A 45,701-nucleotide genomic window follows, 5' to 3' on the forward strand; every position below is an offset into this window, starting at 1 on the left:
AGGCGCTGAACGCGGCCCGCAATGCCGAGGCGGCGGCCTTGCGCCGCGCGTCCGAGCGGGCGACGCGGCTTGCCGCGCTGGCCGCCCAGCTGGAGGAGATCGCAGCCGAGCGCACCGACGCCACGGCACGGCGCGACGAGGCGGCATCGGCGTTCGCCGCGCTGCCGGAGGAGCAGATCGCGCGCGACGCCGTCGCCGATACCCGCGCCATCGTCGGCGAGCTGCGCCAGGCGGCGGCGCAGGCGGCACGGGCGCTGGAAGAGGCGCGCGCCGAGGCGCGCACGCGCGCCGCCCGCATCCAGTCGCTCGCCAACGACGCCCGGCAATGGGAAGGGCGGCTGACCGCCTCCACCGCGCAGATCGCCGAGCTCGGCGAGCGCCGCGCGGGGCTGGAGCAGGAGATCGCCGCCCGCGTCGATCTGCCGGCGACTTTCGCGGCGAAGCGCGGCAACCTGCTGGACGAGATCTCGATCGCCGAGGCGGCGCGGCGCGAGCAGGGCGATGCGCTGGCCGCGGCCGAGCAGCGCCAGGCCGATTGCGACAAGGCGGCCCGCGCCGCGCAGGAGGCGCAGGCCGAGGCGCGCGAAATGCGCGCCCGCGCCGAATCGGAAGCCGCGCACCGCGCCGATGCGGTGACCGAGGTGGTCGCCCGCATCCGCGAGGCGCTGGATTGCGCGCCGGAAGAGACCCTGCGGCTGGCCGAGGTCGACGAGGGCGAGGAACTGCCCGAGCTGGCCCAGGTCGAGACCCGGCTGGACCGTCTGCGCAAGGAGCGCGACGGCATGGGCCCGGTCAACCTGCGGGCCGATATCGAGGCCGAGGAGATCGAGACCCAGCTCACATCGCTCGGCGCCGAGAAAGCCGACCTGGAAGGCGCCATCGCCCGGCTGCGCCAGGGCATCACCAGCCTGAACAAGGAAGCGCGCGAGCGCCTGCTGGAGGCGTTCCAGAAGGTGGATGCGCATTTCAAGAGCCTGTTCACCACGGTGTTCGGCGGCGGCGAGGCGCATCTGCAGCTGGTCGAGGCGGAGGATCCGCTGGAGGCCGGCCTCGAGATCATGGCCTCGCCCCCCGGCAAGAAGCTGCAGGTGCTGTCGCTGCTCTCGGGTGGCGAGCAGGCCCTGACGGCACTGGCGCTGCTTTTCGCCGTGTTCCTGACCAACCCGGCGCCGATCTGCGTGCTGGACGAGGTGGACGCGCCGCTGGACGATGCCAACGTGGACCGGCTCTGCGACCTGCTGGAGGCGATCGTGCAGGGCGGCGCCACCCGATTCGTGGTAGTGACGCACCACCCGATCACCATGGCCAGGATGGACCGCCTCTACGGCGTCACCATGGCCGAGCGAGGGGTGAGCCAGCTTGTCTCAGTCGACCTCGGCGCCATGGAGACGCAGCGCAAAACCGCCTGATTTCATGGGCGTTTCCGAGGTTTCCGCTGGTGCGGCATATTGCCCCTTTCGGCTTGACACCCCGAGGTGCGCTGCTAAGTTCCGCGCGCTTCCGCGACGGGGGCGGGGATGAGTGCCGGGGATGACCGGCCGCCGCGCGAGCCCGACCAGCCGAACGATCTGGAGGCCTTGAGTGCGCGCCTGCGCGATGCGCGGGCAACACGGCGAGCCGAGGGGCACCAGCCCGATGGCGAGCCGGCGCCGCGCAGCAAGGCCGAAGGTGTCGCCTGGCGGCTCGCCGTCGAAATGGTCTCCGCGCTTGCGGTCTGCGGGTTCGTCGGCTGGTGGATCGACAAGTGGCTCGATTCGTCGCCGTGGGGTCTACTGATCGGGCTTTTGCTCGGCGGAACGACCGGACTTGCGAACGCCATCCGGGTCGCGCTTGCGGTCCAGAGGGACGCGGAAGCGGCGGACAAAACTTCTTCGCCCAGATCCGGGCAGTGAGCCGAACCCTGTGGCAAGCCCCCTCGAGCAGTTCCTGATCAAGCCGATCGTCCCGATCAAGATCGGCGATCTCGACGCCTCCTTCACCAATTCCTCGCTCTGGATGGTGCTGGTGCTGATCGGCGTCGTCACCTTCCTCTATGTCGGCATGCGCCGGCGCGAGCTGGTGCCGGGGCGATGGCAGTCGATGGCGGAGATGTCCTACGAGTTCGTCGCCAACATGGTGCGCGACAACGCGGGCTCCGCCGGCCGGCCGTATTTTCCGTTCATCTTCACGCTGTTCATGTTCGTGCTGTTCTCCAACCTGTTCGGGATGATCCCGTACAGCTTCACGGTGACCAGCCACATCATCGTCACCTTCGCCATGGCGCTGGTGGTGTTCATCGGCGTGACCATCATCGGCTTCGTGAAGCACGGCGCCCATTTCTTCTCGCTGTTCGTGCCTGCCGGCTGCCCCGCCTGGCTGCTGCCGCTGGTGGTGACGATCGAGGTCATCTCCTATTTCGTGCGCCCGGTCAGCCTGTCGGTCCGGTTGTTCGCCAACATGATGGCGGGCCACACCATGCTGAAGGTATTCGCCGGCTTCGTGATCAGCCTGGCGGGCGCGCTCGGCGTGGTCGGCGGCGTGGTCGGCATCCTGCCGATCCTGCTGATCGCCGCGCTGACCGGCCTCGAGATCGGCATCGCCATGCTGCAGGCCTATGTCTTCGCGCTGTTGAGCTGCATCTATCTCAACGACGCGCTGCATCTCCATCACTGATCCAACCCATCCAACCTCAACTCGGAAGGAACGACACATGGACCCGCAAGCCGCAAAGATGATCGGCGCCGGCATCGCGACCCTCGCTCTCGCGGGCGTCGGCATCGGTATGGGCAATATCTTCGGCAGCTTCCTCGCCGCCGCCGTGCGCAACCCGGCCGCCGCGCCGAAGGTGTTCGGCAACGTGCTGCTCGGCTTCGCGCTGACCGAAGCGCTGGCGCTGTTCGCCCTCGTCGTGGCGATGCTGATCCTGTTCGCGGTCTGATCCGTCAGACCGACCGGACCAGGATGATGAGCGTCGCCGCTCAGCGCTTGTCGCTGGCCGCCCTGCTGCTCGGTACGCCGGCGCTGGCCCGCGCGGCCGACAACGTCGGCATGCCGCAGCTCGACCCCTCGGGCTTCGTGCCGCAGTTGGTCTGGCTCGCGATCGTCTTCACGGTGCTCTACCTCGTGCTGTCGCGGGTCGTGCTGCCCCGCGTCGGCGAGGTGCTGGAGGACCGGCAGGCGCGCATCGCCGACGATCTCGATGCGGCCGAGAAGCTGAAGGCCGATGCCGAGAAGGCGCGCGGCGACTACGAGGCGGCCCTGGCCAAGGCCCGCGCCGCCGCGCAGGAAGCCGCCGGCAAGGCGCGCGAGCAGGTGGCGGCCGAAAGCACCTCGCGCCGCGCCAAGGTCGACCACGAGCTGGCCGAGAAGACCCGCGCCGCCGAGGCGGCGATCGCCGACGCCAAGAGCAAGGCGCTCGCCGATATCCGCGCCGCCGCCGCGGAAGTCGCGGCGACGGCGGTGCAGCGGATCACCGGCCAGCCGGCCTCGGCCGATACCATCGCCGCCGCGGTGGCCGCCGCAGCCAGGGGAGCATGAGGCGATGAGCGATCCCACTTTCTGGGTCCTGGTCGGCTTCCTCGTCTTTGTCGGCGCGGCGGTCTACTTCAAGCTGCCGGGCATGATCGGCAAGGCGCTGGACGAGCGCGGCGCCACCATCAAGGCCGAGCTCGACCAGGCCCGCCGCCTCCGCGAGGAGGCGCAGGCGCTGTTCGTCGACTACCAGCGCCGCCAGCGCGAGGCGGAGAAGGAGGCGACGGAGATCGTCGCCCATGCCAAGGAAGAAGCCGCGCGCCTTATCCGCGAGGCGCATGAGGATCTGGAGGCGACCATGACCCGCCGCCGCCAGCTCGCCGAGACCAAGATCGCCCAGGCCGAGGCCCAGGCGGTCAAGGAAGTGCGCGAGGCCGCCGTCGACCTCGCCATCGCCGCCGCCGCCTCGGTGCTGAAGCAGGAACTGCAAGGCGACCGCGCGAGCGCCACCATGGACCGCGCCATCGGCGACCTCCGCAAGCATTTGAACTGAGCGTCACTCCCCCTCCCCGCCGACAGGCGGGGAGGGCCGGGGTGGGGTTTGCGGCCGCGCCACGGCATCCGAAAAAAACGAAAACCCCCTCCCAGCCTCCCCCGTCCTTCGGCCGGGGGAGGAGCTTAACTTGCCGCATGCTAGGCTTCCCGCATGCGGCCCGATGTCATCGATCTCCGCCAGTTCTATACCAGCCCGCTGGGTCAGCTCGCCCGGCGCCACCTGACGCGCCTGGTGCGCGAGATCTGGCCGGACACGCAGGGGCACACGGTGGTGGGCCTCGGCTTCGCCACGCCCTATCTGCGCCCGTTCCGCGACGAGGCGGCGCGCGTCGTGGCGCTGATGCCGGCGCCCCAGGGCGTGGTGCATTGGCCGTCGGACGAGCCGGGCCTGGTCGGCCTGGCCGACGAGACCGAGCTGCCGCTCGCCGACAACTCGGTCGATCGCCTGCTGCTGGTGCATGCACTGGAGAACAGCGAGGAGGTGCGCCCGCTGCTGCGCGAGGCCTGGCGCGTGCTCGCCTCGGGCGGCCGGCTGCTCGTGGTGGTGCCGAACCGCGTCGGTCTGTGGACGCGGTTCGAGGACACGCCGTTCGGCCACGGCTCGCCCTACAGCCCGCAGCAGCTCTCGCGCCTGCTGCGCGACAGCCTGTTCTCGCCGCGCCAGTTCCGCCGCGGCCTGTTCATGCCGCCGTTCCGGCTGCGCGCCATGCTGCGCCTCGCCGGCTGGCTTGAGCGTGCCGGCGCGCGCTGGTGGCCGCGCCTCGCCGGCGTGCATCTGGTCGAGGCCGAGAAGCAGATTTATGCGGTGACGCCGATTCCGGTGCGCCAGAAGCGGCGCCGGCTGGTGCCGGCCGGCCTGCTGCCGGCGCCGGAGCGCCGCCTCAAGGTGTCAGAACCACCTTGCCGATGACACGGCGGCTCTCCAGTTCGTCGAAGGCCTTGGCGACATCGGCGAGACCGAAGCGCGCATGGGTGCGCGGCTTCAGGCGGCCTTCCTCGAACCAGCGGAACAGCTCGGCATACATGGCGTCGAGGCGCTCTGCGGCATCGGCCGGCGGCGGCAGCTTGCTGTTGCCGATATACCAGCCCCAGAAGAAGCCCATCACGCTGGCATTCTTGACCAGCAGCAGGTTGACGCCGATCTGCGGGATGCGGCCAGCCGCATAGCCGATGGTGAGAATGCGCCCTTCCGGCGCGACGCAGCGCATCGAGGCGTCGAACAGGTCGCCGCCGACCGGATCGAAGATCACGTCGGCGCCGCGGCCGCCGGTCAGCTCCAGCACGCGCTCGCGCATATCCGCCCGCGTGTAGTCGATGGCGTGGTCGGCGCCATGCGTCCGCACCGCCTCGGCCTTGGCGGCGCTCGATATGGTGGCGATCACCGTCGCGCCCATCGCCTTGCCGACTTCGATCGCGGTGATGCCGGTGCCGCCCGCGGCGCCATGCACCAGCAGCGTCTCGCCGGGCTTCAGGTTGGCGCGCCAGCGCAGCGCGCCATAGGCGGTGGGGTAGAGCGTCGCGAATTGCGTCGCCTCGGCGAAGCCCAGGCCATCCGGGATGCGTCGCACATTCGTCGCGCGCACCACGATCTCCTCGGCATAGCCGCCGGTGCCTTGCGATCCCACGATGCGGTCGCCGGGCTTCAGGGTGGTCACGCCCTCGGCGACCTCCACAACCTCGCCGGCGAATTCGGAGCCGGGGATCAGCGGCAGCGCCGGCTTGTTCTGGTGCTTGCCCTCGATCACCAGCTTGGTGGCGAAGGCGACGCCCGCCGCGCGCACGCGGATGCGCACCGCTTTGGCGCGCAGCTCCGGCGGCGGCACGTCGCAGACCTCGAGATCGGAAACCGGCCCGAAGGCGCGGGCCAACAATGCGCGCATCACGTTCCTCCCGCGCTTACTATAGATGTCAGTTCTTGTTGCGCAGCAGGAACATGCCCTGTTCGGCGAACAGGTTGGCGAGCGCGCCCGGCGCCACGATGCGCTCGCGCCGGCCGAAGGCATCGACCGAGACGCGCCGTTCGATCACCGCGCCCATGTCGCGGCACAGCTGCTCGAAATCGGCGATCGTGCAGAAATGGATGTTCGGCGTTTCGTACCAGCTCTGCGGCAGCGCCGCGGTCACCGGCATCCGCCCGTTCCAGAACAGCGAGAGCCGCACGCGCCAATGCCCGAAATTGGGAAACGAGACGATGGCATGCCGGCCGATGCGCAGCATCTGCTTCAGCACCTTGTAGGGCTTGCGCGTCGCCTGCAGGGTCTGGCTCAGGATGACGTAGTCGTAGCCGTTGGCCGGATAGTCGCCGAGGTCGGTATCGGCATCGCCCTGCACCACCGACAGCCCCTGCGCCACGCAGGCATTGACGCCGGCCTGCGACAGCTCGATGCCGCGGCCGTCGACGCCCTTCTCGCGGGCGAGATAGGCGAGCAGCAGCCCGTCGCCGCAGCCGACATCGAGCACGCGGCTGCCCGGCTCCACCAGCGCGGCGATGACGCGAAGGTCGGCGCGGACGTCTTCCGGGCGCAGCTTCTGCGCCAGCAGCGGGATGTCGGTGCGGACGTTCATCGCGGTGCGAGTCCGCGGACGCCGGCCGCCCCTTCGAGGAAGCCGCCGAGCGTCGCGAACAGCTCCGGCTCGTCGAGCAGGAAGGCATCGTGCCCCTTGTCGGTCGCGATCTCGACGAAGGAGACGTTCGCCGCCGCGGCGTTCAGCGCATGCACCACGGCGCGGCTCTCCGGCGTCGGGAACAGCCAGTCCGAGGTGAAGCTGACCAGGCAGAACCGCGTCTTGGTGCCGGCGAAGGCCTTGGGCAGGCTGCCGCCGTAATCCGCCGCCAGGTCGAAATAGTCCATCGCCCGGGTGATGTAGAGATAGGAATTGGCATCGAACCGGTCGACGAAGGTCGAGCCCTGATGGCGCAGATAGCTCTCGACCTGGAAATCGGCGTCGAAGCCGAAGGTCACTTTCTCGCGGTTCTGCAGGTTGCGGCCGAACTTCCGGTGCAGCGCCGCTTCCGAGAGATAGGTGATATGCGCCGCCATGCGCGCGACGGCGAGGCCGGCGGAAGGGCTGACGCCGTATTCGAGATACTGGCCCTGGCGCCAGTTCGGGTCGGCCATGATCGCCTGCCGGCCGACCTCGTGGAAGGCGATGTTCTGCGAGGAGTGGCGCGCCGCGGTGGCGACCGGCACCGCGCTGAACACGCGGTCGCCATGCGCCGCCGCCCATTGCAGCACCTGCATGCCGCCCATCGAGCCGCCGATCACGCAGAACAGGTCCGGAATGCCGAGATGGTCGAGCAGCAGCGCCTGCGCCCGCACCATGTCGCCCACGGTGATGACCGGGAAGTCGAGGCCCCAGAACCGGCCCGTCGCCGGGTTGGTCTCCTTCGGCCCGAACGTTCCCATGCAGCCGCCCAGCACGTTGGCGCAGATCACGAAATAGCGGTCGGTGTCGATCACCTTGCCCGGTCCCACCATGTCGGGCCACCAGGCCGGCCGGCGGGTGAACGGATTGGCGTTGGCGACGAACTGGTCGCCGGTCAGCGCGTGGCAGATCAGCACGGCGTTGCGCTTGCCCTCGTCGAGCGCGCCATAGGTCTGATAGGCAAGCGGGAAGCGGTCCAGCACCGTGCCGCATTCCAGCTTCAGCGGCCCCAGCATGGCGCGGTGGCCCTCCGCGTTCGCGACGCGGCCCCGCTCCAGCCCCTCCACCTCCGCCATGGCGCCCACCCTCCGAACAAAAAGCCCCGGCGCGAAAAGCCCGGGGCGTGCGGATGGTCACGACTGGCCCCGACCTTTTAGCGCGCTTGTTTTACGTGGCCGCAAGCCGGTCGGCTCAAATCACCACGAACGGATGGACAATACGCCGGCCGCGCCGGCCGTCAAGCGGCGGTTCTCGCCCGGCCGGTTGGTTGCTACGGTGGCAACCATAAGAACCAGAGGATTCGCCGGAGCCGCCATGTCCCGAGTGCCCCTGCTTTCCGACGCGGAGATCGCGCCGAACGTCGCCGAGATTTTCGAACGCATGCGCAAGGCGGGCGGGAGCCCGCCCAATCTCTACCGCGCGCTCGGCAATGCGCCGGCCATGCTGGAGGCCTGGATCGGCCTCGCCTGGCCGCTCCGGCACGAGGCGAAGACCCCGCGCGGCTTGCGCGAGCTCGTCATCATGCGCGTCGCCGGCCTGACCGATGCGCATTACGAGGAACATCACCATCACCGCATGGCGCTGGAGGCGGGGGTCAGCGAGGCCCAGCTCGCCGACCTGCCGCGCTGGCGCGACAGCAAGCGCTTCAACGAGCGCGAGCGCGCCGTGCTTGCCATGGCCGATGCGGTGACGCGCGGCGGCAAGCTCCCCGATGTCGTGCATGAGGATCTCAAGCATCATTTCAAGCACGGCGAGATCGTCGAACTGATCCTGACCGCCTCGTTCTACAACTGCGTCTCGCGCACCCTGCTGGCGCTGGAAGTGCCGCTCGAAGGCTGAAAAAGAACACCGGGAGGAAACGACGATGATGACCGGAGCCGAATACCGGGCGTCGCTCAATGACGGCCGCAGCATCTTCTTCGAGGGCGAGCGGGTCGAGGATGTCGTGTGCCACCCCATCCTCGGTCCCGCGGTCGATGTCGTCGCCCGCTGCTACGACCATTTCCATACGACGAGGCCGGGCGCTGAGAGCCCGCTGATGGGCGTGCCGCGCTCGGCCGAGGATCTGCGCAGCCGCATCCCGATGCTGCACGACGCCGACCTCGTCGCGCACGTGACCTATCAGTCGATCATGACCTTGACCACGGCGGCGAGCCGGATCGGCGATCCGAAATATGCCGAGCGCGTCGCCGCCTTCGTCGCGCACGTGCAGCGGCGCGACCTCCGCGTCACCGAATGCATCACCGACGCGAAGGGTGACCGCAGCCGCGCGCCCGGCCAGCAATCCGACCCGGATGCCTATACCCGGGTGGTGGAGCGGCGGGCGGACGGCGTCGTCATCCGCGGCGCCAAGCTGCATATTTCCGGCGCCTGCCTGGGCCACGAGCTGATGGTGATCCCGACCAAGGCGATGAAGCCGGGCGAGGAGGCCTATGCCATTGCCTGCGCCGTTCCGGTCAATGCGCCGGGCGTGAAGATCGTCAACACCTCCTATGCGCCGCGCCATGCCGATACCCGCGACTTCCCGATCTCGGCCAAGAACAACTGCCCGGAAGGCTTCGTCATCTTCGACGACGTGTTCGTGCCGGCGGAGCGCATCTTTCTCGACGGCGAGGTCAAGCACGCCACCGTCTTCGCCCACTCGCTCGGGCTGTGGGAGCGGCTCGGCGGGCTCTCCTTCCTGGCCGACGAGGCGGACCAGCTGGTCGGCTTCGCCCAGCTGATCGCCGAGGCGAACGGACTCGCCCGGGAAGCGCATGTGCGCGAGAAGATCTCGGAGATGATCATCCATGCCACCTTGGTGCGCGCGACCTTGGAGGCGGCGATCAGCGGCTGCGGTTTCGGCGCCGACGGCACCGCCTATCCGGACGAGCTCTACACCAATGCCGGCAAGTATCACGGCGCGGCCAACTACAACCTGATGGTGCGGCACCTGCACGACATCGCCGGCGGCTCGGTGCTGACGGCGCCGGCCATCGCCGATCTGGAGAACAACGAGGTCGGTCCGCTGGTGCGCAAGTACATGGCCGGCGCCGATGGCGACGGCGAGCGGCGGCTCAAGCTGTTCCACGCCATCCGCGACCTGACGGCGGATGCCTATGGCGGCTGGAAGTTCGTCACCAACATCCAGGCCGGCGGCGGCCTCTACGCCCAGCGCATCGTGACCCGCAAGCACTACGATCTCGAAGGCGCCAAGCGCAAGGCGCTGAAGATCGCCGGCATGGCGGAGGGCGCCGCGCATTGATTGATAGCAGCGAACCACTCCAACAATCGTCATCGCCGGGCTTGACCCGGCGATCCACGCCGATGGGCAGCGCCGCGGATGGCCGTGGGTGCCCGGCCAATTCTCGGACGTGAACGTGGGCCCGGGCACGACGAGTCGAGTAGGGGGCGCATCGCTGTCCGCGATTCAATCTGAACCGCTCCCGCTCTAGGCTCACCGCCAGCCGATTCGCCGAGGAGCCCCGATGCCGTCGTCTTCGCCCGCACCCTCCGGGGAAACGACGTCGCGCGCCTCGACGGTCCAGCCGATCTCGGCCGGCATCCTCGCGGCGATCACCGGCTTCGCCAGCTCCTTCACCATCCTGCTTGCCGGCTTCACCGCGGTGGGCGCGAGCCAAGCCGAGGCCGCATCGGGCCTGTTCGCGGTCGCGTTCGGCATGGGCCTGCTCACCTTCCTGCTCAGCCTGCGGGCGCGCATCCCGATCACCATTGCCTGGTCGACGCCGGGCGCCGCGCTGCTCGCGGCGACCGCCCTGCCTACCGGCGGCTATGCCGCCGCCATCGGCGCCTATCTGGTGACCGCTGGGCTGATCGTCGTGGCCGGCCTCTGGCGGCCGTTCGGCCGCGCCGTCGCCTCGATCCCGATGCCGCTCGCCGGCGCCATGCTGGCCGGCGTGCTGCTCGAGCTCTGCCTCGCGCCGATGCGGGCGGTCGGCGCCATGCCGGCGCTCGCTTTGCCCATCATCCTCGCCTGGGCGCTCGCCATGCGCTTCGCCCGCGCCTGGGCGATGCCGGTCGCGGTGGTGGTCACCGCGGCGATCGTGGTGGCGGCAACGCCGATCCCGGCCGGCGCGCTGGCCGATCCCTGGCCGCAGCCGCTGCTCGTGCTGCCTGTGTTCACGCTCGACGCCGCGATCGGCATCGGCCTGCCGCTCTTCCTCGTCACCATGGCGTCGCAGAACCTGCCGGGTCTCGCGGTGATGCAGGCGAACGGCTACCGGGTGGATGTCGCGCCGGTCTTCGTCTCGACCGGCCTCGCCAGCGGCGCGACTGCCTTGCTCGGCGGCCACTCGCTCAATCTCGCGGCGATCACGGCGGCGCTCTGCGCCGGGCCGGAAGCGCATCCCGATCCGGCGCGGCGCTGGATCGCCTCGGTCGCCAACGGTATCGCCTGCATGGTGCTCGCCTTCGGCGCCAGCTTCGCCACCGCCTTCATCGCCGTGTCGCCGCCGCTGCTGATCCAGGCGGTGGCCGGCCTCGCGCTGCTCGGCAGCCTGGGCGGCGCGCTCACCTCGGCGCTGGGGGAAGAGCGCGACCGCCTGCCGGCGCTGGTCACCTTCGTGACGGCGGCCTCGGGCGTGTCCTTCGGAGGGATCGGGGCCGCGTTCTGGGGGCTGATCGCCGGCGGCGCGCTGCTGCTGCTGTTGCGCTGGCGCGTCAGCGCTTGAAGATGGCGTCGGCGCCCTGGCGCTGCTTCTGCTTGGCGGCGATGAATTCGCGGGCGCGCGCGATCTCCGCCTCCAGGCCCCTGATATAGGCCTCCAGCTCGGCGATCCCCATCACCTCCAGGTTGACCACCTGGGGCTTGGGCTTGGGGGTGAACAGGTCGTCGGCATCCATCGCCATGGCGCGCCCAATATAGCGCAGACCGTCACAGCCGCCGAATGGGATCGCTGCCGTCCCAGCCCTGCGCCGCCTGGGCGATCTCGGCGAAGAAGCGGCCCTTGCCGCCGCTCACCTCCGACAGCTCCACCACATTGCCGGGGGCGGCGGGGTTCAGCGTGTAGGCGAAACGGCCGCGCCGGCCGATCCGCCCGGACTGCGCCACCGCATAGCCGGCGGCGGTCAGGCGGGCGAGTCCGGCATCGAAATCCTCCGACCAGAAAGCAACATGCTGCAGGCCCTCGCCGGCCTGCTGGAGGAAGTCGCGGTACAGCGACGGCGCGTCGTTGCGCTGCTGGATCAGCTCGATCTGCAACGGGCCGGAATTGGCCAGCGCGATGGAGAGCGCCGCGCCGGACGGCGCGCCGCGGCAGGTGAACTCTTCGACCGGCACCTGCTCGATATAGAACCACGGGCCGATGCCGAGCGCGCCGGCCCAATGCGCCATCGCGGCCTCGATATCGCGCACCACATAGCCGAGCTGGCGGACCGGCCCCAATCCCTGCAACATCCCTGCCTCCCGCTCTACCAGCCGCCCGTGGCGAGCCACTTGTCCACCTGGTCCAGCCGGTCATGGCCCCAGAACAGCTCGCCATCGACCAGGAAGCTCGGCGAGCCGAACACGCCCGCGGCGAGCCCCGCGTCGACCGAGGCCTTGAGCAGCGCCTTCGCCTCCGCGCCCTCCACCGCCTCGCGGTAATCGTCGCCGGCGAGCCCGAAGCGCGCCGCCACCGGCGCCAGGCCGTCGATCGTGGTCGAGTTCACGCCCTCGCCGAAATGCCGCGCCTGCACCGCTTGCGCGAAGGCCTTGGCGCGGGCGGGATCGCGCGCCTTCAGCCACAGGAAGGCGCGGGCCGGCGGCAGCGGCGTCATCGGCGCTTCGATGCGCTTGTAGGTCAGGCCGAGGAAGGCCGCGGTGCGCGGCACGTCGCGCCGCACGTAATCGCCCTTGAGCGGCGTGTCGAGCAGCGGCTTCAGCCCCATCACCTGCATGACGGCGATGCCGAGCAGCATCGGCCGCCAATCCACCTCGCGCCCGTGGGCTGCGGCGATCCGCTCGATGCCGACGGCGCCGAACCAGCCGTAGGGCGAGATGAAGTCGAAATAGAACCCGATCGGAGCAGGCACGAGGCTACCGCGACTGCGCGTGGTATTCGGGATTCGGCATCATGTCGATGGCCGAAGCCATGCGGTTCGACATGTTGAAGAACGACGCGGTGGCGGCGATGTCCCAGATGTCGCGGTCGCTCCAGCCGGCCTTGCGCAAGCTCTCGCGGTCGGCCTCGACAATCTTGTCCGGCGTCTCGGTCAGCTTGGCGGCGAAGTCGAGCATGGCGCGCTGCTTCGGCGTGATCTCGGCGGCGCGGTAGTTGAACGCCATCAGCTCGCCGAGCTTGGGGTCGCCGGAGATCTGACGCACCGCCGCGCCATGCGCGGTCAGGCAGTAGAAGCAGTGGTTGATCGAGGAGACCATCACCGCGATCATCTCGCGCTCCAGTTTGGAGACGCCCGACGGCGCCAGCATCAGCTCGTTGTACATGCCGCTGAAGCCCTTCAGCTTCTCGGCATCGAAGCTGTAGGCGAGCAGCACGTTCGGCACGAAGCCGATCTTCTCGTCGCATTTCGCGAAGTATTTCTGCGTCCCCTCGTCGAGCTCTTTGCGCGGGGGAACCGGGATGTTCAGTGCGTGCACGTGCTTCGGCTGTGACATGACGATTCCTCCAAATTTCTTGGCGTCAGCCGTTCTGCGCCCGATGGCGCAGCAGGTGGTCGGCCAGCACGCAGGCCATCATCGCCTCGCCGACCGGCACGGCGCGGATGCCGACGCAGGGGTCGTGCCGGCCTTTGGTGGTGATGGTGGTGGCATGACCGTCGACATCGATGGTGTCGCGCGGGCTCAGAATCGACGAGGTCGGCTTGACCGCGAAGCGCACCACCACCGGCTGGCCGGTCGTGATGCCACCCAGGATGCCGCCGGCATTGTTGGCGCGGAAGCGGGGGCCGCCCGCATTGCCGGGCTCCATCTCGTCGGCATTCTGTTCGCCCGACAATGCCGCGGCTGCGAAGCCGGCGCCGATCTCGACGCCCTTCACCGCGTTGATGCTCATCATCGCCGCCGCGAGCTCGGCATCGAGCTTGCCGTAGATCGGCGCGCCGAGGCCGGCTGCCACGCCCTCGGCCACCACCTCGATGATGGCGCCGGCGGAGGAGCCCGCCTTGCGCACGCCGTCGAGATAGCTCTCCCACTGCCGCGCCATCGCCGCGTCCGGCCCGAAGAACGGGTTGCGCTCGACCTCGGCCCAGTCCCAGTTGCCGCGGTCGATCGCATGCGGGCCGATCTGCACCAGGGCGCCGCGGATCGTCACGGCCTCGCCCAGCACCTTGCGCGCGATGGCGCCGGCGGCGACGCGGCAGGCGGTCTCGCGCGCCGAGGAGCGGCCGCCGCCGCGATAGTCGCGGATGCCGTACTTGGTCATGTAGGTGAAGTCGGCGTGGCCGGGGCGGAACTTGTCCTTGATCTCGCCGTAATCCTTGGACCGCTGGTCGACATTCTCGATCAGCAGCGAGATCGGCGTGCCGGTGGTCTGCCCCTCGAACACCCCGGACAGGATCTTCACCTGGTCCGGCTCCTGGCGCTGGGTGGTGAAGCGCGACTGGCCCGGCCGGCGCTTGTCCAGCCATTGCTGGATATCGGGCTCGGCCAGAGGGAGGCGCGGCGGCGTGCCGTCGACCACGCAACCGATCGCCGGCCCGTGGCTCTCGCCCCAGGTCGTCACGCGGAACAGGTGGCCGAAGCTGTTATGCGACATGGGCGCCTTCTACCCCGCCCGGCCGCCCTTGCCTATATCCCGGCCTATAAGACCGTGCTGATATCCGGGGCGTCGACCCGCTTCATGCCGACGGTGTGATAGCCGCAATCGACATGGTGCACCTCGCCGGTCACGCCGCGGCCGAGCTCCGACAGCAGATAGAGCCCGGCGCCGCCGACCTCCTCGATGGTCACGTTGCGCTTGAGCGGCGAGTTCAGCTCGTTCCACTTCAGGATGTAGCGGAAATCGCCGATGCCGCCGGCCGCCGCCAGCGTCTTGATCGGGCCGGCCGAGATCGCGTTGACCCGGATGCCGTGCGGGCCGAGGTCGTGCGCGAGATAGCGCACCGAAGCCTCCAGCGCTGCCTTGGCGACGCCCATCACGTTGTAATGCGGCACCACCTTCTCGGCCCCGTAATAGGTGAGGGTGAGCAGCGAGCCGCCCTCGGTCATCAAGGGCTCCGCCCGGCGGCAGAGATCGGTGAAGGAGAAGCAGGAGATGCGGAGCGAGTTGGTGAAGTTCTCCTCCGTCGTCTCCAGATAGCGGCCCTTCAGCGCCTCCTTGTCGGAATAGGCGATGGCGTGGACGAGGAAATCGAGCCGGCCCCATTTTTCCTTGATGGCGGCGAAGACGGCGTCGAGCGAGGCCGTGTCGGTGACATCGGCGGGCAGCACGAATTGCGAGCCGACCGAGGCCGCGAGCGGGGTCACCCGCCGGGCCAGCGCCTCGCCCTGAAAGGTAAAGGCGAGCTCGGCGCCATGCGCGGCCACGGTCTTGGCGATGCCCCAGGCGAGGGAACGATCATTGGCGACCCCCATAATGAGGCCGCGGCGGCCGGCCATCAGTGGCCGTGCTTCGGACATGCAGGACTCCCGCGAACTGGACACTAGTTTCAGGGAAACCCCATCCTACACAAGGGCCGCCGCCTGCCAACGGCCCGCGGGCCCGAGCAGGGGGCGGGGGCTCAGTACAACCCACCGCCCGGCTTCACCCCGCCGCCCTGCCGCATGTCGCCCACGGCCGACTTGGCCGCGCCGGCCAGCAGCGCGTTGTCCGCCATCAGGGTGACGAACTGGAAGCCCAGCCCGATCATCTGCTTGGCGAAGGCGGTGGAGCCGCAATGGATGCCGGCGGCGACCTTGTGCTTCCTGGCGCCGGCGACGATCTGCTTGATGGCATCGACCACGATCGGGTTGTCGGGCGTGCCCGACGGCTCGACACCGTAGGTGATCGCCAGATCAGCGGGCCCGACATAGATGGCGTCGAGGCCGGGGACCGAAAGGATGTTGTCCAGGTCCTCCACCGCCTTCTTGGTCTCGATCATGGCGAAGGCGATCACGCTGTCGTTGGAGTGCTTGTAGTAGTCGCCGCCGTTGTACCAGAGCGCCCGGGTCGGGCCGAAGCTGCGATAGCCCTTGGGATGATAGCGGCAGGCGCCGACGAAGGCCTCGCATTCCGGGCGGCTGTTGATCATCGGGCAGATGATGCCCATGGCGCCGGCATCCAGCAGCTTCATGATGATGCCGGGCTCCAGCCAGGGCACCCGGGCGAGGGGGGTGGTGTTCGGCACCGTCGAGATTGCCTGGAACATGCCGACGGCGGCCTGGTAGTCGACCAGGCCGTGCTGCAGGTCGGCGGTCAGCGAATCCCAGCCGGCCTGGGCCATGTTCTCGGCCGCAACGCTGCTCGGGATGCCGAGCCAGCCGTTGATCACCGCTCCGCCCTTGGCCCAGATATTCCTGACGTTGTTCTCACGCACGGCGTTTCCCCTCCGAAAATCGGTGCTTCGCGGACGCCGGCCCGGCGCCCCGCCGGCTCGACCTTGGTCGATTGTGCCGGCTATCGATAATCATGGACCGATCGCGTGGTTTGTGGCTAGCATCTTCACAAATGGATAACCGAACGGTCGTTCGGCATAAGCGGAGGAGGAACTCGGGAATGCAAAAATCGAAGTTTACGCGTCGTCGGTTCATGGCGACGACCGCCGCCGCCTCGGCGGTGGTGGCCGCGCCTTTCGTGCGCACCGCCAACGCGGCCGGCAAGCTGTCGGTCGGGTTGTGGGACCATTGGGTCCCCGGCGCCAATGCGGCGACCAAGACCGCGATCGAGGAATGGGCGGCCAAGGAGAAGGTCGACGTCTCGATCGACTTCATCACCAGCCAGGGCAACAAGATCCTGCTGACCATCGCCGCCGAGGAGCAGGCCCGGTCCGGCCACGACATCATGGCGATGGCGACCTGGCAACCGGCCGAACGCGCGCGCAATCTCGAGCCCGTCGACGACATCATGGCGCCGCTGATCAAGCAGAACGGCCCCGTCAACGCGACGGTCGAGTATCTCGGCAAGATCGGCGGCAAGTGGGTCGCCGTCCCGGCCACGGTCGGCAGCCAGCTGAAGGGACCGTGCAGCCGCATCGACTATCTCAAGCAGTTCGCCGGCATCGACCTCAAGGCGATGTATCCGGCCGGCAGCGCCCCCAAGGCGGATGGCTGGACGACGGATTCGTTCCTCAAGGCGGCGGAAGCCTGCCACAAGGGCGGCCATCCGTTCGGCATCGGGCTCGGCACGACGTCGGATTCGGTCGATTCGGCCGGTGCGTTCTTCCACGCCTTCGGCGCCATGCTGGTCGATGCGAAGGGCAACATCACGGTCAAGACCGACCCGGTGCGCCAGGCGCTCGACTACTACAAGCGCCTGATGGCCTTCCTGCCGCCGGATGTGCCCTCGTGGGATGACGCGTCGAACAACAAGTGGCTGGTCTCCGGCCGCGGCTCGATGATCATGAACCCGCCCTCGGCCTGGGCGGTCGCCAAGCGCGACGCGCCGCAGATCGCCGAGCAGCTCTGGACGCACGGCTTCCCGGCCGGGCCGAAGGGCCGTCACGGGCCGTTCCTGCCGTATTTCTGGGGCATCTGGAGCTTCGGCAAGAACAAGCCGGCGGCCAAGGCCCTGCTGACCCACCTGTCGCAGCCGAAGGCGATCGAGTCGATGGTGGTGGCCAGCCAGGGCTACGACATCCCGGCCTACGCCAACCTGACCACGCTCAAGGTCTGGGCGGAGGAGGGCCCGCCGAAAGGCACGCTCTACCACTACCCGAACCCGCACAACCATCAGATCCTCTCGATCGCCGCCGCGCCGGCGCCGCACAAGATCGCGGTGCAGATCTACACCCAGGCGATCCAGACCAAGATGGCGGTGCGCCACTTCCAGGGCGAGCCGATGGAAAAGACGCTCGACTGGGCCGCCAAGGAAGTCGAAGGCTTCATGCGCACCTGAGTCCGGCGCAAGCTGGAATCCGGTATCCGGGACCGTCGGCGCCTGCCGGCGGTCCCGGTCCCGGTGCAGATCGAGCACAGTGAAACAAGCAAAGTAATGTCTTGAGGGAGGCGTGGACGATGGTCGATTCGGCAATCCGTGTGGGCACGGCCAATGGGGCGGCGCGCGGCGGGCTGCACCGGCTGATGCGGCGGAAGTCGACGATCGCATTCTTCATGGCCTTGCCGCTGATCGCCCTGCTCGCGGCCCTGGTGGCCTATCCGGCCGGCTATGCGGTCTATCTGGCGATGCTCAGCAAGTCGATGGAGCGCTTCGTCGGCTTCGGCAATTTCACCTTCCTGTTCGGCCGCGACACCTTCTGGCAGGTCGTCTACCAGTCCTGCCTGTTCGCCATCACGGCGGTCGTCTTCAAGGCGATCATCGGCTTCGTCGTCGCCCATTTCGTGCACAACATCCCCGCCAAGGGCCAGCGCAAGTGGCGCGGCATGCTGCTGGTGCCGTGGGTGATCCCCCCGGCCATGTCGACGCTCGCATGGCTCTGGCTGTTCGATCCCTCGTACAGCGCCTTCAACTGGGTATTCGATCATATCGGGATCGGTCGCGTCCCCTGGCTCGGCGAGGCCGCCTGGGCGCGGTTCTCGGTCATCCTGGTCAATGTCTGGATCGGCGCACCGTTCTTCATGATCATGTATCTCGCGGCGCTGAAATCGGTGCCGGACCAGCTCTACGAGGCGGCGGCGATCGACGGGGCCAGCTGGTGGCAGCGGATCTGGTACATCACGCTCCCGATGATGCGGAACATCATCGCCATTACCGCGCTGTTCTCGCTGATCGTCACCTTCGCCAATTTCGACATCGTGCGCGTGCTGACGGCGGGCGGCCCGCTCGACTACACGCATATCTTCGGCACCTGGGCCTTCCGCGTCGGCATCGAGGGCGGCGACATTCCGCTCGGAGCCGCCGTCTCGCTGTTCATGGTGCCGATCCTGGCAGTCGCCGCGATCTTCATCCTGCGCGACATTACCCGGCGGGGGAGTGAAGTCTGATGGCCAACACTGCTGTCTCCGTCGGCGGCCCCACGCGCCAAATCCGCTATGGCTCGGTGAGCCGCGACCGCAAGCGCGCGCTGATCTGGTCCTACGTCTTCCTGGTGATCTTCGCGATCTTCTTCCTGATGCCGCCGGTCTACATGCTGATCACCTCGCTGAAGACCAGCGCGGAGATCTCGGCGATCACCAATCCGTGGTGGGTCTACAACCCCACGCTCGAGAACTACGTCTCGCTGCTGACCTCGCCCGAATATCTGACCTTCTTCTGGAACTCGGCGATGGTCTCGATCATCGTGGTGACCATCACCATGGTCATCAGCGTGCTGGCGGCCTTCGCGCTCGCCCGCATGCGGTTCTGGGGCTCGGCGACGCTCGCGACCGGCGTCTTCCTGACCTACCTGATCCCCGAGACGCTGCTGTTCATTCCGCTGTTCAAGATCTTCGCCTTCGTGAACGAGCTCACGGGCATCGAGCTGATCAACAACTGGTGGGTCTTGCTGTTCCTCTATCCGACGCTGACGGTGCCGTTCTGCACCTGGATCATGATCGGCTATTTCGCCTCGATCCCGAAGGAGCTGGACGAGGCGGCGCTGATCGACGGGGCGGGCTGGATGCAGACCCTGACCAAGATCTTCATCCCCGTGGCGCTGCCCGGCATCATCGCGGCGACGATCTTCGCCTTCACCGTCAGCTGGGCGCAGTTCCTCTATCCGCTCGCCTTCACCACCTCGACCGACCAGCTGGTGCTGCCGGTCGGCATCATCACCACCCTGATCAAGGGCGACGTGTTCAACTGGGGCCAGATCATGACCGGCGCGCTGCTCGGCGCCGCGCCGCCGCTCATCATCTATGCCTTCCTGATGGACTACTACATCGCCGGCCTCACCGCCGGCGCCACCAAGGGCTAGCCGCGCGTCAACAGCGGCCAGGAAACCAGGACCCGGGGAGCGAAGGGCGACACATGGCACAAGTCACGTTGCGAAAGGTGGTCAAGAATTACGACCAGACGCCGGCAGTGCGCGGCATCGATCTCGAAATCGCCGACAAGGAGTTCGTGGTGCTGGTCGGGCCGTCGGGCTGCGGCAAGACGACGACGCTCCGCATGATTGCCGGCCTGGAGGAGATCACCGGCGGCGACATCCTCATTGGTGCCGACGTGGTCAACGACGTGCCGCCCAAGGACCGCGACATCGCCATGGTGTTCCAGAACTATGCGCTCTATCCGCATATGACGGTGCACGAGAACATGTCGTTCGGGCTCCGCCTGAAGAAGGTGCCGAAGGAGGAGATCAGCAAGCGCGTTCAGGCCGCGGCCCAGATCCTGGACATCTCCGAGCTGCTGCAGCGCAAGCCGAAGCAGCTCTCCGGCGGCCAGCGCCAGCGCGTCGCCATGGGCCGCGCCATCGTGCGCGATCCCAAGGTGTTCCTGTTCGACGAGCCGCTCTCCAACCTTGACGCCAAGCTGCGCGTGCAGATGCGGACCGAGATCAAGAAAGTGCACCAGAAGGTGCGCACCACCACCGTCTACGTGACGCACGACCAGGTCGAGGCGATGACGCTCGCCGATCGCGTCGTGGTCATGAACAACGGCCGGATCGAGCAGGTCGGCGCGCCGAACGACCTCTATCACACGCCGATGACCAAGTTCGTCGCCGGCTTCATCGGCTCGCCGGCGATGAACATGATCCCGTGCCGGCTGGAGAAGGCGGCCGGGGGCTTGCGGGTTACGCTGAGCGACGGCGTGTCCTTCCCGGTGCCGGAGGACCGCACGGCGCGCTACGAGCAGCACTTGAACAACGGCCAGCTCCTGTTCGGCCTCCGGCCGGAGCATCTGATGGATGCGCATGCGCATGCCAATCCGCACCAGCATCCCTTCGACGTCACGCTCGAAGTGACCGAGCCGATGGGGATGGAGACCCTGGTCTATTTCCCGATCAACGGCATCGATATCTGCGCCCGGGTCAGCCCGAATGCCGGCGCGCAGGCGGGCAGCCGTTTGCGCCTGCTGGCCGATCTCGACAACATGCACCTGATCGACGATACGAGCGGTCGCGTTCTCTGACGCCCGTTCTGTGATGCTCTAGGGGAGAGTTCCATCGTGGCAAGGTTGAGAGGCAAGGTCGCCTGGGTGACCGGGGCCGGCTCCGGCATTGGCGAGGCGGCGGCGGTCATGCTGGCGGAGGAGGGGGCGAGCGTCGTCCTGACCGGCCGTCGCAAGGAGCCGCTGGAAGCGGTGGCCAAGCGCATCAAGGCGGCCGGCGGCACCGCGCTGGTCAAGCCGGGCGACCTGATGAAGCCCACGACCGCCGGCAAGATCGCCGACGCGATCAAGGCCAAGTTCGGCCGGCTCGACATCCTGGTCAACAATGCCGGCCTCAACATCACCAGACGCAGCTGGAAGCAGCTCGAGACCGAGGGCATCGACCAGCTGATCCACGGCAACCTGTCCAGCGCCATGTACTGCGCCATCGCGGCGCTGCCGCTGATGCGGGCGCGCAAGGACGGCATCCTGATCCACACCGCCTCGATGGCGGGCCGCGTGGTCAGCCTGCTCTCCGGCCCCGGCTACACCGCGGCGAAGCATGGTCTGGTCGCCGCCAGCCACAGCATCAACATGGAGGAATGCACGAACGGCATCCGCTCCACGGTCGTCTGCCCGGGCGAGGTGGCGACGCCGATCCTGGACAAGCGCCCCGTGCCGGTCAGCAAGCAGGACCGCGACAAGATGGTGCAGTCCGAGGATGTCGGCGACCTGATCCGCTACATCGCCTGTTTGCCGCGCCATGTCTGCATCAACGAAGTGATGATCTGCCCGACCTGGAACCGCGGCTACGTCGCGGCGCAGAACCAGGGGCATGTGAAGGTGTGAGGACGAAAGCCCTCTCCGCCCCTGAGGGGCAGAGCGGGCTTACATCTTGCTGGTATGGAGTGACGTATCGATGGTGACGATCAAGGCGGCGGCGCTCGAAACCCTGGTCGCCGACATCTTCTCCGCCGCCGGCTGCTCCGATGCCGAGGCCGGTCGCGTCGGCCGCTATCTCGTCGCCGCCAATCTCACCGGCCATGACAGCCACGGCGTGGTGCGCGTGCCGCGCTACGTGCAGATGAAGGCCGATGGCCTGATCTTCGCCGACCGGAAGGTGGACGTCGTGGTCGACACCCCGGTGCTGGCGGTGGTCGACGGCAAATACGGCTTCGGCCAGACGGTGGCGCCGCAGGCGGTCGAGATCGGCATCGAGAAGTGCCGGGCGATGGGCCTCTCGGCCGTCGCGCTCCGCAATGCCGGCCATATCGGCCGGGTCGGTGACTGGGCCGAGATGGCGGCCGAGGCGGGCCTCGTCTCCGTCCATTTCGCCAATGCGGCCGGCTCCGTGCTGGTCGCGCCTTTCGGCGGGGTGGAGCGGCGCTTCTCCACCGCGCCCTATTGCGTCGGCATTCCGCGCGCCGGCCAGGCGCCGCTGCTGCTCGATTTCGCCACCTCGATCGTGGCGGAAGGCAAGGTTCTGGTGGCGAGCCAGGGCGGCAAGGCGATCCCGACCGATGCGCTGATCGGCCCCGACGGCAAGGTCAGCGACGACCCGCGGCATCTCTACGGCGACTACGCGCCGACCGGCCCGCGCGACGGCCGCAAGGGCAAGGGTGCCATCCGCGCCTTCGGCGACCACAAGGGCTCCGGCCTCGCCTTCATGTGCGAGATGCTGGGCGGCGCCCTTTCCGGCAACGGCGCCACCAAGTTCGACCGCAAATTCGCCAACGGCATGTTCTCGTTCTATGTCGATCCCAAGGTGGTCGATCCCGAGAACTTCTTCCCGGCCGAGGTCGCCCGCTACACCGATTTCGTCAAAGCATCGAAGCGCGTCAAGGAGGACCAGGAAATCCTGGTGCCGGGCGAGGCGGAAGACCGCAGCCGCACCAGGCGCCTGAAGGACGGCGTGCCGTTGCCCGACGACACCTGGGCCTCGATCCTCGCCGCCGCCCGCGCCGCCGGCGTCGCCGAGACCCGCATCCAGGCGGCGACGGCCTGACGCTGTAGCCGTTCAGTCGGGCTGCCACAACGGCGCGATACGTTCGGCATTTCGCCGCCCATAGGCCGCAGCCAGCTCTTCCAGCGTAAGCTGTGGCCGCAGCCGGCGCGCAACATCCAGCGCACGTCTGGCCTCCTCCATGCGGCCCAGCTTGGCGAGCAGAACCGCTTCCAGAACCCGCGCCAGGTGAAGCTTCGGATCGCGCCGCGCGGCCAGCACGGCTTCCTGCAGTGCCTCGTCGACACGGCCCAGCCGGAACAGAAAGCCGCCCAACGCCCAGCGCCAGAAGGCCAAACGGTGGTCATGCGGGCTGATCCGGATCCCGTGCCGCATCTGCTCGATGCCGGCCTCCATGGATCCGCTGATGGCGAGCGCGGCGCCGCAGGCGACATGGGCTTGCGCGTTGCTGGGATCGAGCTCCACCGCGCGCCGCAGGATTTCGACGCCGCGATGCGCCTGGCCCAGATCGGCCAGGGCGCAGCCGGCATAGCCCATGACTTCCGAGCTGCCGCTGTCGAGATCGATGGCGGTTTCGGCAGCGCGCACTGCCGCCTGCTGCTCCAGGTCGGAATGCCGCGCGATGCCCGTCGTGGTTCCAAGCCCCGTCAACAGGGCGAGGTAGCCATGCGCCAGCGCGAATTGCGGGTCAATCTGCACGGCCTGCTGCAGATGGGCGCGTGCCTCGCCGAGCGCCGCTTCGTTCCAGCCCTTCAACGTCACCGCGCCCAGCGCCTGCCGATAGCGGCCCCAGGCGTCGACATTCTCAGGCCGTTGTCGATGGATGGCCCGGATCTCGGCCCGCGTGAGCTCGGGCTCCAGCTCCGCGATCACGCCGCGCGCGATGTCGTCCTGCAGCTCCGCCGCCGCGTCGCGTGGCGCTTCGAACCGGCCGGACCACAGCACCCGGCCTGTCGATGCATCGGTCAGCTGCGTGGTCACGCGCACCTGCGCGCCCAGCACGCGCAGACTGCCCTCGACGGCATAGCGGACGTCGAGCTGCCGGGCGATCAATGCGACGTCCAGGTCGCGATCGCGAAACGCGAAGGACGAGCTGCGCGAGATCAGCAGAAATCCTGGGACGCGGGCGAGCAGCGCAATCACGTCTTCGGCCAATCCGTCCGCCAGCAATGCGATCTCTGGATCGCCGGTCCGGACGACGAAGGGCAGGACGGCGATCGAAGCCTGACCGCCGGCGCGAGACGGCACCTCATCGCCCCCGGCGCCGTGCGCCGGCAGCTCGCCCCAGGCCCAGACGCGGACAGGCTCGGCGATATTCTTGAGGCGGCGCATGCCGGCATCGCTCAGGCTCGCGTCGAGGCGTCCGTGGGTATCGTGCTGCACTCGTCCCGATACGCACACGCTGCCCGGCGCGGCGATCTGCTGCAGTCGGGCCGCGACGTTCACGCTGTCGCCGAAAATGTCGTCGCCATCGCAGATGACGTCGCCGGCATTGATGCCGATGCGCAGATCGATCCGGTCGTCCGGCGCCGCGCCGGCATTCCGCCGCCCCATGCCTTCCTGGACCTCGATGGCGCAGTGGAGGGCGTCGACCGCGCTGGGAAAATCCAGCAACAGCCCGTCACCTGTCGACTTCACGATCCGGCCGCCATGTCCCTCGATGCAGGGATCGATGTGCTCTGCGCGATGCGCCTTCAGCCTCGCCAGCGTGCGCGCTTCATCGCGCCCCATCAGTCTCGAATAGCCCACCACATCGACGGAGACGATCGCAGCCAGCTTGCGCTGCTCTCGGGCCAATTCTGCCTCGTCTAGCCTGATTCGAGCTGGTCCAGGCTATCGGATCGCTCACGCTCCCGCAAAGGGGCGCTGCCGGCACGGCCAAGCTTTGGCGCAGGGCCGGCTAAAGCGGCCAGACCACGAGCAGGGTCGGCACGCCGACCGCCAGCACCACGATCTCCAGCGGCAGGCCGAGCGGCCAGTAATCGGCGAAGCGGAAGCCGCCCGGCCCCATGATCAGCGTGTTGTTCTTGTGCCCGATCGGCGTGAGGAAGGCGCAGGAGGTGGCGATCGCGGTGCCCATCAGGAAGGTGTCGGGATTGACGCCGAGCTTCTGGGCGAGCTGCACGGCAAGGGGGCCCGCTATCACCATCGTCGCGACGTTGTTCAGCACGTCGGACAGTGTCATCACCACCACCATCAGCAGGACCAGCGCCACCACCGCCGACTGGCCGCGGGTCAGCTCGAGGATCGCGTCGGCGATCAGCGCCGTGCCGCCCAGGCGCTCGAAGGCCGTGCCGATCGGCAGCAGGCAGGCCAGCATCACCACCACCGGCCACTCCACCTGCTGGTAGAACTCGCGCCCGCTGATCAGCCCGAAGGCGGCATAGCCGGCCACCGCGATGCCGATGGCGACGGTGAAGGAGACGAGGCCCAATCCCGCCGCGGCGATGGCGGCGGCGAACAGTCCGACGGTGACGGCGATCTTCCACGCCGTCGGCGCGGCGACGCTGACCGTGCCGATCGGGATCAGGCCCAGCAGGTCGAGCGTCGGCTGGCGGCTTGCCCCGGCGCCCGCCATCAGCAGCGTGTCGCCGGCGGCGATCGGTCGGCTCTGCACCACGTCGCGCACGAAGATGTCGCTGTGGCCGATGCCGAGCAGGGTGATGCCGAAGCGGCTGCGCAGCGCCAGCTCGCGCGCCGAACGGCCGGCCAGCCGGGAATCGGCGCGCACCACCGCCTCGACGATGTTCGGCTCGAACTTCTTCGCCTTGTCCTCGGCTTCGTCCGCCGCGGCTTCCGCCGGTGCATCCTCTTCCTGCGGCGCGTCCTGCAGGCCGAGCGACTTGATGAAGGCGCCGATGGCGTCGGTGGAGCCCTCGACCAGCACGATGTCGTCGGCCGCGACAATCATGCGCCGTGCCGCGGCGTAGTGGCGCTCGCGCCCGCGGATCAGGCCGATGATGAGGAGGTCGGATTTCTCCGCATCCTCCTCGATCTCGGCGACGCTCTGGCCGATGGCGCGCGAGCCTTCGGGTACCAGCAGCTCCGCCTTGAAGGACGATTCGCGCACCGCCGCCGCCGCACGGTCCTCGCGCCCCGGCACCAGGCGCCAGCCCGCCAGCGCCACGAAGGCGATGCCGGCGATGGCGACCGCCAGCCCCACCGGCGCGAAATCGAACATCTGGTAGGGGCGGCCGAGCTGCTCCTGCCGCACCGCTGACGCGATGATGTTGGGCGGCGTGCCGATCAGGGTGACCATGCCGCCCAGGATGGTTGCGAAGGCGAGCGGCATCAGCGTCGAGCCCGGCGCGCGGCCCGCCTTGCGCGCGGCCTGCAGGTCGAGCGGCATGAGCAGCGCCAGCGCCGCCACGTTGTTGATCACCATCGACAGCCCGGCGCCGATGCCGCCGATGATCGAGATGTGCAGCGGCGCCGAGCGCCCTTCGCGCAGGAGCAGGCCCGTCATCAGGCCGAGCGCGCCGGAATTCTCGAACGCCCGCGAGGCAATCAGCACCAGCGCCACGATGATGACGGCCGGGTTGGAGAAGCCGGAGAAGGCGTTGCCCTCTGGCACCAGGCCGAGCAGCACGGCGAGGAACAGGCCCGACGCGGCGACCAGATCGTGCCGGAACCGGCCCCAGAGCAGCATGCCGAGGATGCCGGCGAACAATGCGAACAGCTCCGCCTGCGCGATGGTCACGTCCGCCCCTTTGCCCGCCGCCGCAATCCGGCGAGGCTAGCGGCATTCGGCCGCTCGCGCGACAAGGGCCCGAGCCGCGCTACATGCGCGTCCCGCCATTGGTCAGCAGTTCCCAGATGCGGTGGCCGCCATCCCGGCTGTCCGGCGTCGCGCCCGCCTCGCTTCCGCCGGCCTCCGCCAGCGCGAAGACGGTCACCGGCGCCGCCAGTCCCTTCAGCGCATAATCGCCCAGGCGCTCCAGCGACGCCGCCTCGTCGCCCGCCATCTCGGCGAAGGCCTGCGACAGCAGAACCGGTCGCCCCACTTCCTTGGTCAGGCTCTCCAGCCGGGAGGCGATGTTGACCGCCGGCCCGATCACCGTGAAGTCGAGGCGGTTGCGGGATCCGATATTGCCGTACATGACATCGCCGAGATGGACGCCGATGCCGTAGCCGAGCGGCTGCTGCCCGGCCGCCCGATGCCGCGCGTTCACCTCGGCGACGGCGTGCAGGATCTCGACGATCGTGCGCAGCACGCGGCGGCAGGCGTCCGGCTCGTCCAGCGGGAAGATCGCCAGCAACCCGTCGCCCATGAATTTCAGGATCTCGCCGCCGTTCCGCTCGATCGGTTGGCACAGCGCGTCGAAATACTCGTTCAGCACCGCGATCACATGGTCGCGCTCGCGCGTGCTCGACAGGGTGGTGAAGTTGCGCAGGTCGCCGACGATGATGGCGGCGCGGATGGTCTCGCCGTCGCCGCGCCGGATCGCGCCATCCAGGATCTTCTGCCCGGCATGCGGGCCGACATAGGTCTCGAGCAGGGTGCGCGCCAGCCGGGTCTTCAGCCGGACCTCGGTGACCAGCGCCAGCGCCGGCAGGGCGGCCGCCAGCGCCGCGACCTGCGCGTCGGTAAAGCCGTCCGGCGCATCGCTGGCGAAGGTCACCATGTGCCGCTTGCCGAGCATGTGCTTCAGCGGCCAGGCGACATAATCCACCAGGCCCTCCGCCCGGAACTCGGCGAGCAGGGCCGGGGTGAGGTCCGCGCCGGCGCCGCGGTCCACCCGATGCCGCACCATCTCGGCGCCGGTGCGGATGGCCCCGAAGGGGCTCTTTATGTAGGCGTCGGATTGCTTCACTTCGTAGCCGACGGGATGCGTCTCGATGCTGCCGGCGGTTCGTCGCCAGATGAAGCGGGCGCCCATCCATTGCGGATTGTTGGCCAGCAGATGCAGGCTGGCCCTGGCGATCGGCACGCCGGCGGCCAGGAAGCGGTTGCACATTTCGGCGAAGACGTCCTCGGCGAAGCGGATATCGCCCGTGCCCGTCATCAGCCAATGCTGGATTTCGGCGGCGCATCCGCTGGCCATGCAATCAACCTTCCGCTCGGGGCGCTGCCGGCCGGCGCCGGGCGCCGGCCGGAACATCCGCCTGTTCAGTAGTCGACCAGCCGCGCCCATTCGGCGGCCTTGAAGGCGTCCGCCCGATTGGCCTTCGGCGGATAGATCCACTGCGTGTTGATCTCGCGCTTCATCGCCTTCGCCTTGTCGCCGACCAGCTCGACCTGGGCGTCCCAGCCGCGGGTGAACACGGCGTCGTCGGGGCCGAGGTCGAGGCAGGTGACGTAGTTCTTCTGCTGATAGGGTTCGAGCGGCACGCCCAGTAGGTCCGCAGCCACGTTGTGCCCGGCCGCGGCGCCGAGCCGGTTGGCATGCTGGCACGACATCAGCGCCCGGTGGCCCAGGTCGTCCGTCAGCGCCTGCGCGGTGTCGCCGGCGGCGAACACCGCCGGCACTTCGGGAAGCCGCAGATTGCGATCGACCACCAGCCGGCCGGACCGATCGCGCTCGGCCGCCCGGAACTGCTCGGTCAGCGGATTGGCCCGCATGCCGGCCGCCCAGATCACGGTCGCGCTCTCGATGGTCTGCCCGTCGCTCAGAGTGACGCTGCCCTCGGTGATCTTCGACACGCCGACGCCGAGTCTGGTCTCGACGCCTTCCGCGCGCAGCGCCTTCTCGATCAGCGGACGCGGATTCGGGCCCATCGCCGGTGCAATCACTTCGTTGCGGTCGACGATGAGGACGCGGACATTCGCACGTGGCCCCAGGATCTCGCGTAAGCGCGACGGCATTTCCGTCGCCACCTCGATTCCCGTGAAACCGCCGCCGGCGACCACCACCGTGTCGCGGGCGGGCGAGGGCGGTCGGTCGGCCAAGGCCTTGAGATGGCGGTCGAGCACGACCGCATCGTCCATCTGGTCGACGCTGAAGGCGAATTTCGCAAGGCCCGGGATGTCGGGCTTGAACCCCAGGCTGCCGGCCGCCAGCACCAGGCGGTCGTAGGACAGCGAGCGCCGCGCCCCGTCGAATCCAACGACGGCAACCGAATGGCTGGCGGGGTCGATGGCCTCGACCCGGCCCTGCTCGTAGCGGACGTCGACTGCGTCGAACAGTTCCGCCAGTGGCGCGGCCAGGGTCTCGGGCGCGCGCTCGTAGAGGCGGGGGCGGACCACCAGCCGCGGCTCCGGCGCCACGACGGCAATCTCGAGGGCCCTGGGGGAAATACCGCGCTCGTCGCGCAGGCGCGCAGCGGAGAGGGCTGCATACATGCCGGCGAAGCCGGCACCGACGATAAGTATGCGCTGCATGTCTGGAACCTCCTGTTGACGTCGTCGACGCGCTGTCGTCGAACCCCGAGATGGGCTTTGCCTGTTTGTCGAGCAGGAGGATGCGGGCGGACGGGCGGCAAGTCCTTGCGGCGGCCTTGGTTGCGGCGTGCAATTCGCATGGATTTTCGTCCAGATGCGCCCGCCCCCTCGTGTATCTTCGGCGCCGCGGTACGGAGCGGCCTGATGCGGTTTGTGTTCGGGGATTGCGTGCTCGATCTCGACCGGCGGGAGCTCGCACGCGGCGCCGCGGTGGTGGCGGTCGGGCCGCAAGTCTTTGACCTGCTGGCCGTTCTCCTGCGCAACCACGACCGCGTCGTGACCAAGGACGAGCTGCTGGAGACGGTGTGGCGCGGCCGGACCGTCTCCGAATCGACGCTCAACAGTCACATCAATGCGGCCCGCAAGGCGATCGGCGACAGCGGCGAGGAGCAGCGGATGATCCGCACCCTCGCCCGCAAGGGCTTTCGCTTCGTCGGCGAGGTCAGCGAGGCGTCGATCGAGGAGTTTGTGCCGGCGGCGCCGGTCGCCGAGCCGCAGGCGCAGCCGCTACCCTTGCCCGCCAAGCCCTCGCTCGCCGTGCTCGCCTTCGACAATATGAGCGGCGATCCGGAGCAGCAGTATTTCAGCGACGGCATCACCGAGGACATCATCACCGCCCTGTCGCGGGTGAAATGGTTCTTCGTCATCGCCCGCAATTCCAGTTTCGCCTACAAGGGCCGGGCCGTGGACGTGAAGCAGATCGGCCGCGAGCTCGGCGTGCGCTATGTGCTGGAAGGCAGCGTGCGCAGGGCGGGCGAGCGCGTCCGCATCACCGGCCAGCTGATCCAGGCGGAGATGGGCACGCATATCTGGGCGGACCGGTTCGACGGCCAGGCTGCCGATGTCTTCGACCTGCAGGACAAGGTGGTCACCAGCGTCGTCGCGGCGATCGAGCCCTCGCTCCGTCTCGCCGAGATCGATCGCGCCTATCGCAAGCCGACCGACCGGCTGGACGCCTACGACCTCTACCTGCGGGCGCTGCCGCATTTCTACTCGCTGGCGCGCGAAGGCGTGGACGCGGCGATCGCGGCCCTCGATCGCGCCATCGCCATCGACCCGCGTTTCGCGCTGGCCAAGGCACTGGCCGCGCGCTGCTATGCTTGGCGCAACCCGCAGGGTTGGGCCGCCCGGCCGGAAGAAGAGAAGGCGCTTGCCGTCCGGCTCGGGCGCGAGGCGCTGCAGGATGGCGGCGACGATCCCACCGTGCTGTGGATGGTGGGCTTTACGCTGTGGCAGCTGCGGGTCGATCTCGACGGCGCGCTCGAGCTCTACGATCGGGCGCTCGAGCTCAACGCCAATTGCGCGCAGGCACATACCTTGCGCGGCTGGGCGCTCGCCACCGCCGGCCGGCTGGAGGAGGCGACCGCCTCGCTCTCGCTGGCGCTCCGGCTCAGCCCGATCGATCCGGAGACCTTCTTCACCGTGTCGGCGCTGGGCTGGACCTGCTTCGTCGCCGGGCGCTTCGACGAAGCCGTCAAATGGACCGCCCGCGCGCTCCGGGACCGGCCGGGCTTCGGACCCGCCCTTCGGTTCCATGCCGCCAGCCTGGTTGGCCTCGGCCGGCTCGACGAAGCGCGCGACACGATGGCTCACCTGCTCGCGCTGGAGCCGGGGCTGACCGCATCGGAGCTGCGGCAACGCGCGCCGGTCTTCGATGCGAAGCTGATGGATGCCTTCGTGAATGCCTTGCGCCAGGCAGGGCTTCCCGAATGACGCGCCGCAGCCAGCGCATTTGGACGGAAATCCAAGACAAACTCACGCCCGATTGAAAGTCTTCCCGCGCGCTCAGGTCCATCTTCGACCCATCGAGACGGGATGGAGATCCGACCATGAAGACCCTCGGAATCGGAACGACGATATCCGGCACCTCGCCGCCCGCAACCCCGTTCGGGATCACGGTGCGGCGCTGGCGCCGGGAATGGGTGCGTCTGTTCGACCCCTATCGGCCCGAGCTTCACTACATGCGCGGTCCCGGCCCGAAATGCCGCGCGAAGCAGAGGCTCACCGGACCCGGGCTTTGAAGGCCAGATCGTCGTCGATCCCAGGAATCCGTGCGGGGGAGAGTGAAACCATGAACGAGCTGCCATCTCCGAAGCATCGCACGCCGGAAGATCTCCGCGACCGGCTGGCCCTCGGCGTGGTCAAGTTCTTGCGGTTCGTGGCGGATGCCTTCTTTGCCAGGCGATATGGCCACCGCGCCGTCGTGCTGGAGACCGTCGCGGCGGTTCCCGGCATGGTCGGGGGCTTGCTGCAGCATCTCAGGTGCCTGCGCCGCATGACCGGCGACCGCGGTTGGATCCGCACCCTCCTGGCGGAGGCGGAGAATGAGCGGATGCATCTGATGACCTTCATCGAGATCGCGCGCCCGAATCTGCTGGAACGCCTGCTGGTGCTGCTGGTGCAGGGTGCGTTCTTCAATGCCTTCTTCCTGCTCTACCTCGTCTCACCCAAGACGGCGCATCGCATCGTCGGCTATTTCGAGGAAGAGGCGGTCGTCAGCTACACGCAATATCTGTCGGAGATCGACCAGGGCCGCCATGCCAACGTATCGGCCCCGCAGGTTGCGATCGACTACTGGAATCTCGGGCCCGATGCGCGGTTGCGCGATGTCGTGCTGGCGGTGCGCGCCGACGAGGCGAAACATCGCGACGTCAATCACGGCTTCGCCGACGAGCTGACCGTCCAGACGGTGGCGGCAGGCGGCTCTCGCGCGGCCCTGGATCGACACGCCGCGACCGGCCGGCGCTCGCCGGACGCGCCTTTCGATGGCGCTTTGCGCGAGAGAGACGGGCGATGAGCGTCGCCCGCTCGCGCGGATCACGGCCGGAGGAGGAATCCGGAGATGCATCGGACCGCCCCGCAGGCAATGCAGCCACCCTTCGCGGCCCTCGGGCCGGCGACCTCAGAGCATGCTCGATGCACGAGCGCGCCACGCTGGACGCAAATCCAGAGCCAATGACGACGAAGCAGATGGAGAGATCAGCATGAGCACGATCACCACCAAGGACGGCACCGAGATCTTCTACAAGGACTGGGGCACGGGGCAGCCGATCGTCTTCCACCACGGCTGGCCGCTGAGCGCCGACGATTGGGACGCGCAGATGCTCTATTTCGCGGCGAAGGGCTATCGCGTCGTCGCGCATGACCGGCGCGGCCACGGCCGGTCGGCCCAGGTCGGCGGCGGTCACGACATGGACCACTACGCGGCCGACACCGCCGCCGTGGTCGATCATCTCGGCCTGCGCGATGCCATCCATATCGGCCATTCCACCGGCGGCGGCGTGGCGACCCGCTATGCCGCCCGCCACGGCAAGGGCCGCGTCGCCAAGCTCGTCATCATCGGCGCCGTGCCGCCGATCATGGTCAAGACGCCGGCCAATCCGGGCGGCCTGCCGATCGAGGTGTTCGACGGCTTCCGCCAGCAGCTCGCCGCCAACCGGGCGCAGTTCTATCTCGATATCGCGAGCGGCCCGTTCTACGGCTTCAACCGGCCCGGCGCGAAGCCGCTCGACGGCGTGATCCGCAACTGGTGGCGCCAGGGCATGATGGGCGGCGCCAAGGCGCATTACGACGGCATCAAGGCCTTCTCGGAGACGGATTTCACCGACGACCTGAAGGCGATCGACGTGCCGACCCTGGTGATGCACGGCGACGACGACCAGATCGTGCCGATCGCCGATTCGGCGCTGCTCTCGGTCAAGCTGCTCAAGCACGGCACGCTCAAGGTCTACGAGAAGCTGCCGCACGGCATGTGCACCACCCATGCCGATCTCGTCAACGCGGACCTTCTCGCCTTCATCCGGAGCTGAGGCGCGGTGGCGAGCATTCTGGGTGCCTGGGCCTTCGACGCGTTCGAAGGCCTGGGCGCGGGCGGCGCGCTGTCGCTGATCATCGGCATCGTGGCGAGCTTTGCCGTCGGCGTCGGCCGGATGGCGGCCGTGTTCCACTTGAGCCGCCGCCGCGATCAGGCCGTTCACGACGCCGCAAGCGGCGAATTCAGGCTGCGCCGCCGGTCCGGCGCATTTTCGGGAGGCTGAACATGCGAAACCAGCTCAAGCGCCTGGGCACGGCCGGACTTGTCCTTGGCCTCGCCTCTGCCGGAGGCTTCTTCGGCTGGGTCTGGTGGTTCGCCGCGCGCGACCTGGAATCCACCGACAATGCCTATGTGCGCGGCGACATCACGGCGATCGGTCCCAAGGTCGGGGGCTATGTCGCCGCGGTGCTGGTCGGCGACAACCAGATCGTCGGCGCCGGCACAATCCTGGTCCGCATCGACGATGCCGACTTCCGCGCCCAGCTCGACCGCGCGCGGGCCGCGGTCGCCGAGGCGGAGGCCGCCACCCGGCATCTGGAGCGCCGCCAGCAGTACCAGCTCGCGATCATCCGCGAGGCCGACGCGGCGGTCCGGGCGGCGCGCGCCGATGTCGAGCTCACGCAGCGCAACCTGGCGCGGGCAGCGCGGCTGGTCGCCCAGGGCTGGACCACGGAGCGCAATCACGACGTCGCCTCCGCGGATTCGCAGCGTGCGGGTGCCGCGCTCACCCGCGTCGACGCCGCGGCGACGGCCGCACGCGCCCAGCTCGCCGTCATCGAATCCGAATCGGCGCAGCTCGCCGCGCGGCGGCAGGAGGCGGCGGCCCGTCTGCGTCTGGCCGAGATAGCGCTCGACGACACGGTCATCCGCGCGCCGGTCGCGGGCGTGATCGGCAACAAGCGCGTTCAGCCCGGCCAATATGTCGAGCCGCCCGCGGTGCTGATGTCGGTCGTCCCGGTCCAGGGCGTCTGGGTGGTGGCGAATTTCAAGGAGACGCAGCTCGCCCGCATGCGCGTCGGACAGGCGGCGCGTGTCGCCGTGGACGGCTATCCCGATGTCGATATCCGCGGCGTGGTCGACAGCCTTGCCCCGGGGAGCGGGGCCGCCTTCACCCTGCTGCCGCCTGACAACGCCACCGGCAATTTCACCAAGATCGTCCAGCGCGTGCCGGTCAAGATCCGGCTGGCGCCCGATCATCCGCTGGTCGGGCGGCTGGTGCCCGGATTGTCGGTCGAGGTCGCGGTCGATCTCCGCTCGGGCGAAGGCGCTGCGCCGGTCGCGCAAGGCGGCCGTCTGGCGACGCTCGAGGCGACCTTCAGCGACGGACGCTGACGATGGCCGCCGCCGCGTCCGGCCGCGCCGCCGTCGTCGAACGGGCGGAAGCCGTCGGCGGCGTCTCCCTGCGGGCGTGGCTTCTGCTCGCCGGCATCTCGAGCGCCGCGGTGATGGATGCGATCAACAGCACGGTCCTGTCGATCGCCCGCGCCCAGATGATGGGATCCAGCCACGCGACGCCCGACGAGATCGCCTGGCTCAATATCGCGTACTTCATCGCCAAGCTGACGATGTTCCCGGTCGCTGTGTGGCTTCTGGCGCGCATGGGGCGCCGGCGCGTGCTGCTCGGCGCGACGTCGCTGCTGCTGGCGAGTGCGCTTGGCTGCGCCCTGACGACGGATCTCGGTCCGCTCATAGCCTGGCGCGCCGCCCAGGGGGCCGGCGGCGCCGTGCTGCTGGTGGCCGGGCAGACGCTGTTGTTCGAGCTCTTCCCGCGGCGCCAGCAGGGCATGGTCCAGGCGGCGTTCGCGCTGGCCATCGTCATGATGCCGACGACCATCGCGCCGGCGCTGCAGGGCTGGACGACCGACGCGCTCTCCTGGTCTTGGATCTTCCTGTTCAGTCTGCCGTTCGGCGCGATCGGCATGCCGGCGCTCCTGGTTCACGTCGATGAGCCGAAGCGGCATGCCGGGCGCTTCGACTGGCCGGGCGCGGCACTGCTCGGGATCGCGATGGCCTGCCTCGTCTTCGTGTCCCAGGAGGGCAGCCGCTACGACTGGTTCGAGGAGCCGAAGATCGTGCATCTCACGATCGGCGGCACCGTGGCGCTGGCGCTGTTCGTCGCCTGGGAGATCCGCGCCGGGCAGCGCGCCGCGCTGATCGATTTCGGCGTGCTTCGCGACGCACATTTCAACTTCGGCTTCGTCGTCAGCTTCGTCGCCGGCTGCGCCCTGTTCGGCAGCGCCTTCATCATTCCCGCCTTCGCGCTCTCGGTCATCGATCTCGGCCCCATGCATGCCGGCCTTCTGCTGCTGCCGGGCGGCGTGACGCTCGGGCTCGGGCTGCTGGCCGTCGGCGGTCTCATTCAGTTCGGCAAGGTGCCGCCGATGCTGTTCATCCCCGCCGGCATTCTCTGCTTCATGGCGGCCATGTGGATGCTGTCCGGCCTCACGGTCGAGAGCGGGGCGCCGGACATGACATTGCCCCTGCTGTTGCGGGGGCTCGGCCTCAGCCTCCTCTTCATTCCGTTGACCATGGTCACCCTCGCCGATCTCGGCGGCAGGCTGCTTGGCCATGGCGTGGCGCTGTTCAATCTCGGGCGCCAGGTGGGCGGCCTCATCGGCATTGCCGGGCTCGCGACCTATCTCGACCATCAGGCGGCGCAAGGCCGCTTTGTCCTCGCGGCGTATCTCGCGCCGGGGAATCCCGAACTGGCCGAACGCCAGGACATGATCGTCGCGGCCCTGGTCGCGCGCGGCTTCAGCCCGGCGGAGGCGGCGTCCGCGGCAATGGCGGTGATCCGGAGCGCCTTCCAGGCGCAGGTGAACGTGCTGTCGTTCAGCGAAGGATTTCTCGCATTGGCGCTTCTGTTCGTGGCCGCCGTGCCCGTCCTGCTCTCGATCAAGCTGGCGCAGACGATCTGCGCCGGCCACGGAAGGCATTGATCGACCCAAACGAGTTGTCGGCGTCCTGGCCGATGCCAAAGTCGACGGCCTGCGCAAAGCCCGGATGGGTGCTGCATGCCAGTCCGGATTGGCTATGCCCTTGCCGCGCCGGCTGACGACGGTCTCGGAATTCGCTCTCCGCCCATGCCTCAGGACGACACGGTGACCTCGACCGACATGTGTTCGAAGGCGTCGGTCATCCCGACGAAGCTGCCGGTGACGGGCATCACCTGCCGTATGTCGCGGCCCACGGCAACGGGAATCAGATCGGCGCCGCCCACCTTGCGGTTTGTCGGATCGAACGTGATCCAGCCCGCGCCCGGGACATAGACTTCCGCCCAGGCATGCGTCGTGTCCGACCCGACCGGTCCGGCCATGTGCTGGTCGGGTATATGGAGATAGCCGGAAACGATCCGTGCGCCGAAGCCGAGGCTCCGGACCGCCTCGACGAAGAGAACGGCGATGTCCCGGCACGAGCCCCAGCCGCGCGCCAGGGTCTCCGCCGGCGTTTGCGTCCCTTCGTCCTCCCGGCTCTGATAGGAGATCCAGGCCGAGAGGCCGGCATTGACGTCCTTCAGCAGCGCGAGCGTGTCGGTCGGATGGCTCCGCACGAAAGCCTGCGCCCAGTCCCGCAATCGCCCGGTCGAATCGGGGTGCTGCTGCACCGTCAGCGCGCCGAGATCGGTCCACTCATCGTCGCTGTAGCGAAAGGGATACCGCGCGGCCGAGGCGGCGATCTCGAATACCGGCCATGAGGCGGCGTCCAGCCGAAGTTCGGCCATGCTGTCGATGATCAGCCGGTCGGCCATCGTGTGGAACGTCGCCGTCGCCACCGTGTTGCCGCCGACATCCTGCGCCCAGCTCACCTGCGCCGCAGGCTCCACGACCAGGTTGAACGACAGCAGCCGAACCTCGTGGCTTTCGCGCGGCCGCAGCATCAGGCGGTGCGGGCGCAGGCTGACGGGCTCGCGGTAGCGATAGGTCGTCTTGTGGCGGATCCTCAGATTGACCATGGGCACCTCAGGCTCGGATACCGCGCTGGCCGTGGCCCAGGAACGCGCGCCGTGCTTCCGCGCCTACGTATCGTCGAACTGGGCCGGCAGCCGCCCGGCCTTGAAGATGATGGTAGGGGTCTCGTCGTAATCACCAAGCTCGCTGTCGCCGGCGGTGGCGAAGGCGACGACGCCGGCCTTGGTCGGCGCCAGCCTCTCGGCCGTCTTGCGCGCGGCCTCGGCCGACCGGCAGCGCATCGGCGTGTCGGCCTTCAGGCCGTTCCCCTTGCCGGCCAGGAAGGCCTGAACGAGAAAGATCGTCTCACGCGCCATCGGGCACCTGGCCCTCCGTCCTCGCCCAAGGCTGCGGCGAGGCGACAGGCGCCGGGGCGCGCCTGCCGCGTGACCCTCCTCCGCGACGGATCAGTAGCCGGCGCCGTCCATGCCGCCGGGCGTCGCTGCCGCCGGGTCCTTCTCCACGCGCTCCGCCACCATCGCCTCGGTGGTGATGAGCAGCGCGGCGATCGAGCCGGCCCCCTGCAGCGCCAGGCGCACCACCTTGGTCGGGTCGATGATGCCGGCCTTGATCATGTCGACATAGGCGCCGCTCTGGGCGTCGAAGCCCTGGTTGGTGTCGTTCTTCTCCAGCAGCTTGCCGACGATGATCGAGCTGTCCGCCCCGGCATTCTCCAGGATCTGGCGCGCCGGCGCCTGCAGCGCGCGGCGCAGGATGCCGATGCCGACCTTCTGGTCGTCATTCGCCGGGCTGAGGCGGCCGAGCGCCCGGCCGGCATAGAGCAGCGAGACTCCGCCGCCCGGGACGACGCCTTCCTCGATCGCCGCGCGGGTCGCATGCAGCGCATCGTCCACGCGGTCCCGGCGCTCCTTCACCTCGATCTCCGTCGCCCCGCCGACGCGAATGATGGCGACGCCGCCGGCCAGCTTCGCCAGCCGCTCCTGCAGCTTCTCCTTGTCGTAATCGGAAGTCGTCTCCTCGATCTGGGCGCGGATCTGGCCGCAGCGGCTCTGGATATCCTTCTTCTTGCCGGCACCGTCGACGATCGTGGTGTTCTCCTTGTCGATCCGCACTTTCTTCGCGGTTCCCAGCATGGCGAGCGTGACGTTCTCCAGCTTGATGCCGAGGTCCTCGCTGATCACCTGGCCGCCGGTCAGCGCGGCGACATCCTCCAGCATCGCCTTGCGGCGATCGCCGAAGCCCGGCGCCTTCACCGCCGCGACCCTGAGGCCGCCACGCAGCTTGTTCACCACCAGGGTGGCGAGGGCGTCGCCCTCGATCTCCTCGGCGACGATCAGCAGTGGCCGGCCGGATTGCGCCACGGCCTCGAGCAGCGGCAGCAGTTCCTGGATGCCCGACAGCTTCTTCTCGAACAGCAGGATGTAGGGATCCTCGAGCTCGCAGATCATCTTCTCGGCATTGGTCACGAAGTAGGGCGAGAGATAGCCGCGGTCGAACTGCATGCCCTCGACCACGTCGAGCTCGGTCTCGAGGCCCTTGGCCTCTTCGATGGTGATGACGCCTTCGTTGCCCACCTTCTGCATCGCCTTGGCGATCATGTTGCCGATCTCGCGGTCGTCATTGGCCGAGATCGTGCCGACCTGGGCGATCTCGGCATTGGTCGATATCTTCGTCGACCGCTTCCTGAGATCCGCCACCACCGCGTCGACCGCCATATCGATGCCGCGCTTCAGGTCCATCGGGTTCATGCCGGCGGCGACCGATTTCGCGCCCTCGCGCACGATCGCCTGCGCCAGCACCGTCGCGCTCGTCGTGCCGTCGCCGGCGAGATCGCTGGTGCGCGAGGCGACCTCCTTGACCATCTGGGCGCCCATGTTCTCGAACCGGTCGGAGAGCTCGATCTCCTTGGCGACCGTCACGCCGTCCTTGGTGATGCGGGGCGCGCCATAGGCGCGGGCGAGCACGACATTGCGCCCCTTGGGGCCGAGCGTGACCTTCACCGCATTGGCGAGAATCTCGACGCCGCGCAGCATCTGCGCGCGCGCATCGCCGCCGAACTTCACTTCCTTGGCTGGCATCCACTGTCTCCGATTGTTTGGCGGCGATTTCCTCGTGGCATCCCGCTCCGCCACGCGCATTCCGTCCGATCAGTTCATGCTCAACGGCTCCGGGCCGTTCAGCCTCGTCGCATGTCTCCCGGCAGACGCGTCCGCAACCGTTGCCGCGGCGCTCCTCGCCGTCGACGACGACAGCCGTCGCTCAGCCGCAGACGATCGTCAGTCGTTGGTTGGGAATTGGGACAAAGTGCGAGACAGCCCAAGGCGGCGTCCTCTCGCCCTGCAGCGCGCAGAAGCACGCGGTGCTCTCGCCAACCGGCTGCAGGAACGCCTTCGCTGTCTATATTTGACTGTGCGCCACTTCCGCCGCGTTGTCGAACTTAATCCCGCGGGCCGCCCGGGCGGCACGGCACAGATGGCCCTCTCCGACCGGCCGCCTTCGACGGCGCGATCGTCAGGTGCTGCCCCACGCCCCAAGGGCTCGCGCTTCCCGCCCAAAATGCTATACAAATGAGCACATGGCCCCGACCGGTCTGAGACATTCGTGGTTGGCTTGCACTGTTCCCAAGGGGACGTTTGAGGGGATAGATGGCGGTAACTTTGGGGCGACTGGTTCGGGCGCTGAGCATCGCCGCAATGCTCGCTGCCGCTTGGCCGGCGAGGGGGCAACAGCCGTCGCAGGAGGCGGCGCCGCCTCTGAAGCCGGCGCCCGAGGCCGAGGCCGAGCGCCGCGCGCGCGAGGCCCTGTCCCGGCGCGGCGTGCCGGTCGGCTCGTTCGTGCTGGATGCGGGCGGTGAGATCTCTGGGCAGTACGACGACAACATCTTCGCCACGCCGCGCCGCCGCATCAGCGACCTGATCACGACCGTCTCGCCCTACCTCGCGCTGCAATCGAACTGGAAGCAACATGAGCTCAAGTTCGATGCCGGCGCCGATATCGGCCGGTATCTCGACCACAGCGATGAGGATTTCGAGGATTTCCGCGCCGGCTTGGAGGGTCGCTACGACCTGAGCGGCGGGTCCAACCTGTTTGGCGGCGCCCGCTTCAACCGTGAGCACGAGAGCCGCGAATCGCCGGACGACGTGGCCGGCCGCCAGCCGACCACCTACAACCGGATCGAGACCTTCCTCGGCACGCTGCAGCGCATCGGCGCTGCCAGCATAAGGTTCGGCGGCACCTGGGAACGTTTCGATTTCAATGACGTGGATGCGACGCCGGCCGACATCAACAACGATGACCGCGACCGCAACATCTTCGAGCTCGGCTCCCGCATCGGCTATCGGGTCACGCGTGAACTCGAGCCCTTCGTACAGGGCGCGGTAAACTGGCGACGCTACGACGCGAGCACCGACGATTCCGGCTTCGACCGCGATTCGACCGGCTTCGGCGTCGCGGCGGGCGTGCTCGTCGAGTTCATGCCCGGCGTCGACGGCGAGGTTCTGATCGGCTATCTGCAGCAGAACTATCAAGGCCCAACGTTCAACAATCGCTCGGCGGTCGATTTCGGTGGCCGCCTCAATTGGCAGCTGGCACCGAACACCCGCACCACCTTTTACGTCGATCGGACCTTGGAAGAGACGACGCTTGTCGGCTCGTCCGGATACCTCAACACCGTCGCCGGGCTCTTGATCGACCACGCCATCCGGCGCGATCTGGTCCTGACCGGCACCGCGTCCTATACGCATTCGGATTTCGCCGGCACCAACCGCCTCGACGAGCTGTACAGCGCCGGCGCCGGCATCAAGTACTTCTTCGCGCCCAACTTCTATATCGGCACGGACTATCGCTTCATCCGCCGCGAATCCAATGTGGCGGCGGCGAATTTCGACGAGAACCTCGTCTTCCTGCGTCTCGGCGCGCAGCTCGCCGACGGCTATCGCGCTGCCGGCAGTACGCCACCGCAGGATTCGGGGCTGTACGGCGGCCTGCAGGCCGGGTTCGGGCAGATCGGCAGCAAGCTTGCCGGAGACCGTGGCAGCGGCACCTTGGTCGCGGATTTCGCCGAGAGCGGATTCAGCGGCGGCGCCTTCGCCGGCTATGGCGTCACCACTGCGCCCTGGTATCTCGGCCTCGAGTTCGAGGCGGAGGAGAGCGAGGCGAACTGGGGGCACGCGCGGCTGCCGGGCGGCCGCGTGTTCGGCGTCGACAAGGGGCCGAGCTTCGGCGGTGCGGTGCGGCTCGGTCGCTGGTTGCCCTATGGCTCGCTGGTCTACGCCCGCGTTGGCGTGGTCCGCACCGAATTCGACACCAAGTACCGCACCGCCAGCGGCAATGCCTTCGACAGTTCCGATGCGCGCTACGGCTACCGCGTCGGCGGCGGCGTCGAAGCGCCGCTGACCCAGCGCGTCTTCCTGCGGATGGACTACACTTATACGAACTACGGCGACTACGACATCGCCACGCCGTCCAGCACCGACAATTTCGACAACAGCGAATCCGTGTTCCGCTTGGGGCTGGGTTACCGCTTCCAGGACCTGCCGAAGGCGGCTGAGCAGAGTGCGCCGCCACCCGCCCGGTTCCAGGGTTTCTATGCCGGCCTGCAGGGGGGCTACAGCACGCTCGACACCGACAACAGCGGCGACCGCGATGCAGGCAGCACGCTGAACGCGGATCGCGGCGGCAGCGGACCGGTGGGCGGCGCCTTCGCCGGCTACGGCTTTCTGCTCGGCGACGTCTATCTAGGGGTCGAGCTGGACGCGAGCCTGAGCGACAGCGGCTGGGAGATCGCCCGTGATCCCACTGGCCGCGTCTATTCCGTCGACCAGAAGGAAAGCTTCGGCGCCAGCGGGCGGATCGGCTATGTCGTCATGGATCGCGTACTGATCTACGGTCGCGCCGGCGCGACCCGGACGCGGTTCACCACGCGCTATGCCGACAGCGGCAACTTCGTCAGCCAGGACGATACCATCACCGGCCTTCGTATCGGCGGCGGTGTGGAAGTGCCGGCGACGGAGAACCTGTTCGTCAGGTTCGACTACAGCATCATCACCAGCCTCGACACCTATCGCGTCAACTACGTGACCGGTGTCGACTCGTTCAAGAACAACGTTGCGCAGTTCCAGGCCGCGATCGGTTATCGGTTCTAGTCATTCGATTCCATCTGAACAGGCATGCGCATCGCGCGGCGACTAAGTCGCTAGCGGCTGCCGATGCATTGAAGACATAGCTACATAGTTTTTCTTTTCATCGAGTTGGCCGCTCGTCGCCCCTCGTCGTGCGAATGCGTCGCGCATTCATCTCGCGAGCCAGCTTGTGATGATCCAACAATGTTGACGCACGTCAAAGCGCGCTCCGCGGCGTCGCGTAGGTTTTCTCCATCATCTGAAACCCCTCGGCGGAGAGAACGAAAATGACTGCAACAGCCTTGAAGCGCGGAGCCCTGGCGACCGCTTCCGCGATCGCGCTGGCGGCCTTTGCCTTGTCCGGCGCTGGCATTGATATGGGCGCCGGTCTGTACCTCACGAAGTCGGCCGCGGCGCAGGGCGCCGGCGGTCAGCACGGCAAAGGGGCGGGCGGCAGTGGCGGCAGCACGGACCGCGTGCCCGGCGCGGGCCAGGGTCAAGGCGGCAAGGGCGGTGCCGGCAAGGGCGGCATCGACCGCATCCTCAAGGCGCCGCCGCCGGATTCCGATTCCGATCGTCCGGCCTGGGCCGGCGTCAAGGGCGGCAAGAGTGGCGGCGGCGGCAAGCCGGCCGGCGCTGGTTCGAAGAAGGGCGATCTCTACGGCGATCTCTACTTCATCGTGCGCGATCCGAACGGCGTGCCGGTGCTGGTCGACGGCCTGCCGCAGGTCTACGCCTTCGTCACCGACGCTTCGGGCAACCTGGTGCCGCTGATCGTCGACGGTCAGGCGGTGATCATCCCCCGCAACGAGGAAGGCGATCTGGTCACCACGGTCACAATCGGCACCACGACCTACAACGTGGTTCCGGGCGAGATCGAGCTCGGCCGCACCAACGTCGCACGTTCGCCGTCGCGCGTTCTGGACAAGGCATTGGAGAGCGTCAGCACCGCCATCGCCTCGGCGACGACGGTGACGATCGATGCGTCGGGCCGCCTCGTGATCGACGGCGCCACCGTGGACTCGCCACTGGAAAATCTGGCCCTCTATGTCGAGCTGATGAACCCCACTGTTCTGAGCGGCAGCCTGGATCTTTCGAAGCTGCCGACGACTTACAGCACGGCGGCGTTCCTTGCGGCTGCGTCGGACAAGACGGGCACGATCAGCGTCGACACCCTCGTCTATCTCAACTCGATCCTCAAGGTGAACACGGTCTCGGGCACCACGACCATCTACTATGACTACTCCACCTACAACTACGATCGCCTGAGCACCTGGTCGAACGTCACGGCCACGGTGCTGGTGCTGAAGGATGGCGTCTACGTGCCGACCGTGGTGAACATCTACGAGGCGGTGTTCAGCAGCACGAACTGGACCGATCCCACCGCGACCGGCGGTGCGGACGATTTCGCCAAGGCCGCGGACGACTATCTGCAGGTGATCGAGTACATCCACGACAACGAGGTGAGGTAACTGCCTCATCGCGTGTGCCCGGGCCTCTCCCCCCTCTCCCCCGAGTGGCCCGGGCGCCTCATTCTCGCTCGCTCGAGTTCGATCTCCGGATTGCAGGAGCGGTCCATGCTTGATTCTTTCCCTCCCGGCCGGCGGTTGGCCGCGCGAGCTCTCAGCGCCCTCTCCTTCCGGTCTGCGCTGCTTGCCTGCGCGCTGACGGCCGCGATGGCGTTCCCGATCACGCCCCATGCAGCCGAGAGCGGTCATTCCGGCAGTGGCAAGGGCGGCGGTCAGAGCGGCACGCATGGCGGCAGCACCGGCACCCATGAGGAGGACGATCACGAAGAAGGCGGCAGCGGCCACAAGGGCAAGGGCGGCAAGGGTATCGAGGACAAGGTCTTCCGCGGCGGCGAGCACGGCGGCCGCGGCGGCGCGGGCGGCAGCGGCGGCGTCGAAGGTCGTGTTCTCAAGGGCCGCGGCGGCGAAAGCGGCACCCGTCCGGCATGGTCCGGCGGCGCGGTGCCGGAAGATGTCGAACTCGGTCGCCTCAACATGGCACGCAGCCCCGACCACGTGCTGAATCGCGCCTTGAACGAGGCCTATACGACCAACCTCGACAAGAACAACGATGGCGTGCTCGACGCCGATGCCTCGATCCCCGACGTCGAATCGCCGATGCAGAACCTGGCGCTCTTCAAGGAGGCACTGGCGGGCGCCCGCAAGGTCTCGGGCAGCTGGACGCTGCAGGATGCGGCGCAGTTCCTGGGCAAGGCCGCCGACAAGAATATCCCGATCACCGAGGACACGGTCCGCGCCATCGGCGTGATCCTGGAGACCCAGGCCGATCTCTCGACTTTCAGCTACGACCGCGCGGCGGCCCATGCACAGGACCTCGGCCCCGTGTTCAACAATGTCGGCTACTCGGGCGCCGGCGCCTCGGCCTTCGCCCAGGCAGCGGACGATGCGCGCGCCGTCGTGCAGTTCCATCACGACAATCCGGAATGACCCGTCACCGGGTCATCGGGGGGACATGTCGTCAACGAGAGGTGAGTTCCATGATGCTATCGAGACGAGCGGCTCTGATGATCGCGCTGGCCGCTGGTGCGGCCGCGGTCGGCGGCCAGCCGGCCTTCGCCCAGCAGGAACAGATCTACGGCAGCCAGATGATGACGCAGCAGGAGCGGCTGCAGTATCAGGAGCGCATGCGCAACGCGAAGACGCAGGAAGAGCGCGAGCGTATCCGCACTCAGCATCACACCCAGATGCAGGAGCGTGCGAAGCAGCGCGGCCTCAAGCTGCCTGACGAACCGCCGGCGCGTGGTGGCGGGGGCATGGGCCCAGGCGGCGGCCAGGGGCCCGGCGGCGGTCAGGGTCCAGGCGGAATGCAACGCCGCGGTGGCCGGAGCTGACCGGCTTCCGCCCCAGTGCCAAAGAAGGAGGACCAGCGATGACCGGTCGAACCTTGCTGATCGTAGCCACGCTCGTCGGCGTTTGCGGCGGCGCGTGGGCTCAAGGGCAGACGCAGGTTCCCGCCACGACGTCCACGCGCACCACCGTCGGCGGACAGGTCGACGAGAAGACGCGTGCGGCCGAGGAGGCGGTGAAGCCGAAAGCGGCTGAAGAAGCCGCCAAGCAGAAGCTCGACGAGAAGAGCACAAAGCCGAAACCGAACTGACGCGGCGACGACGGCCCGGGGCGAGCGCGTAGACGCCTCGGGCCGATTCGAGCGACGTCGCGGACGCTCGCTGAGCTGATAAACCCGCAATCGGTTGAGTCGCTCACACCCCGAGCTTGGCCCTGAGCGCCGGCTCGTCGTCCAGGCTCTCGGCGAATTTCTCCAGCCGTCCCGCCGCGGCGCCGGCCGGCAGCATGATCATCAGCCGGATCAGCTGGTCGCCCTCCTCGCCGATCTTCTTGGTGATGCCCTTGCCGCGCAGCCGCAGAATGGTGCCCGAGTTCGCGCCCTTCGGCACCTTCACCGTCACCGGCCCGTCCAGGGTCGGCACGGTGACGCGGCTGCCCAGCGCCGCCTCCTTCAGGCTGACCGGCAGGTCGAGCTGGATGTCGTTGCCCTTGCGCTGGAACCAGGGATGCGCCGCCACCGTCACCTCGATCAGCGCATCGCCCGGCTCGCCGCCGAGCAGGCCGATATCGCCCTGGCCCTTCAGGCGGATCTGCTGGCCGTCCTCGATCCCGGCGGGAATGCGCACGTCCAGCGTCTTGCCGTCGGGCAAGGTGACGCGCCGCGTCCCGCCGCGCGCCGCCTCCTCGAAGGTCACCTCGATCTTCAGCCGGCGATGCTGGCCGCGGGCGGCCCCGCCGCCGCGGCTGCGCCCGCCGCCCGTGCCGCCGCCGCGCCCGGCACGGCCGAAG

The 45,701-nt window shown here is 68.3% G+C and carries 46 protein-coding genes and 1 riboswitch; of the genes, 28 read left to right on the forward strand and 18 right to left on the reverse strand.

Translation table 11 applies throughout. From position 1 onward, the window contains the following. From DT074_RS20535 to DT074_RS20565, 7 genes are all read left to right on the forward strand, one after another. Positions 1–1,409: coiled-coil domain-containing protein (locus DT074_RS20535; protein WP_497746156.1), on the forward strand; the 1,409-nt coding region annotated here is incomplete at its 5' end. Between the two features lie 108 nt (positions 1,410–1,517). Then, the gene (locus tag DT074_RS20540; protein WP_119421741.1) at positions 1,518–1,892 is read left to right on the forward strand and encodes an AtpZ/AtpI family protein; all 375 of its coding nucleotides are present in this window, start codon (positions 1,518–1,520) and stop codon (positions 1,890–1,892) included. 10 nt (positions 1,893–1,902) lie between these two features. Continuing rightward, a complete protein-coding gene (locus DT074_RS20545) occupies positions 1,903–2,652 on the forward strand; it encodes a F0F1 ATP synthase subunit A (protein ID WP_119421742.1) in 750 nt (249 codons plus the stop codon). Positions 2,653–2,689: 37 nt separating this feature from the next. Next, the gene (locus DT074_RS20550; protein WP_119421743.1) at positions 2,690–2,917 is read left to right on the forward strand and encodes a F0F1 ATP synthase subunit C; all 228 of its coding nucleotides are present in this window, start codon (positions 2,690–2,692) and stop codon (positions 2,915–2,917) included. Positions 2,918–2,943: 26 nt separating this feature from the next. Continuing rightward, positions 2,944–3,516: a F0F1 ATP synthase subunit B family protein gene (locus DT074_RS20555; RefSeq protein WP_162915050.1), complete on the forward strand. Its 573-nt coding sequence runs from the start codon at positions 2,944–2,946 to the stop codon at positions 3,514–3,516. Positions 3,517–3,520: 4 nt separating this feature from the next. Further along, positions 3,521–4,003 carry a F0F1 ATP synthase subunit B family protein gene (locus DT074_RS20560; RefSeq protein WP_119421745.1) on the forward strand — a complete coding sequence of 161 codons (483 nt, stop codon included), beginning with the start codon at positions 3,521–3,523 and terminating at the stop codon, positions 4,001–4,003. 153 nt (positions 4,004–4,156) lie between these two features. Then, on the forward strand, positions 4,157–4,915 hold the full coding sequence (locus tag DT074_RS20565) for a methyltransferase domain-containing protein (protein WP_119421746.1): 759 nt from the start codon (positions 4,157–4,159) through the stop codon (positions 4,913–4,915). Here the strand turns inward: DT074_RS20565 and DT074_RS20570 are convergent. From DT074_RS20570 to metX, 3 genes are read right to left on the reverse strand one after another with little or no spacing between them, the layout of a single operon-like run. After that, positions 4,887–5,885, reverse strand: a complete 999-nt coding sequence (locus DT074_RS20570; protein WP_119421747.1) for an NADPH:quinone oxidoreductase family protein — start codon at positions 5,883–5,885, stop codon at positions 4,887–4,889. The two genes, DT074_RS20565 and DT074_RS20570, sit on opposite strands and share 29 nt — an antisense overlap. A gap of 28 nt (positions 5,886–5,913) precedes the next feature. Next, entirely contained in the window at positions 5,914–6,570 is a 657-nt protein-coding gene (gene metW, locus DT074_RS20575; RefSeq protein ID WP_119421748.1) for a methionine biosynthesis protein MetW, read from the reverse strand. Then, the gene (metX, locus tag DT074_RS20580) at positions 6,567–7,667 is read right to left on the reverse strand and encodes a homoserine O-acetyltransferase MetX (RefSeq protein WP_368744812.1); all 1,101 of its coding nucleotides are present in this window, start codon (positions 7,665–7,667) and stop codon (positions 6,567–6,569) included. The genes metW and metX overlap by 4 nt, the downstream gene beginning before the upstream one ends. Before the next feature lie 117 nt (positions 7,668–7,784). After that, positions 7,785–7,864, reverse strand: a riboswitch (SAM riboswitch). A 101-nt stretch (positions 7,865–7,965) separates the two neighbouring features. Between metX and DT074_RS20585 the strand changes: the two genes are divergently transcribed. The 3 genes from DT074_RS20585 to DT074_RS20595 all read left to right on the forward strand — a co-directional run bounded on the left by DT074_RS20585 (position 7,966) and on the right by DT074_RS20595 (position 11,321). Beyond that, positions 7,966–8,490: a carboxymuconolactone decarboxylase family protein gene (locus tag DT074_RS20585; RefSeq protein WP_162915051.1), complete on the forward strand. Its 525-nt coding sequence runs from the start codon at positions 7,966–7,968 to the stop codon at positions 8,488–8,490. 28 nt (positions 8,491–8,518) lie between these two features. Further along, entirely contained in the window at positions 8,519–9,895 is a 1,377-nt protein-coding gene (locus DT074_RS20590) for a 4-hydroxyphenylacetate 3-hydroxylase N-terminal domain-containing protein (RefSeq protein ID WP_368744805.1), read from the forward strand. A 223-nt stretch (positions 9,896–10,118) separates the two neighbouring features. After that, entirely contained in the window at positions 10,119–11,321 is a 1,203-nt protein-coding gene (locus tag DT074_RS20595; RefSeq protein ID WP_119421752.1) for a benzoate/H(+) symporter BenE family transporter, read from the forward strand. Here DT074_RS20595 and DT074_RS20600 read toward each other — a convergent pair. The 7 genes from DT074_RS20600 to DT074_RS20630 form a co-directional block, all read right to left on the reverse strand. Continuing rightward, a complete protein-coding gene (locus DT074_RS20600; RefSeq protein WP_368744806.1) occupies positions 11,311–11,499 on the reverse strand; it encodes a DUF1192 domain-containing protein in 189 nt (62 codons plus the stop codon). The genes DT074_RS20595 and DT074_RS20600 overlap by 11 nt on opposite strands. 25 nt (positions 11,500–11,524) lie before the next feature. Then, the gene (locus DT074_RS20605) at positions 11,525–12,046 is read right to left on the reverse strand and encodes a VOC family protein (protein ID WP_119421753.1); all 522 of its coding nucleotides are present in this window, start codon (positions 12,044–12,046) and stop codon (positions 11,525–11,527) included. Between the two features lie 14 nt (positions 12,047–12,060). Continuing rightward, entirely contained in the window at positions 12,061–12,663 is a 603-nt protein-coding gene (locus tag DT074_RS20610) for a 2-hydroxychromene-2-carboxylate isomerase (protein ID WP_162915052.1), read from the reverse strand. A 4-nt stretch (positions 12,664–12,667) separates the two neighbouring features. Beyond that, positions 12,668–13,246, reverse strand: coding sequence for a peroxidase-related enzyme (locus tag DT074_RS20615; protein WP_119421755.1), 579 nt, complete (start codon positions 13,244–13,246; stop codon positions 12,668–12,670). Positions 13,247–13,271: 25 nt separating this feature from the next. Further along, positions 13,272–14,345 (reverse strand): chorismate synthase, encoded by a 1,074-nt coding sequence (gene aroC, locus DT074_RS20620; protein ID WP_119421756.1) that lies wholly within the window; start codon positions 14,343–14,345, stop codon positions 13,272–13,274. A 44-nt stretch (positions 14,346–14,389) separates the two neighbouring features. Beyond that, complete coding sequence (gene fabI / locus DT074_RS20625) at positions 14,390–15,208, reverse strand: enoyl-ACP reductase FabI (protein ID WP_119421757.1); 819 nt, start codon at positions 15,206–15,208, stop codon at positions 14,390–14,392. A gap of 101 nt (positions 15,209–15,309) precedes the next feature. Continuing rightward, complete coding sequence (locus tag DT074_RS20630) at positions 15,310–16,104, reverse strand: HpcH/HpaI aldolase family protein (RefSeq protein WP_119421758.1); 795 nt, start codon at positions 16,102–16,104, stop codon at positions 15,310–15,312. 179 nt (positions 16,105–16,283) lie between these two features. On the opposite strand from DT074_RS20630, the gene DT074_RS20635 reads away from it, so the two are divergent. The 6 genes from DT074_RS20635 to DT074_RS20660 all read left to right on the forward strand — a co-directional run bounded on the left by DT074_RS20635 (position 16,284) and on the right by DT074_RS20660 (position 22,695). Further along, positions 16,284–17,621, forward strand: coding sequence for an ABC transporter substrate-binding protein (locus tag DT074_RS20635; protein ID WP_119421759.1), 1,338 nt, complete (start codon positions 16,284–16,286; stop codon positions 17,619–17,621). A 119-nt stretch (positions 17,622–17,740) separates the two neighbouring features. Then, on the forward strand, positions 17,741–18,667 hold the full coding sequence (locus tag DT074_RS20640; RefSeq protein WP_119421760.1) for a carbohydrate ABC transporter permease: 927 nt from the start codon (positions 17,741–17,743) through the stop codon (positions 18,665–18,667). After that, entirely contained in the window at positions 18,667–19,578 is a 912-nt protein-coding gene (locus DT074_RS20645; protein ID WP_119421761.1) for a carbohydrate ABC transporter permease, read from the forward strand. Before DT074_RS20640 ends, DT074_RS20645 begins: the two co-directional genes overlap by 1 nt. Positions 19,579–19,631: 53 nt before the next feature. After that, on the forward strand, positions 19,632–20,732 hold the full coding sequence (locus DT074_RS20650) for an ABC transporter ATP-binding protein (protein ID WP_119421762.1): 1,101 nt from the start codon (positions 19,632–19,634) through the stop codon (positions 20,730–20,732). Between the two features lie 33 nt (positions 20,733–20,765). Then, positions 20,766–21,539: an SDR family oxidoreductase gene (locus DT074_RS20655; protein ID WP_119421763.1), complete on the forward strand. Its 774-nt coding sequence runs from the start codon at positions 20,766–20,768 to the stop codon at positions 21,537–21,539. Between the two features lie 70 nt (positions 21,540–21,609). Further along, positions 21,610–22,695 carry a malate/lactate/ureidoglycolate dehydrogenase gene (locus DT074_RS20660; RefSeq protein ID WP_119421764.1) on the forward strand — a complete coding sequence of 362 codons (1,086 nt, stop codon included), beginning with the start codon at positions 21,610–21,612 and terminating at the stop codon, positions 22,693–22,695. A gap of 12 nt (positions 22,696–22,707) precedes the next feature. On the opposite strand, the gene DT074_RS20665 is transcribed toward DT074_RS20660, so the two are convergent. From DT074_RS20665 to DT074_RS20680, 4 genes are all read right to left on the reverse strand, one after another. Next, positions 22,708–24,450 (reverse strand): adenylate/guanylate cyclase domain-containing protein, encoded by a 1,743-nt coding sequence (locus DT074_RS20665; protein ID WP_119421765.1) that lies wholly within the window; start codon positions 24,448–24,450, stop codon positions 22,708–22,710. Positions 24,451–24,553: 103 nt separating this feature from the next. Beyond that, positions 24,554–26,353 carry an SLC13 family permease gene (locus DT074_RS20670; protein WP_119421766.1) on the reverse strand — a complete coding sequence of 600 codons (1,800 nt, stop codon included), beginning with the start codon at positions 26,351–26,353 and terminating at the stop codon, positions 24,554–24,556. 79 nt (positions 26,354–26,432) lie between these two features. Then, positions 26,433–27,698 carry an adenylate/guanylate cyclase domain-containing protein gene (locus tag DT074_RS20675; RefSeq protein WP_119421782.1) on the reverse strand — a complete coding sequence of 422 codons (1,266 nt, stop codon included), beginning with the start codon at positions 27,696–27,698 and terminating at the stop codon, positions 26,433–26,435. A gap of 65 nt (positions 27,699–27,763) precedes the next feature. Beyond that, on the reverse strand, positions 27,764–28,975 hold the full coding sequence (locus DT074_RS20680) for an NAD(P)/FAD-dependent oxidoreductase (protein ID WP_119421767.1): 1,212 nt from the start codon (positions 28,973–28,975) through the stop codon (positions 27,764–27,766). 204 nt (positions 28,976–29,179) lie between these two features. Here DT074_RS20680 and DT074_RS20685 point away from each other — a divergent pair, with 204 nt between their 5' ends. From DT074_RS20685 to DT074_RS20715, 7 genes are all read left to right on the forward strand, one after another. Next, a complete protein-coding gene (locus DT074_RS20685; RefSeq protein WP_119421768.1) occupies positions 29,180–30,748 on the forward strand; it encodes a winged helix-turn-helix domain-containing protein in 1,569 nt (522 codons plus the stop codon). Between the two features lie 116 nt (positions 30,749–30,864). Further along, complete coding sequence (locus DT074_RS20690) at positions 30,865–31,056, forward strand: hypothetical protein (RefSeq protein ID WP_119421769.1); 192 nt, start codon at positions 30,865–30,867, stop codon at positions 31,054–31,056. Between the two features lie 50 nt (positions 31,057–31,106). Then, positions 31,107–31,832 carry an alternative oxidase gene (locus tag DT074_RS20695; RefSeq protein ID WP_119421770.1) on the forward strand — a complete coding sequence of 242 codons (726 nt, stop codon included), beginning with the start codon at positions 31,107–31,109 and terminating at the stop codon, positions 31,830–31,832. Between the two features lie 187 nt (positions 31,833–32,019). Continuing rightward, positions 32,020–32,844 (forward strand): alpha/beta fold hydrolase, encoded by an 825-nt coding sequence (locus DT074_RS20700; RefSeq protein ID WP_119421771.1) that lies wholly within the window; start codon positions 32,020–32,022, stop codon positions 32,842–32,844. 6 nt (positions 32,845–32,850) lie between these two features. Next, the gene (locus tag DT074_RS20705) at positions 32,851–33,072 is read left to right on the forward strand and encodes a hypothetical protein (RefSeq protein WP_119421772.1); all 222 of its coding nucleotides are present in this window, start codon (positions 32,851–32,853) and stop codon (positions 33,070–33,072) included. A gap of 2 nt (positions 33,073–33,074) precedes the next feature. Then, complete coding sequence (locus tag DT074_RS20710) at positions 33,075–34,181, forward strand: HlyD family secretion protein (protein ID WP_119421773.1); 1,107 nt, start codon at positions 33,075–33,077, stop codon at positions 34,179–34,181. Positions 34,182–34,183: 2 nt separating this feature from the next. Next, positions 34,184–35,788: a DHA2 family efflux MFS transporter permease subunit gene (locus DT074_RS20715; protein WP_368744808.1), complete on the forward strand. Its 1,605-nt coding sequence runs from the start codon at positions 34,184–34,186 to the stop codon at positions 35,786–35,788. Positions 35,789–35,937: 149 nt separating this feature from the next. Here the strand turns inward: DT074_RS20715 and DT074_RS20720 are convergent, their stop codons facing one another. The 3 genes from DT074_RS20720 to groL form a co-directional block, all read right to left on the reverse strand. Next, positions 35,938–36,801: a transglutaminase family protein gene (locus DT074_RS20720; RefSeq protein WP_119421774.1), complete on the reverse strand. Its 864-nt coding sequence runs from the start codon at positions 36,799–36,801 to the stop codon at positions 35,938–35,940. A gap of 63 nt (positions 36,802–36,864) precedes the next feature. Further along, complete coding sequence (locus tag DT074_RS20725; protein WP_119421775.1) at positions 36,865–37,113, reverse strand: hypothetical protein; 249 nt, start codon at positions 37,111–37,113, stop codon at positions 36,865–36,867. A gap of 90 nt (positions 37,114–37,203) precedes the next feature. Next, entirely contained in the window at positions 37,204–38,835 is a 1,632-nt protein-coding gene (groL, locus tag DT074_RS20730; RefSeq protein WP_119421776.1) for a chaperonin GroEL, read from the reverse strand. A gap of 615 nt (positions 38,836–39,450) precedes the next feature. Between groL and DT074_RS20735 the strand changes: the two genes are divergently transcribed. The 5 genes from DT074_RS20735 (at position 39,451) to DT074_RS20755 (ending at position 45,003) form a co-directional block, all read left to right on the forward strand. Then, entirely contained in the window at positions 39,451–41,901 is a 2,451-nt protein-coding gene (locus DT074_RS20735; RefSeq protein ID WP_162915054.1) for an outer membrane beta-barrel protein, read from the forward strand. Positions 41,902–42,164: 263 nt separating this feature from the next. Further along, a complete protein-coding gene (locus DT074_RS20740; RefSeq protein ID WP_162915055.1) occupies positions 42,165–43,349 on the forward strand; it encodes a hypothetical protein in 1,185 nt (394 codons plus the stop codon). Between the two features lie 204 nt (positions 43,350–43,553). Next, complete coding sequence (locus tag DT074_RS20745) at positions 43,554–44,333, forward strand: hypothetical protein (protein ID WP_162915056.1); 780 nt, start codon at positions 43,554–43,556, stop codon at positions 44,331–44,333. Positions 44,334–44,410: 77 nt separating this feature from the next. Beyond that, positions 44,411–44,737, forward strand: coding sequence for a hypothetical protein (locus DT074_RS20750; protein ID WP_368744809.1), 327 nt, complete (start codon positions 44,411–44,413; stop codon positions 44,735–44,737). Positions 44,738–44,775: 38 nt separating this feature from the next. Continuing rightward, positions 44,776–45,003, forward strand: a complete 228-nt coding sequence (locus DT074_RS20755) for a hypothetical protein (RefSeq protein ID WP_119421780.1) — start codon at positions 44,776–44,778, stop codon at positions 45,001–45,003. Positions 45,004–45,106: 103 nt separating this feature from the next. Here the strand turns inward: DT074_RS20755 and DT074_RS20760 are convergent. Next, a partial coding sequence (locus DT074_RS20760; RefSeq protein WP_368744810.1) for a J domain-containing protein occupies positions 45,107–45,701 on the reverse strand: 595 nt, incomplete at its 5' end.

The organism is Desertibaculum subflavum (assembly GCA_003576705.1).
GTDB lineage: Bacteria > Pseudomonadota > Alphaproteobacteria > Ferrovibrionales > Ferrovibrionaceae > Desertibaculum > Desertibaculum subflavum.

Bases quoted from the DNA above. Each gene is read 5' to 3' on its own strand.
- DT074_RS20540 (WP_119421741.1), top strand. From the start codon at position 1,518: ATGAGTGCCGGGGATGACCGGCCGCCGCGCGAGCCCGACCAGCCGAAC.
- DT074_RS20550 (WP_119421743.1), top strand. From the start codon at position 2,690: ATGGACCCGCAAGCCGCAAAGATGATCGGCGCCGGCATCGCGACCCTC.
- DT074_RS20555 (WP_162915050.1), top strand. From the start codon at position 2,944: ATGAGCGTCGCCGCTCAGCGCTTGTCGCTGGCCGCCCTGCTGCTCGGT.
- DT074_RS20560 (WP_119421745.1), top strand. From the start codon at position 3,521: ATGAGCGATCCCACTTTCTGGGTCCTGGTCGGCTTCCTCGTCTTTGTC.
- DT074_RS20565 (WP_119421746.1), top strand. From the start codon at position 4,157: ATGCGGCCCGATGTCATCGATCTCCGCCAGTTCTATACCAGCCCGCTG.
- DT074_RS20570 (WP_119421747.1), bottom strand. From the start codon at position 5,885: ATGCGCGCATTGTTGGCCCGCGCCTTCGGGCCGGTTTCCGATCTCGAG.
- metW (WP_119421748.1), bottom strand. From the start codon at position 6,570: ATGAACGTCCGCACCGACATCCCGCTGCTGGCGCAGAAGCTGCGCCCG.
- metX (WP_368744812.1), bottom strand. From the start codon at position 7,667: ATGCTGGGGCCGCTGAAGCTGGAATGCGGCACGGTGCTGGACCGCTTC.
- DT074_RS20585 (WP_162915051.1), top strand. From the start codon at position 7,966: ATGTCCCGAGTGCCCCTGCTTTCCGACGCGGAGATCGCGCCGAACGTC.
- DT074_RS20590 (WP_368744805.1), top strand. From the start codon at position 8,519: ATGACCGGAGCCGAATACCGGGCGTCGCTCAATGACGGCCGCAGCATC.
- DT074_RS20595 (WP_119421752.1), top strand. From the start codon at position 10,119: ATGCCGTCGTCTTCGCCCGCACCCTCCGGGGAAACGACGTCGCGCGCC.
- DT074_RS20600 (WP_368744806.1), bottom strand. From the start codon at position 11,499: ATGGCGATGGATGCCGACGACCTGTTCACCCCCAAGCCCAAGCCCCAG.
- DT074_RS20605 (WP_119421753.1), bottom strand. From the start codon at position 12,046: ATGTTGCAGGGATTGGGGCCGGTCCGCCAGCTCGGCTATGTGGTGCGC.
- DT074_RS20615 (WP_119421755.1), bottom strand. From the start codon at position 13,246: ATGTCACAGCCGAAGCACGTGCACGCACTGAACATCCCGGTTCCCCCG.
- aroC (WP_119421756.1), bottom strand. From the start codon at position 14,345: ATGTCGCATAACAGCTTCGGCCACCTGTTCCGCGTGACGACCTGGGGC.
- fabI (WP_119421757.1), bottom strand. From the start codon at position 15,208: ATGTCCGAAGCACGGCCACTGATGGCCGGCCGCCGCGGCCTCATTATG.
- DT074_RS20635 (WP_119421759.1), top strand. From the start codon at position 16,284: ATGCAAAAATCGAAGTTTACGCGTCGTCGGTTCATGGCGACGACCGCC.
- DT074_RS20640 (WP_119421760.1), top strand. From the start codon at position 17,741: ATGGTCGATTCGGCAATCCGTGTGGGCACGGCCAATGGGGCGGCGCGC.
- DT074_RS20645 (WP_119421761.1), top strand. From the start codon at position 18,667: ATGGCCAACACTGCTGTCTCCGTCGGCGGCCCCACGCGCCAAATCCGC.
- DT074_RS20650 (WP_119421762.1), top strand. From the start codon at position 19,632: ATGGCACAAGTCACGTTGCGAAAGGTGGTCAAGAATTACGACCAGACG.
- DT074_RS20660 (WP_119421764.1), top strand. From the start codon at position 21,610: ATGGTGACGATCAAGGCGGCGGCGCTCGAAACCCTGGTCGCCGACATC.
- DT074_RS20675 (WP_119421782.1), bottom strand. From the start codon at position 27,698: ATGGCCAGCGGATGCGCCGCCGAAATCCAGCATTGGCTGATGACGGGC.
- DT074_RS20680 (WP_119421767.1), bottom strand. From the start codon at position 28,975: ATGCAGCGCATACTTATCGTCGGTGCCGGCTTCGCCGGCATGTATGCA.
- DT074_RS20685 (WP_119421768.1), top strand. From the start codon at position 29,180: ATGCGGTTTGTGTTCGGGGATTGCGTGCTCGATCTCGACCGGCGGGAG.
- DT074_RS20690 (WP_119421769.1), top strand. From the start codon at position 30,865: ATGAAGACCCTCGGAATCGGAACGACGATATCCGGCACCTCGCCGCCC.
- DT074_RS20695 (WP_119421770.1), top strand. From the start codon at position 31,107: ATGAACGAGCTGCCATCTCCGAAGCATCGCACGCCGGAAGATCTCCGC.
- DT074_RS20700 (WP_119421771.1), top strand. From the start codon at position 32,020: ATGAGCACGATCACCACCAAGGACGGCACCGAGATCTTCTACAAGGAC.
- DT074_RS20710 (WP_119421773.1), top strand. From the start codon at position 33,075: ATGCGAAACCAGCTCAAGCGCCTGGGCACGGCCGGACTTGTCCTTGGC.
- DT074_RS20715 (WP_368744808.1), top strand. From the start codon at position 34,184: ATGGCCGCCGCCGCGTCCGGCCGCGCCGCCGTCGTCGAACGGGCGGAA.
- DT074_RS20720 (WP_119421774.1), bottom strand. From the start codon at position 36,801: ATGGTCAATCTGAGGATCCGCCACAAGACGACCTATCGCTACCGCGAG.
- DT074_RS20725 (WP_119421775.1), bottom strand. From the start codon at position 37,113: ATGGCGCGTGAGACGATCTTTCTCGTTCAGGCCTTCCTGGCCGGCAAG.
- groL (WP_119421776.1), bottom strand. From the start codon at position 38,835: ATGCCAGCCAAGGAAGTGAAGTTCGGCGGCGATGCGCGCGCGCAGATG.
- DT074_RS20735 (WP_162915054.1), top strand. From the start codon at position 39,451: ATGCTCGCTGCCGCTTGGCCGGCGAGGGGGCAACAGCCGTCGCAGGAG.
- DT074_RS20740 (WP_162915055.1), top strand. From the start codon at position 42,165: ATGACTGCAACAGCCTTGAAGCGCGGAGCCCTGGCGACCGCTTCCGCG.
- DT074_RS20745 (WP_162915056.1), top strand. From the start codon at position 43,554: ATGGCGTTCCCGATCACGCCCCATGCAGCCGAGAGCGGTCATTCCGGC.
- DT074_RS20750 (WP_368744809.1), top strand. From the start codon at position 44,411: ATGATCGCGCTGGCCGCTGGTGCGGCCGCGGTCGGCGGCCAGCCGGCC.
- DT074_RS20755 (WP_119421780.1), top strand. From the start codon at position 44,776: ATGACCGGTCGAACCTTGCTGATCGTAGCCACGCTCGTCGGCGTTTGC.